Annotated in this window: 52 protein-coding genes (1 of these 52 only partly in view); 24 read left to right on the plus strand and 28 right to left on the minus strand. The window is 31.1% G+C overall.

Going from position 1 to position 57,671, the window contains the following annotated elements; translation table 11 throughout:
* Positions 1–205 precede the first annotated feature (205 nt).
* Genes AC3IF2_RS11915 through porZ form a run of 3 tightly spaced genes read right to left on the minus strand, consistent with a single transcriptional unit; the run spans position 206 to position 5,728 of the window.
* On the minus strand, positions 206–2,671 hold the full coding sequence (locus AC3IF2_RS11915) for a TonB-dependent receptor (RefSeq protein WP_489167571.1): 2,466 nt from the start codon (positions 2,669–2,671) through the stop codon (positions 206–208).
* 2 nt (positions 2,672–2,673) lie between these two features.
* Positions 2,674–3,390 (minus strand): DNA repair protein RecO, encoded by a 717-nt coding sequence (recO, locus tag AC3IF2_RS11920; RefSeq protein WP_489167573.1) that lies wholly within the window; start codon positions 3,388–3,390, stop codon positions 2,674–2,676.
* 1 nt (position 3,391) lies between these two features.
* Complete coding sequence (porZ, locus tag AC3IF2_RS11925; protein WP_489167575.1) at positions 3,392–5,728, minus strand: type IX secretion system anionic LPS delivery protein PorZ; 2,337 nt, start codon at positions 5,726–5,728, stop codon at positions 3,392–3,394.
* A gap of 80 nt (positions 5,729–5,808) precedes the next feature.
* Between porZ and AC3IF2_RS11930 the strand changes: the two genes are divergently transcribed.
* Positions 5,809–6,285 (plus strand): CYTH domain-containing protein, encoded by a 477-nt coding sequence (locus AC3IF2_RS11930; RefSeq protein ID WP_489167577.1) that lies wholly within the window; start codon positions 5,809–5,811, stop codon positions 6,283–6,285.
* 86 nt (positions 6,286–6,371) lie between these two features.
* On the opposite strand, the gene AC3IF2_RS11935 is transcribed toward AC3IF2_RS11930, so the two are convergent.
* The 10 genes from AC3IF2_RS11935 to AC3IF2_RS11980 all read right to left on the minus strand — a co-directional run bounded on the left by AC3IF2_RS11935 (position 6,372) and on the right by AC3IF2_RS11980 (position 20,816).
* Entirely contained in the window at positions 6,372–6,611 is a 240-nt protein-coding gene (locus AC3IF2_RS11935) for a hypothetical protein (RefSeq protein ID WP_489167579.1), read from the minus strand.
* Between the two features lie 122 nt (positions 6,612–6,733).
* The gene (locus tag AC3IF2_RS11940; protein ID WP_489167581.1) at positions 6,734–8,065 is read right to left on the minus strand and encodes a sensor histidine kinase; all 1,332 of its coding nucleotides are present in this window, start codon (positions 8,063–8,065) and stop codon (positions 6,734–6,736) included.
* Between the two features lies 1 nt (position 8,066).
* The gene (locus tag AC3IF2_RS11945; RefSeq protein WP_489167583.1) at positions 8,067–8,810 is read right to left on the minus strand and encodes a LytR/AlgR family response regulator transcription factor; all 744 of its coding nucleotides are present in this window, start codon (positions 8,808–8,810) and stop codon (positions 8,067–8,069) included.
* Between the two features lie 156 nt (positions 8,811–8,966).
* A complete protein-coding gene (locus AC3IF2_RS11950) occupies positions 8,967–11,843 on the minus strand; it encodes an OmpA family protein (RefSeq protein WP_489167585.1) in 2,877 nt (958 codons plus the stop codon).
* A gap of 184 nt (positions 11,844–12,027) precedes the next feature.
* Positions 12,028–12,582 carry an OmpH/Skp family outer membrane protein gene (locus tag AC3IF2_RS11955; RefSeq protein ID WP_489167587.1) on the minus strand — a complete coding sequence of 185 codons (555 nt, stop codon included), beginning with the start codon at positions 12,580–12,582 and terminating at the stop codon, positions 12,028–12,030.
* A gap of 219 nt (positions 12,583–12,801) precedes the next feature.
* On the minus strand, positions 12,802–13,677 hold the full coding sequence (locus tag AC3IF2_RS11960; RefSeq protein ID WP_489167589.1) for a class I SAM-dependent methyltransferase: 876 nt from the start codon (positions 13,675–13,677) through the stop codon (positions 12,802–12,804).
* Positions 13,678–13,703: 26 nt separating this feature from the next.
* A complete protein-coding gene (gene mnmG, locus AC3IF2_RS11965) occupies positions 13,704–15,581 on the minus strand; it encodes a tRNA uridine-5-carboxymethylaminomethyl(34) synthesis enzyme MnmG (protein ID WP_489167590.1) in 1,878 nt (625 codons plus the stop codon).
* Positions 15,582–15,615: 34 nt separating this feature from the next.
* Positions 15,616–16,029 carry an rRNA maturation RNase YbeY gene (ybeY, locus tag AC3IF2_RS11970; protein ID WP_489167592.1) on the minus strand — a complete coding sequence of 138 codons (414 nt, stop codon included), beginning with the start codon at positions 16,027–16,029 and terminating at the stop codon, positions 15,616–15,618.
* Entirely contained in the window at positions 16,029–17,450 is a 1,422-nt protein-coding gene (locus tag AC3IF2_RS11975) for a hypothetical protein (RefSeq protein WP_489167594.1), read from the minus strand. The genes ybeY and AC3IF2_RS11975 overlap by 1 nt, the downstream gene beginning before the upstream one ends.
* 3 nt (positions 17,451–17,453) lie before the next feature.
* Positions 17,454–20,816, minus strand: coding sequence for a DUF4175 family protein (locus AC3IF2_RS11980; RefSeq protein WP_489167596.1), 3,363 nt, complete (start codon positions 20,814–20,816; stop codon positions 17,454–17,456).
* An 11-nt stretch (positions 20,817–20,827) separates the two neighbouring features.
* Between AC3IF2_RS11980 and gltX the strand changes: the two genes are divergently transcribed.
* From gltX to AC3IF2_RS11995, 3 genes are all read left to right on the plus strand, one after another.
* On the plus strand, positions 20,828–22,399 hold the full coding sequence (gltX, locus tag AC3IF2_RS11985) for a glutamate--tRNA ligase (protein ID WP_489167597.1): 1,572 nt from the start codon (positions 20,828–20,830) through the stop codon (positions 22,397–22,399).
* A gap of 52 nt (positions 22,400–22,451) precedes the next feature.
* Positions 22,452–23,351, plus strand: coding sequence for a T9SS type A sorting domain-containing protein (locus AC3IF2_RS11990; RefSeq protein WP_489167599.1), 900 nt, complete (start codon positions 22,452–22,454; stop codon positions 23,349–23,351).
* A 103-nt stretch (positions 23,352–23,454) separates the two neighbouring features.
* Positions 23,455–24,375 carry an SPFH domain-containing protein gene (locus AC3IF2_RS11995; protein ID WP_489167601.1) on the plus strand — a complete coding sequence of 307 codons (921 nt, stop codon included), beginning with the start codon at positions 23,455–23,457 and terminating at the stop codon, positions 24,373–24,375.
* 72 nt (positions 24,376–24,447) lie between these two features.
* Here the strand turns inward: AC3IF2_RS11995 and tatA are convergent, their stop codons facing one another.
* From tatA to rnr, 3 genes are all read right to left on the minus strand, one after another.
* Positions 24,448–24,633 (minus strand): twin-arginine translocase TatA/TatE family subunit, encoded by a 186-nt coding sequence (gene tatA / locus AC3IF2_RS12000; protein WP_489167603.1) that lies wholly within the window; start codon positions 24,631–24,633, stop codon positions 24,448–24,450.
* A 51-nt stretch (positions 24,634–24,684) separates the two neighbouring features.
* Positions 24,685–25,377 (minus strand): head GIN domain-containing protein, encoded by a 693-nt coding sequence (locus AC3IF2_RS12005; RefSeq protein ID WP_489167605.1) that lies wholly within the window; start codon positions 25,375–25,377, stop codon positions 24,685–24,687.
* 84 nt (positions 25,378–25,461) lie between these two features.
* On the minus strand, positions 25,462–27,663 hold the full coding sequence (gene rnr, locus AC3IF2_RS12010; RefSeq protein WP_489167607.1) for a ribonuclease R: 2,202 nt from the start codon (positions 27,661–27,663) through the stop codon (positions 25,462–25,464).
* Positions 27,664–27,774: 111 nt separating this feature from the next.
* Between rnr and AC3IF2_RS12015 the strand changes: the two genes are divergently transcribed.
* Positions 27,775–28,665: a diacylglycerol/lipid kinase family protein gene (locus tag AC3IF2_RS12015; RefSeq protein ID WP_489168009.1), complete on the plus strand. Its 891-nt coding sequence runs from the start codon at positions 27,775–27,777 to the stop codon at positions 28,663–28,665.
* A gap of 58 nt (positions 28,666–28,723) precedes the next feature.
* Here the strand turns inward: AC3IF2_RS12015 and AC3IF2_RS12020 are convergent, their stop codons facing one another.
* Positions 28,724–30,028, minus strand: a complete 1,305-nt coding sequence (locus tag AC3IF2_RS12020) for an NHL domain-containing protein (protein ID WP_489167609.1) — start codon at positions 30,026–30,028, stop codon at positions 28,724–28,726.
* An 838-nt stretch (positions 30,029–30,866) separates the two neighbouring features.
* Here AC3IF2_RS12020 and rpiB point away from each other — a divergent pair.
* From rpiB to recA, 3 genes are all read left to right on the plus strand, one after another.
* Positions 30,867–31,301 (plus strand): ribose 5-phosphate isomerase B, encoded by a 435-nt coding sequence (gene rpiB / locus AC3IF2_RS12025; protein WP_489167610.1) that lies wholly within the window; start codon positions 30,867–30,869, stop codon positions 31,299–31,301.
* 3 nt (positions 31,302–31,304) lie between these two features.
* Positions 31,305–31,754, plus strand: coding sequence for a GNAT family N-acetyltransferase (locus tag AC3IF2_RS12030; protein WP_489167612.1), 450 nt, complete (start codon positions 31,305–31,307; stop codon positions 31,752–31,754).
* A 63-nt stretch (positions 31,755–31,817) separates the two neighbouring features.
* Positions 31,818–32,816 carry a recombinase RecA gene (gene recA / locus AC3IF2_RS12035; RefSeq protein WP_489167613.1) on the plus strand — a complete coding sequence of 333 codons (999 nt, stop codon included), beginning with the start codon at positions 31,818–31,820 and terminating at the stop codon, positions 32,814–32,816.
* 71 nt (positions 32,817–32,887) lie between these two features.
* Here the strand turns inward: recA and AC3IF2_RS12040 are convergent, their stop codons facing one another.
* Both AC3IF2_RS12040 and AC3IF2_RS12045 read right to left on the minus strand, forming a co-directional pair.
* Entirely contained in the window at positions 32,888–33,634 is a 747-nt protein-coding gene (locus AC3IF2_RS12040) for a uroporphyrinogen-III synthase (protein WP_489167614.1), read from the minus strand.
* A 22-nt stretch (positions 33,635–33,656) separates the two neighbouring features.
* Positions 33,657–34,319 carry a DUF4271 domain-containing protein gene (locus AC3IF2_RS12045; protein ID WP_489167616.1) on the minus strand — a complete coding sequence of 221 codons (663 nt, stop codon included), beginning with the start codon at positions 34,317–34,319 and terminating at the stop codon, positions 33,657–33,659.
* A gap of 81 nt (positions 34,320–34,400) precedes the next feature.
* Between AC3IF2_RS12045 and AC3IF2_RS12050 the strand changes: the two genes are divergently transcribed.
* Genes AC3IF2_RS12050 through AC3IF2_RS12060 form a run of 3 tightly spaced genes read left to right on the plus strand, consistent with a single transcriptional unit; the run spans position 34,401 to position 36,902 of the window.
* Positions 34,401–35,126 carry a polyprenol monophosphomannose synthase gene (locus tag AC3IF2_RS12050; protein ID WP_489167618.1) on the plus strand — a complete coding sequence of 242 codons (726 nt, stop codon included), beginning with the start codon at positions 34,401–34,403 and terminating at the stop codon, positions 35,124–35,126.
* Positions 35,126–36,460 carry a dihydroorotase gene (locus AC3IF2_RS12055; RefSeq protein WP_489167620.1) on the plus strand — a complete coding sequence of 445 codons (1,335 nt, stop codon included), beginning with the start codon at positions 35,126–35,128 and terminating at the stop codon, positions 36,458–36,460. The genes AC3IF2_RS12050 and AC3IF2_RS12055 overlap by 1 nt, the downstream gene beginning before the upstream one ends.
* Before the next feature lie 4 nt (positions 36,461–36,464).
* Entirely contained in the window at positions 36,465–36,902 is a 438-nt protein-coding gene (locus AC3IF2_RS12060) for a DUF4296 domain-containing protein (protein ID WP_489167622.1), read from the plus strand.
* A 3-nt stretch (positions 36,903–36,905) separates the two neighbouring features.
* Here the strand turns inward: AC3IF2_RS12060 and AC3IF2_RS12065 are convergent, their stop codons facing one another.
* The gene (locus tag AC3IF2_RS12065; protein ID WP_489167623.1) at positions 36,906–37,919 is read right to left on the minus strand and encodes an NAD-dependent epimerase/dehydratase family protein; all 1,014 of its coding nucleotides are present in this window, start codon (positions 37,917–37,919) and stop codon (positions 36,906–36,908) included.
* A gap of 77 nt (positions 37,920–37,996) precedes the next feature.
* Between AC3IF2_RS12065 and tyrS the strand changes: the two genes are divergently transcribed.
* Positions 37,997–39,304, plus strand: a complete 1,308-nt coding sequence (gene tyrS / locus AC3IF2_RS12070) for a tyrosine--tRNA ligase (RefSeq protein WP_489167625.1) — start codon at positions 37,997–37,999, stop codon at positions 39,302–39,304.
* A gap of 277 nt (positions 39,305–39,581) precedes the next feature.
* Here the strand turns inward: tyrS and AC3IF2_RS12075 are convergent, their stop codons facing one another.
* Entirely contained in the window at positions 39,582–40,868 is a 1,287-nt protein-coding gene (locus tag AC3IF2_RS12075; protein WP_489167627.1) for a DUF6090 family protein, read from the minus strand.
* A 292-nt stretch (positions 40,869–41,160) separates the two neighbouring features.
* Between AC3IF2_RS12075 and AC3IF2_RS12080 the strand changes: the two genes are divergently transcribed.
* On the plus strand, positions 41,161–41,805 hold the full coding sequence (locus AC3IF2_RS12080) for a TetR/AcrR family transcriptional regulator (RefSeq protein WP_489167629.1): 645 nt from the start codon (positions 41,161–41,163) through the stop codon (positions 41,803–41,805).
* Here the strand turns inward: AC3IF2_RS12080 and AC3IF2_RS12085 are convergent.
* Together AC3IF2_RS12085 and AC3IF2_RS12090 are read right to left on the minus strand one after the other, a co-directional pair.
* Positions 41,802–42,251, minus strand: coding sequence for a YHS domain-containing (seleno)protein (locus AC3IF2_RS12085; protein WP_489167630.1), 450 nt, complete (start codon positions 42,249–42,251; stop codon positions 41,802–41,804). The genes AC3IF2_RS12080 and AC3IF2_RS12085 overlap by 4 nt on opposite strands.
* A 27-nt stretch (positions 42,252–42,278) precedes the next feature.
* Entirely contained in the window at positions 42,279–43,253 is a 975-nt protein-coding gene (locus AC3IF2_RS12090) for a LuxE/PaaK family acyltransferase (protein ID WP_489167631.1), read from the minus strand.
* A gap of 83 nt (positions 43,254–43,336) precedes the next feature.
* On the opposite strand from AC3IF2_RS12090, the gene AC3IF2_RS12095 reads away from it, so the two are divergent.
* The 7 genes from AC3IF2_RS12095 to AC3IF2_RS12125 all read left to right on the plus strand — a co-directional run bounded on the left by AC3IF2_RS12095 (position 43,337) and on the right by AC3IF2_RS12125 (position 49,810).
* Entirely contained in the window at positions 43,337–43,744 is a 408-nt protein-coding gene (locus AC3IF2_RS12095; protein WP_489167633.1) for a hypothetical protein, read from the plus strand.
* 19 nt (positions 43,745–43,763) lie between these two features.
* Complete coding sequence (locus tag AC3IF2_RS12100) at positions 43,764–44,306, plus strand: RNA polymerase sigma factor (RefSeq protein WP_489167635.1); 543 nt, start codon at positions 43,764–43,766, stop codon at positions 44,304–44,306.
* Complete coding sequence (locus tag AC3IF2_RS12105) at positions 44,306–45,700, plus strand: hypothetical protein (protein WP_489167636.1); 1,395 nt, start codon at positions 44,306–44,308, stop codon at positions 45,698–45,700. Before AC3IF2_RS12100 ends, AC3IF2_RS12105 begins: the two co-directional genes overlap by 1 nt.
* 137 nt (positions 45,701–45,837) lie before the next feature.
* On the plus strand, positions 45,838–47,391 hold the full coding sequence (amaB, locus tag AC3IF2_RS12110; RefSeq protein WP_489167637.1) for an L-piperidine-6-carboxylate dehydrogenase: 1,554 nt from the start codon (positions 45,838–45,840) through the stop codon (positions 47,389–47,391).
* A gap of 163 nt (positions 47,392–47,554) precedes the next feature.
* Positions 47,555–48,493: an OmpA family protein gene (locus tag AC3IF2_RS12115; RefSeq protein WP_489167639.1), complete on the plus strand. Its 939-nt coding sequence runs from the start codon at positions 47,555–47,557 to the stop codon at positions 48,491–48,493.
* Between the two features lie 24 nt (positions 48,494–48,517).
* The gene (locus AC3IF2_RS12120) at positions 48,518–49,003 is read left to right on the plus strand and encodes a hypothetical protein (protein WP_489167641.1); all 486 of its coding nucleotides are present in this window, start codon (positions 48,518–48,520) and stop codon (positions 49,001–49,003) included.
* Between the two features lie 405 nt (positions 49,004–49,408).
* Positions 49,409–49,810 carry a c-type cytochrome gene (locus tag AC3IF2_RS12125; RefSeq protein ID WP_489167643.1) on the plus strand — a complete coding sequence of 134 codons (402 nt, stop codon included), beginning with the start codon at positions 49,409–49,411 and terminating at the stop codon, positions 49,808–49,810.
* Here the strand turns inward: AC3IF2_RS12125 and AC3IF2_RS12130 are convergent.
* The 5 genes from AC3IF2_RS12130 to AC3IF2_RS12150 all read right to left on the minus strand — a co-directional run bounded on the left by AC3IF2_RS12130 (position 49,807) and on the right by AC3IF2_RS12150 (position 55,426).
* Positions 49,807–50,946 carry an ATP-binding protein gene (locus AC3IF2_RS12130; protein ID WP_489167645.1) on the minus strand — a complete coding sequence of 380 codons (1,140 nt, stop codon included), beginning with the start codon at positions 50,944–50,946 and terminating at the stop codon, positions 49,807–49,809. The genes AC3IF2_RS12125 and AC3IF2_RS12130 overlap by 4 nt on opposite strands.
* Positions 50,947–51,056: 110 nt before the next feature.
* Positions 51,057–51,971 carry a hypothetical protein gene (locus AC3IF2_RS12135; RefSeq protein WP_489167646.1) on the minus strand — a complete coding sequence of 305 codons (915 nt, stop codon included), beginning with the start codon at positions 51,969–51,971 and terminating at the stop codon, positions 51,057–51,059.
* 56 nt (positions 51,972–52,027) lie between these two features.
* Entirely contained in the window at positions 52,028–52,516 is a 489-nt protein-coding gene (locus AC3IF2_RS12140) for a hypothetical protein (protein ID WP_489167647.1), read from the minus strand.
* A gap of 44 nt (positions 52,517–52,560) precedes the next feature.
* Positions 52,561–54,459, minus strand: coding sequence for an amidophosphoribosyltransferase (locus tag AC3IF2_RS12145; protein WP_489167648.1), 1,899 nt, complete (start codon positions 54,457–54,459; stop codon positions 52,561–52,563).
* Between the two features lie 40 nt (positions 54,460–54,499).
* Complete coding sequence (locus AC3IF2_RS12150) at positions 54,500–55,426, minus strand: PfkB family carbohydrate kinase (RefSeq protein ID WP_489167649.1); 927 nt, start codon at positions 55,424–55,426, stop codon at positions 54,500–54,502.
* 75 nt (positions 55,427–55,501) lie between these two features.
* On the opposite strand from AC3IF2_RS12150, the gene AC3IF2_RS12155 reads away from it, so the two are divergent.
* The 4 genes from AC3IF2_RS12155 to AC3IF2_RS12170 form a co-directional block, all read left to right on the plus strand.
* A complete protein-coding gene (locus AC3IF2_RS12155) occupies positions 55,502–55,927 on the plus strand; it encodes a SufE family protein (RefSeq protein WP_489167651.1) in 426 nt (141 codons plus the stop codon).
* 29 nt (positions 55,928–55,956) lie between these two features.
* The gene (locus tag AC3IF2_RS12160; RefSeq protein ID WP_489167652.1) at positions 55,957–56,277 is read left to right on the plus strand and encodes an iron-sulfur cluster assembly protein; all 321 of its coding nucleotides are present in this window, start codon (positions 55,957–55,959) and stop codon (positions 56,275–56,277) included.
* The gene (locus AC3IF2_RS12165; RefSeq protein WP_489167653.1) at positions 56,278–56,787 is read left to right on the plus strand and encodes a DUF2480 family protein; all 510 of its coding nucleotides are present in this window, start codon (positions 56,278–56,280) and stop codon (positions 56,785–56,787) included.
* 92 nt (positions 56,788–56,879) lie between these two features.
* A protein-coding gene (locus AC3IF2_RS12170) for a DUF3078 domain-containing protein (RefSeq protein ID WP_489167655.1) crosses the window boundary here: on the plus strand, positions 56,880–57,671 show its 5' portion. 156 nt of this gene lie beyond the right edge of the window; the window shows 792 of its 948 coding nt (coding positions 1–792); the start codon lies at positions 56,880–56,882; its stop codon lies beyond the right edge, outside the window.

Below are 57,671 nucleotides of genomic sequence, written 5' to 3' on the forward strand. Positions count from 1 at the left end.
TTTTAGCAGTTTTAACCTTTATTGTAGAGGATACAATTGAAGTCACAAGGCTATTTTCTGATATTATTAGCATTTTCTTTCCTAAAAAACGATGCAAATATACATTTATTTAGATTTAATAAAAATAAATTTTGTTGTTAAAGCTGTCAATAGTTCATTTAAATTCTATTAAACAATTTTGGAATGATTATTTAGATAATTGAGTTTAAAAATTAGCTAACATTGAAAATGAAAAATTTCGTCCTGGAGCACTGATCCCTGATGCAAATTCTTTATAATGTTGGTCTAAAATATTGTCAATAGCAAGTTGTAAATCGATATTTTTGGTTAATCTATAGCTTGTAGTTGCATTAAGTGTAATCCAAGAAGGAGTTCCATAAAACTTATTAATATCTTCTATTGCATTCAGATTTATTATTGGAGTTTGTTCAATATTATCAATCCCTTCAGATAAGTTATAGTCTGTTATTTTTTTCTTCCCGTTAAAACGGATATTAAAACCTGCTTCGAATTTATTCTTAGTATAATTTAAATCCGCTTGACCAAATAGTGGGGGAATTGAAGATAGTTTTTCGTTTGTGTCATAAGTTTCACCTTTTGTATATGTAAGCGATGCCTTTGTTGTAAAATAATTACCTAAACGTGTTTTAAAATTAAATGTTCCACCAACCACATAAGCATTTCCTTTATTAACATTGGCAACAATATTCCCTTCTTCACCATCAAACAAAATAGTATTATTTCCATTAAGTATAAAACCTTCTCTAATAATATAATTATTCAGTAAGGTATAATATCCTGTAATTCCTATAAATGAACTTTTGTCATTAAAGTATTTTAAAATACCCAACTCAGCATTGTAAGCGTACTCTGGTCTTAAGTCTATATTTGGAACTGTTACCTCTCGGCCTTTTTCTCTCACTTTACCAACATCGTCTATATTTGGTGAACGAAAACCTGAAGATAATACGCTATTAATTTGCCAATTTGAAGTTGGCTTATATATATAACCAATAGTTGCAGTAAACGCTGAGTTAGCTAAATAAATATCGTTGTCGGGTAATGTGATAAATGTATCATCTATCCATTTAGCTCTTAAATAGGTGTCTGTAAAGCGAACACCTGTATTAAGTGTAGATTTTTTGTTGATGTCTTGTCGATAGTTAACGTATAAAGCGGCGCTTGTATAAGAGCTTCCTCCGTCTGCATAACGTGCTTGAACAGGGAAGTTATCTGATACTCCTATTATCTGATTTCCGCTTATCTCTAGTGTTTCTCCTTTAGGAATTGAGCTGACGTCATTATGTGTTACTTCTACTCCATAGGATAAAATACGATCATTATCCTTGTTTAAAGGCACAGAAAAATCAGCGTTTAAACTAAAAACATCTACTTCTTCATTTCTACTAGTTCGATCTAAACTACCAAACTTTCTATTTATTCTAGATTCTTTAATATTTTGATATGCCGTGGTGATTGTTCCATTTTTTATCCATTTTGAATCTAGGTTTAACTGTAATTGAGAAGAAGCTAAAAATCTTTTCTGGGGTCCATAATACCATTCTGCAAAACGTAATTCGCCATCTCTACGTTCTGTTAAACGGTCAAATCTTGGAATATTTGATGATGTTCCATACTGAAAATTAAATGTAATATCTACTTTTTCGGAGAGAGGAATAAAGAGTTTTTGTAAAACATCTGTTTGATTATAACCAGTATTCCTTTGAATATTTGGGTCAGAATTTATTATTGGATTAGCATTGAAGAATGAATCAGTATTGTTTGAATATTCCGTTACTAAGCCCCAATTATCAAAACCATGCGATCTTTCTTTACCCATACGTAAATCACCAAAATCACTATAAGATACACTTGTAAATGAAGCAAATTTTTTAAACTGTAGCTCAACTCCTGCTTGTATAGTTTTTTCTTCATTAGCTGTGCTGTATCTAGATAAAAGAGAAGTGTTAACTTGAGTCTTTTCACTTGTCATTGGCTTCCTAGTGTAGTAATGAATAATACCACCTAATGCATCAGAACCATAAATTACAGAAGATGGTCCAAAGATCACTTCAGTTCTATCTAACATATTTGGTGATACTGTAATCGAATTTTGCAGGTGTCCTTTTCTATAAATAGCATTATTCATACGAACGCCATCCACAACCAAAAGAACCCTATTAGCTTCCATACCCCTTAATACTGGGCTTCCTCCTCCAAATTGTGATTTCTGAACTTTAATACCAGGTATCTCAGCTAACATGTCTGCTGATGTTTGTGGTGCGGTTCGCTGTATATCTTTAATTGAAAAAATAGCTACTTGTTCGGCTATCCGTTTTGTAGACTCTTTACCTTTAGAAGCTGATAAAAAAACCTCATCTAGCTGTTCAGATTTACTTTGTAAATATACTATTTTACCAAGTGTAATCCTTCTTTTTAAAGCTTCAAATTCTACATATGAAACATGAGAAAATGTTAAAATGTCAGTAACATTAAAAATAGAAAGGTCAACCATTCCTTTAGCGTCAGAAACAACTCTTTTAGAATTATCTTCGTTTACTACAGTAACATTAGGAATTGGAAATTCTGACTCTTTATCTAATATTGTAATTTGTTGAGCTGAAGTAAGGCATCCTATAAGTAAAACAATACAAAGTAAAGTCTTCTTCATATTCACACGAATACAGTTTTTAATATGGTTAGTGACTTGGGTTTTTGAAACCCTGGCAAATGTAATTCAAAATAACTTACTAATACTTCTAGTAGTTCCTGTCTTTCTCTACCATTGAATTTCAATGTTTTTATACTATCAAAATTTGTGCCGAGTAGCTTTTTAAAATTAGTTAAATTTTCTCCCGAAATGAATTGATTTTTTGGTTTAATTGCTGAAAAAATACCGTGCTCTAGATTAAAAAAGTCTGAATAGTTCCTTTCCTTGTCGGGATAAAAGCCTAAATGTTTTGTTAGATTTAGCATGAAAAGTAAATGGAAATTAGAAATTTCTTCATGAGAATCTAACCATCTCAAAGACAATTTTAAAAACTCAAATAAATTAGTGTTTGCTTCTTCTTCTCTTAATGCTTTATTTAGAATTTCTGATAAAAATATAATTATAGTTTGTTTAATTATATTACTATGAACAGTAGTGTAGGGATATAAAATTTTAGCCTCTTTAATATAATTCAACTTACCTTTTTTGTTGTGAGAAACTACTAATTCTAATTGAGTTAGTGGTTGAAAGTAAGCTATCTTTAATTTACCTCTTTTAGCTTTTAAAATTCGTTTTAAGAGATATGATTTTAATCCCTCTTCTGTATAACATTTTACTATAAGGTCTGCATCTCCGTATTTAATTGAACTAATTACAACTGCTTTAGTATTAACAATCATATTAATTGATAATTGCTATTTTGGTCGAAGAAGTTTCTGATTTATCGGGTAAGGTTAGCAAAACTATATATATACCAGAAGCTACTTTTTGTCCAGCAAGATTTGTTTTATTCCAAACAACTTTACCTCCTTTTAATTCTTGCCCTTCGATAACATTAGTTTCATGTACTAGGTGTCCAGCAGAATCAAGTATTTTTACATTTGTTCTTCTGGGTAAATGTGTACCATTTCTACCATCTATGGTTACAGTATTATGCTCTTTTCTTACTGGATTTGGGTATGCATATACTTCACCTAATTCATTTCCAAAAGGAGCTACATTATTATTAAAAGCAACAATGCCTTTATCTGTTGCAAAAAAAACTTTACCATTACTGTTATCAATCTTAACTTTTACAATTTTGTTTGATGGTAATGGAGAATTGTCTTTGTTGAAATTAAAAAGTGTTTCTTGTCCTGAGGGGTTTGTTGCTAAAGCGCCTCCGGTGTCTGTACCAAACCATTTATTATCTGCCCCATCAATAGCCACAGAGTTAACTGGTTGCTCTCCTAATAGACGCTTTGGTATACCATCATCATCAATAATTATAGGATTAGCGTCATAAATGTCACTATCAAATACACCTCCAGCATTTGAAAACACTACTAAACCTTTACCAGTGCCAATCCATATTCTATTATTTCTATCTACAGCAACACTTTTAACATTTGGATCTGGCAACGAGCCTTTTGTAGCTTCTGTAATAAGTGCTCTTTTTCTATTACCAGTCTCATTAAAAGCTAGTAAACCATTACGGCGAGATCCTATCCAAACGCTCCCAGTTCTATCAATAACTAATTCCGTTAATCCTAGTGCTTCATTTGTCATTATACTACTTAGATCAAAGCTGCTCCATGTGCCATTAGGAGTCATTTTCTTTAATCTATTGGCAACCCACGCATTAGCTACCCATAGATTTCCTTGATTGTCAAAAGCTGTTCCGTTTACCCTTACACTCCTATAGTCTGGAATGTTATTTAGAAAAATAGATTCTAAGCCGCTATTATCATGTTTTAAATGCGAAATAATTTCATTATTTTCTACAACTAACATTCCTCCAACATCATTATTTGAATTTGATCCTTGGCCCCATGAACTTATATAAACTTTATTTTCGTTATCGGGGTCGATAGTAACATGTACTAAATCCCTAACTGGAAAGGCTTGATTGTATTGAGTATTTATCCAATTTTCTCCATTAAAATGACTAAATCCTCTTTCTAATTGAAGGGGTGTAAATGCCCCATTGTATCCTCCATATACAACCCAAATATTGTTATTTTCTGCTGTTATAGAAAAAGCGTCGTTTGAGATTGGGCCTTGTGGATGAATTTCTGTATGTTCTACAGAATTCGAAAAAGTGCGCTGTAGAATACCAAATTCTTTAGTGCCTAAATAAATAAATGAATTTTCGGCGTAAGCAGTGTTTAAATTATAATCATAATCTTGAGTGGCATTTGCAACAACAATTTGGGATAGGGCTGTATTAAAAATTTGAGCTTGCTTATTTGTAGCTACAGTAATAAATTCTGACGAAGATTTTAAATCTATAATCTCGGTTGGTTGATTTGCAATAAGCTGTAAGTTAGATACTGAGGTAACTTCGTAAAAATTATTAGCTCTAGAAGTAAACAATCGATCATTAAAAATTTCTAAAGCACTAAAATTTCCTAAAAAATTTCCTTGTGGTTGAGACCAATTATTAAAATCTATAAGGTTATTGCTGGTAACATCAGCTATAAAGATACCTTGTTCGGTTGCCGCATAAATAGTATTACTAAAAACCTCTATTTGATTAATCTTTACTTCGGAAGAACCAGATCCTATAAAATAAGTGTCACCAAATTGTAAATTTTCTAAATCATAAACTACTACTGCAAAAGGGGTAGATAAATACAATTTATTATTAAATTCTGTAATATCGTTTATTTGTTTTTCACCTGTAATACTTAACCTTTCAATATCGTTAGAAATGGTTATTTTTCCTTGATTATCGACAACTTCTATCAACCCTGTTTGATATCCGATCACTAACTTTTGTAATGCGTTACTATAATAAATGCTAGTAGAGGTTTCTCCTGAAAGGCCGTGAACCGAAGATAGTTTTTCTGTTTCTTGTGTAAGAGTATCGTAGATAAAAACTGCATTATCAACAACCGCGTAGATTTTACTCTCTACTTTAATAAAATCTTTCACATTATTATATGAGTAGAAATCTTCCCAACTATTTGAAAAGTCAGTTTGTGACCATCCTGCTAAAGAAAAAAATAAACAAAAAGTGAAAAAAAACTTGTTCATGCAGTCTTAAAATATTGATCAAAGATATTTAATAATAGTTTAACGTTAAAAGTGTAATTTTAGCGCTTATGTTACAAACTATGAACCTTGAAATTGAACATAAATTTTTAGTGAAATCTAACGTTTTTAAAAAAGAAAGTTTTAAGAAGAGTCACATAAAACAAGGTTTTTTAAACTCGCATAAAGACCGTACTGTTCGTGTTCGAATACTAGATACTAAAGGTTATTTAACTGTAAAAGGAAAATCAAATAAATCTGGAACAAGTCGATTTGAATGGGAAAAAGAAATTCCAATATCTGAAGCAGAAACTTTACTAGCTCTCTGTGAAGAAGTAATTATAGAAAAACTTAGGTATTATATTAATTACAATAATCATTTATTTGAAGTTGATCAATTTATGGGTGAAAATAAAGGGTTAATTGTTGCTGAAGTTGAACTTAAAAAAGAAAATGAAACCTTTAAGAAACCTATTTGGTTATCTACTGAAGTTACAGGGATTACAAAATATTATAATTCTAATTTAAGCAAACATCCTTACAAACAATGGGGAAAATAAACCTCAAATTAAAATTTGAGGTTAGACTTAATAGAGTAATATTTCTTTTGGCATAGTAATTTTCCCGTACGGATAAATTTTTATATTTAAGCTGATGATACATTTTCTATTGTTTTAAAGAACCATGTAATCCCTTTTTTAACATACACAACATTCTTTAAGATTTCTATTTTTTTCCTTTTAACTTTTACTGTTCTAACATAAAGAGTCTCATTAACTTTTTGCCGAATCATCCCTTCGCCCACAAAAGAGATGTTATTCTTTTTCTTTTCGACTTTCTTTAAAACTTCTTTATCTGAAGGAATTGAAAAGGAGGTTAATGACATTGTATAAAAGGAGCTTGTATTAGTTAACTCAAATATACATTATTAACTAATTTGCATTCACCAAAAAAAATAATTGAAGAATTAATACTAATAAATGGTAAAGTTTTTCTAATAAATGGAAACTACACTCCTTTTGGGAATTTTAACGTAACCTTAGTTCCTGAGATTTCTGAATCTGTAATATCTTCGATAATAACATATACATTTTGATTTTCATGTAACAGTTTGATTCTATCTTCTGATGTCTGTAATCCAAATGACTTTCTAGCTCTGCTAGATGATTTTTTTAAGCGTTTTGATTTTTTTATACCAATACCGTTATCTATTATTTCGCAACGTACATTATTATCTTCATTATAAAGTGTTAAGCTTATTTTTTTATAATCTGCTTTATTTACAAACCCGTGCCAAATAGCATTCTCTACAAAAGGTTGAATAAATAATGGTGGTACATGAATGCTGTCTAAATCTATGTCATCATCTACTGTAACAACATAATCAAAACCTCCTTCCATACGCATTTGTTCAAGACGAACGTATAAACCTAAAATACCTAACTCTTCACTTAATGGTATTGTTAAACTGGAAGATTTTTGTAAAACTTCTCTTATCAATCTCGAGAACTTCGTGATATAATCTGATGCTTTTTCTTTTTCATTCTGTAAAACGAAATTATTGATAGAATTTAAAGAGTTATATAAAAAGTGGGGATCCATTTTACTTTGTAAAGCTGTCATTTTTAAATCAGCAATTTCTTTTGTTCTCAGCGCTGCTTCAACCTCTGCTTGATTTTTTAATCTTTCAATATAATCAGCTCGTTCTCCAACAATTAAGGCAAACATGGTTACTTCTATTATAGCACCTATATATGTAAAAAACATAGGTTCAACTTTAATATTCTCAAAAAACTCATTCCCCAATGCATATGGCAATAATAAACTGCAATTTGCCAATACAACATAAGTAAGCGATCCAATTATAAAAAAAGTTACATAACGTCCTTTTATTTTTGTTAAAACTATATAAGTTAATAAAGCAAAAACGGTAAAAATAGGTGTTACTAATAAAAATAATTTTTCTTGGTGTTTATAACTAAAAAAAATCTGTGTAGCTACAAATGCTATTGATAATAAAAAGAAGATTTTATACTCTGCTCTCAGTAATACATCCCAATCGGGGATATTTTTTCTTGTTTGTAGAAGCGACCTACCAAAAACTACATAAAAGCCAAAAGCCACAAATTGTATAGCAAAATTTATATACTTATAGATCCATAAATGTTCTTCTGGGCATACATGACTAAAAAAGTAAATAAAAAGAGTTAGAAGATATAGACTATAAAAAAGATAAACATCCTTTTTATTTTGAAGATATATCATTAGATGGTATATCGCAAGCACTAAAAAACCTCCTCTAACCCAGGAATAAAATTCTGATGTAAGGTCTAAAAGCATATCACTTATCTAAAGAAAGTCTCTGTAATAATTCTGCTTTTTTATTTCTACTTATACTCGCTGTCATTCCGTTACTCATCATTAATTCTCCTCCAAGGTTTTTTATATACTCTTTTATATGGTTCATGTTAATTAAATAAGAATTATGAACTCTAAAAAATTGAGGAAAATTGAACCTCTTCTCTACTTCTTTAAGTGTCTTAGATACCAAAATATTTCTGTCTTCTGTGAGATGAATAGTTGTATAGCTTTTATCTGACTTTAACATGATAACTTCTTCTTTGTCTAAAAGGTATATCTTTCCATCAGCGGAAATGTTGATCTTATCAGAAGCAGGACTTAAATTAGAAAATAAAGATTGCAGCTTGTCTTCTAAATTAGAATCTTTTCGTGAGGTTTTTACTTTTTCTAGAGCTGAAATTAATTCATCCTTATCAACTGGCTTCAATAAATAATCAATAGCAGATACCTTAATAGCTTTTAGAGCAAATTCGTCATGCGCTGTAGTAAAAATTAAACTAAAATCTTTATAATCTAACTCTTGAAGTAGTGCAAAGCCATTCATTTCTGGCATTTCGATATCTAAAAAAACCAAATCTGGTTTTTCTTTATTTATGATGTCTATGCCCTGTAAGGGAGAGTCACATTTAATAATTTCTACATCATCTGCCGCATATCGGTTTAGCTTCCATTCTAAGGCTTCTAGGGCATTGATCTCATCATCAATGAGGATAGTTTTTAACATAGCTAGAGAGTTATTTAATCGAAAGCAAGATACTACAATTGTGAAAATCAACAAAGAGTAATCTTTAAGCTACAAGTTAATAGATAATACTTTAGAAATCAATTATCCGTTTTGTGTAGAAACTTGTGCGGAAAAAGATATTAAAATTGAGTAATTTTAAATCAATTCGACCATTTCAAGGCCAACAGGATAGCCTTCTATATATATGGTAACAGTATAATTACCCTTGATAATCTTTTGAATAAATCTATCAGTTATCATTGATAAATTTAAATGATTGTTATTGTAGTAAGCGTGTGTTTTTTCAGTGTACATCAATTTATCTCCATTATTTACTTTAAACATGCCTTTTCTATTTAAAATAACGCCCTTAGGGTTTTGAATTTGTATAAATATCTCTTTATAACCAGAGCTTATATATGTGTTATTATCGACCTGAAAATTTATACGCATAACGTCTACTTTATTTGCAAAGTCTGTAGCTATATGCTTCCCATTTTTTCTTATGTTCATTGGTGTAATACCAATAGCATTTATAGCTAAAATTTCTTCTTCTTTTAAGTTTGAAGTACTCTCTATAAATTGTCGCTTTAGTTTAGCTGCTTGGTTTGCTACTGACTGTGTTGAAATTTTTTGTTTATCAGATGTAACTTTTGTTGTTAACCTTGTACTCGTAATAACTTTGTCATCATAAGATTCAAAATCATCAGTATCGGCAAATAAAGAATTTGATGCTTTTTTAATATTATCTGTGTCTCCAACAAAATCACGATTAAAAGTCGGGCTATCTGTTTTATCTTCTTCATTTGTCCCTTTTTCTTCGAGATCATTCATTGAAAGTAAACTATCAGGTTTTTTTATTAAAATTTCTTGTTCCTTTTTAAGTTTTGTGTCATTATTAGTTATCTCCGCAGCTTTGATATTACTAGCCTTAAGTTTATTGATTTCGTTTTTATTTACTTTTTCCGGATTTGATGTTAACTCTTTACCATAAAAATCAGCATTTTCAACCTTTTCGATTTCATCATCTTTTAAGCTTTCATCTTTAGCTTCTACTGCATCAATTATGGCTTTATCTTGTTCTAAGTCTGGACTGACTTTATTATCTACGTTTGTAATTACTACATCTTGATCTTCTTTTTTCTCAATTACTAATTTAATTTCTTCTTTTTCAGTGTTAATTAGTGTTTTATCATTGTTTTTAAAAGTAGAATGTTCTACCGAATCATTATTGCTTTTTCTAACTTCTATTTCAATAGCTCCTTCATCCTGCAAAGATTCTGTTTTTGGGTTTGTGTTTTCCTTACTATTATTCTCATCGTTTAAAAATATGATTTCTCCTTTACTAGAATCATTACTTACTCCTTCTTTAACGCTTCCTTTTGGTGGAGCAGTAGTTACTTTTGGGGTAGATATCTTTTGAACTACTTTACTTTCTGGTGCTATAATTTTATCCTTTTTTGGTAAGTTTAGCACTTGTTTGTTCATAATTACAAACTCCGTTCTTCTATTCAATTTGTGCTTTTCAATGCCGCAGCGAACACCGTCTTTACAGTTATTCAACAACTGACTTTCTCCATATCCTTTAGCAGAAATTCGTTCTTTAGAAACTCCACGTGAAACAATATAATTAACCGTTGCCTTAGCTCTACGTTCAGATAATTTCTGGTTATAAGCTTTACTACCTCTCGAGTCTGTGTGTGATGCTGATTCAATTATTAAATCTGGATTGTCTTTCATAATCTTAACAATCTTATCTAGTTCTTGAGCCGCAGATCTATTTATGTTAGATTTATCAAATCCGAAATAAATTGGGTTTGCATTAATAACAACTTTGTTATTAGCTATTTCTTTAACCTCTTTTATTAAAGATTGATTAATTTCTAATGTTGGCGCGTTAAAATAATTTGCCGTATTTACGATATGCTCTTCTTTTGTATAGCGTAACTTAGAAGCTACAACCGTATAAGTATTTCTACAGCCTAAAGTAAAACGATAATTTCCATTTTCATCTGTAGTTAAATTACGAATCTCATTTCCTTGATCGTCTATTACTGTTATCGCGGCATTTGTAAGTAAACTTTCTGTTTCTAAATCTCTTACTGTACCAACAATTTCTTGTAAGCATTCTACTGGTTTATCTGGCTCTATATAAAAAGAATACATATCATCATTACCTCGTCCTTGCAGACGATTAGATGAAAAGTATCCCTTGTTGTCTTTATTTACAATATAGCCTATATCATCATTAATGCTATTAATAGGGGAATCTAAGTGTAATGGTTCAGAAACAGTATTTTCAAAAGCCTCACTTGCATACACATCCATATTTCCTAAGCTGTCTTCGCGTCCATCAGAAGAAAAATATAAAAAGTTATTCTCTGCTATAAACGGTGTGGTTTCGTTACCCCGAGTGTTGATCTTTGAACCAAGGTTTGTTGGTTCTCCAAAACTTCCATTTTCTTTAATATCTACAGAAAAAAGATCTGTTCCTCCATAAGATGGAGCTCTATCAGAAACAAAATAGAGCTTTGTATTATCTTTATTAAGTGTAGGGTAATTAGATGAAAATCGCTTTTCATTAAAAGGCAATTTCTTAATATCGTACCAATTACCTACTGAGTCGATTGATGCTTTAAAAATCTCGTAATGTACTTTTTTAGTCTTTTTCTTGGCATATTTATTAGCTGAAAAATAAACAGTTCTACCATCTTTAGTAAACGTGGCACCAGTAGTACTAACACGCTTACTGTTGATTCCTTTCATGCGTTGCTTGTTTAAAATAGCACCGTCATCATCCATTTCACCAGTAAACAAATCTAAATGAGGGTTGTATTTTTCGGTGTTGATTACTTTTTCTGATGTAGTTGTAGCAAAAACAACTTTGTTGTGGTCTATAAATGAAACACCAATATCTGGATTACCAGAATTGATTTCTAAAAATTTAATATGATGTTTGCCAGAGGAGGTTTGGGCTTTAGCCAACAGGCCAAAACACATTAAAATTGCTAATAATGTGTACTTTTTCTTCATGATAAATTTAGCTTACATTAATTGTTTTGTTATAACGAATAATTTTCAGTTTAAGTATAATAAACTGTTAATTACCTGTTGAAAAATAAAATAATTACAAGATAATAATGTGTTTTACTTAGTTTATACATATAAAAAAAGCTCAGTTAAAACTGAGCTTTATATTTGATTTTCAATAATTTATCTATTCAATTGAATCTTTTTCGGTTTTTACTGAAGAAGAACCACCTTTCTTATAAGCATCATTTAAAGCTTCTATAATTTCGTCTGTTAGATCAGATTTTAAATCTCCATACAATACAGATTTTGTTTGTTCTGAGGTTCCTAAGATGTATGTGTAGCCATTTTTCTTAGCATAATCTGATACAAAGTCTTGTATGTTTTCATTGATCTCATCCATTTTTTCTTGTCCGTCCTTTTGAACTTCTTGTTGAGCCAATTGCTGACGTTGATTTAAAGATTGTTGCTGTTGCTGTAAAGACTGCTCCGCTTCTTGTCTTGCTTTATTAGACATTTTTTGAGCCTTTGCATAATAGTCTCTTACTTTATTCTGATAGTCTACTGCAAACTGATCTAATTGTTGCTTAAGTTCGGCAGATTTAGCGTCCATTTCTTTTTGTGCATCTTTCATGCCTTTATATTCTTTTAATATATCCTCAACATCTACATAAGCTATTTTGGTTTGATTACATGAAATCATCATCAAAGCAAAAAATACAACCGCTATTATTCTTTTCATTTTATCTGTTTTAAAAATTTGCGCAAATATATAAAAATAGAGCTCGATGATCGTCTAAAATTATACTATAATTATAATTTATGTAAAGCTTAGAGTAAATAACTTTTAATTATTAGATTGATCCCTTTTTAACGCATGTTTCATTTAGCATTAGTCTTGGCGCAAGGGGAATTTATATTTGTAGTATAAAAAGCGGCTTAAAACGGCTTAAAATGCGTGTCAGCTGTTTTTAATTAAATAAATTAACGAAGAGTACTCTTTTGTGTGTCTCGCTCTTAGGTTTGATCTAAATCCTATTAAAAATGATTTTATCGGATTCATTTTGCTTGTCTTGTATTTTTCTGACAATAAGCTTACATAGTAAGCGTCAAACTTCATTGGCAACACCTCAACAACTTTCATGTCTACTTTACTGAATAAATTCTCCATAGAAGAACGAGAAAAGTGCCAAAGATGTCTAGGAACATCATAAGCTGCCCAAAATTTATTGTAATGTTTAGCATCAAAACTATTATGATTTGGTACAGCTACAATTAAAACTCCATTAGGTTGTAGTAATGATTTTAATTGCGGAATAATTTCATTAAGATTAGGTACATGCTCTAGTACATGCCATAAAGTAATTACTTCAAACTTTAGTGATTCAATCTCAGATATCTTTTCTTTGAGTTGAACTCCTAATTTATCTTCTGCTATTTTCCTTGCTTTTTTACTAGGTTCAATTCCTGTAATTTGCCATCCATTCTTTTTACAAACAGTTAGAAAATCTCCTGTACCAGTTCCAAAATCTAATATAGTTTTGTTTTTATAATTAAAAGAGTTTATTAGTTTTAACTTCTTCTTTAATGTATAGTTTCTAACTAACTGATATATTTTATCGAATAGAGATTTATTAGAATCTGTGTGAGAAATATAATCAGTACTCTCGTAATAATTACTTAAGTCTTTGTCTAGAGGTCTAGGTGAAGTGATTAATAAATCATTATTAATATCCTTTAATATTGAGAATAATTCTTTAGAAACCGTATAATCTTTGCAGTCTAAATAAGAGCTTAATTCAGAATTATCTATAGGAGATTTATCAATATGTTTCACGTGGAACAAATAGTTTTAAGTAGGATTTATCTTCCCATATATACTAACAAAACTGAAACGTCACTAGGTGAAACTCCAGAAATTCTACTTGCTTGGCTTATAGAAATGGGTTGTATTGTAGTTAATTTTTCACGAGCTTCGTAAGACAAAGATTTTACCTTATGATAATCGAAATTAGCAGGAATAGATATGTTTTCGAGTCTATTTAATTTATCTGCATTATTCTTTTCTTTCTCTATATAACCAGCATATTTTACATGAATTTCTGTTTGCTCTATAATCTCATTATCTATATTATTATCAATAATAAAATCATTTACACCTGGGAATTGGCGTACATCATTAAAGTCTAATTGAGGCCTAGCAGCAATCTTAAACATTTTCATAGATTGAGAGATCTCAGCAGAATTTTTCTCTTTTAAAATAGCATTAGCTTCATTTGGCTTAATGCTACTTTCTTTTAAATAACTTACAAACTGGTCTGTCTTTTCTTGTTTTTCAAGAACACGTATCATACGCTCTTTAGATGCTAAACCAATCTCAAAAGACCTTGGTGTTAGTCTCAAATCGGCATTATCTTGACGTAATAGTGTTCTATATTCTGCCCTAGAGGTAAACATTCTATATGGTTCTTCGGTACCTTTGGTTATCAAATCATCAATTAATACTCCTATATAAGCTTCATTACGCTTAAGAATAAACGATTCTTTTTCTTGTGTCTTTAAAGCTGCATTTATACCTGCCATCATCCCTTGAGCCGCTGCTTCTTCATAACCAGTAGTTCCATTAATCTGGCCCGCAAAAAATAAATTTTTCACCAATTTTGTTTCTAACGTGTGTGTTAGTTGCGTTGGTGGAAAATAATCATACTCTATTGCATACCCGAATCTAAAGAATTTTACATTTTCAAAACCAGCTACTTTTCGTAGCGCTTTAGATTGAACATCTTCAGGTAAAGAAGTGGAAAAGCCATTCACATAAATTTCGACAGTATTCCAGCCTTCTGGCTCAATAAATAACTGATGTCTTTCTTTAGTGGAAAAGCGATCAATTTTATCTTCGATTGAAGGGCAATAGCGTGGTCCTGTGCTTTGAATTCTACCATTAAACATAGGGGATCTATCAAAGCCGTCTCTTAATAAATCATGTACTTCTAAACTAGTGTAAGTCATGTGACATGACCTTTGCTGTTCCAAGGGCTTTGTAATAGAACTGTACGAGAACTTTTCAGGAATCGTATCACCAGGTTGTTCAATCATTTTAGAAAAATCAAGTGATCTACCATCTACACGAGGCGGAGTCCCGGTTTTCATTCTACCAGATTCAAACCCTAGCTTAACTAAATCTTCAGTGATTCCAAAAGACGCTCTTTCTCCTGCTCTTCCTCCACCAAAATTTTTATCTCCAATATGAATCAACCCATTTAAAAAAGTACCTGCTGTTAAAACTACTGTTTTGGCTTTAATAGTAATACCTAGAGAAGTTTTTACACCAACTATCTGGTCACTTTCAATAACCAAACTATTAACCATGTCTTGATAAAAATCAAGATTAGGTGTTTGTTCAAGCATCATTCTCCATTCTTCAGCAAAACGCATGCGATCAGATTGTGCTCTAGGACTCCACATAGCTGGTCCTTTTGATTTATTAAGCATTTTAAACTGAATAGCCGTCTTGTCAGTTACTATTCCGCTGTAACCGCCAAGTGCATCAATTTCACGAACTATTTGACCCTTAGCAATTCCGCCCATAGCAGGATTACAACTCATTTGAGCAATGTTTTGTAAACTCATTGTAATCAATAAGGTTTTAGCACCTAAGTTAGCGCTAGCTGCTGCTGCCTCACTACCAGCATGACCTCCGCCAACAACAATGACATCGTATGTAGATTCAAATAAGCTCATTCCTTAATGTTTCACGTGGAACATAATTTCACGTTTAAAAAGTGCGCAAAGATAAGTAATAATCTTCTTTAGAGCGCATTAACTTCTTCTCTTCTTGAGTTTTATCTTTGTACTTACAAAAATGAAGGATGCCATGAATTATAACTCTATGTAGCTCATCATTAAAAGAAACATTAAACTCTTTTGTGTTTCCTTTAACACGTTCGATCGAAATAAAAATATCGCCAGATATAAGCTTACCCATAGTATAATCAAAACTAATAATATCAGTTAAAGTATTGTGTTTCAGATATTTAATATTTTTTTCTAATAAGTATTCATCATCGCAAAAGATATAAGAGATATCCCCTTCGCTAAAAGATTCTTCATGTATTGTACTAGAAATCCAATTTTGAATTGATTCTTGATTATCTAACTCAAAAACCGTTTCACTAAAAAAACTTATCACTAAATTGTTTTATTAAAGATTGTAAAAGACTTGCTTTTCTTATTATATCCGATATATCTAAACTTACTTTCCACAAAGCAACTAGAACTATGTTTTAATGTCTTATCTTCATTTAAATCATCTACATAGCGTTTTTTATTAATCTCTGTATATATCGTAGCTTTATTATTTGGTTCCAATACTTCTCCTTTTGGTGAAATCACAAACTCGAATGAAAAATCTTGTGTGCCTTCTAACGGTAGATATACGTTTAAAGGCGAGGGTCCAAAACCTTTTGGAATGCTATTTTGAATCATCATTTGGTGATGTTGCATCATAAACATGTGATGGTGCCACCACCACCAATTATAATTATAGTTATACGTTTGCTCAACATAGTCTACTTTAACTAAATAATTATTATCTTTAGTTTTATTTAATGTTATTGTAGCTATATATCTCCTTCTATTTGTCTCTTTTAAAAAATCTTGTAAACTTGTAAAATCTTTTCCTTTAACGGTTTTATTATGATCTAAATCTAAAAGGTTTATTTTACTTAAAATCTTATTTTCTTCGGTGTCAAAAACAACTAATGCGCCTTCGTTTTTATTTGTTAATAATTGCACCAATAGATTATCTAATAAATAAGAATTGTATTCTGAAACTTTAGTAATTTTTGTTCCTGTCATTTCTTGATCATTGATATTACTAGTTTTCTCGTCTAAATCAAAACTAAATAAGGATGTTTTTTGAATCTCTCCATGTCTTCCTGAGACAATCTTATCAAAAGAAAAAACCAGTTTATTGTCTTGATAATATGCCTTATAGTCCCTTACCGAACCATTAGTGACAAATTCATTCTGATTGATAGCGTCTAAGCCATTGTCTAAATATTTTATAAATAAATCTCTATTGAACTGATTCCTATCTGCCTCAATACTCTCGATATCTTTGCTATTAGTTATTTTCGTAGCCTTTAGATATTTCTTAGTTCCGTTTAATAAAATTGTCTTTTCTACCTCTCTAAAGGTTGCAATATTATCTTCATTTAAAAAGCTGTCTGATTGCGCAATTTCTTTAGTGGCTAAATCTAAATCAACAACATTAAAGTAATCTTTTCTGTCATTTTCGTATGATACAATTAGAGTTAATATGTTATATGAACTGTGAAAAGAAAGGATTGATGGTTGTTCTGTATATAATGCTTTATTTAAAAAAGATAATTTATTGTCAGAAAATTCATAGATAAATAACTCAAAATCCTTCTTCTTTTTATCTTGTGCTACTACAATATGAAATGAATTATCTCCTTTTAATTCACCTGAAAAACTACCTTTAACTTTATAATTTTCTGGTAATTTAATTTCATTATTCTCTACATAAGCATATAAGAATGCTACTTGTGCTAAAAATAACACAAGTGTTAACATGGTTTTTTTCATAGATTAATTTTGGTTTTTAAAGTACTCTTGAACTTTCTTTTTGTAATTATTTCGCAAAGGTAGTGGTTCGCGATTTAAAATTTCATTAAGGTTAAAGAATTGTTTTCTTTGTAAAAGTTCTTGTATTTTTCGTCGTTGAAAAGTTTCTTTATTTGTATTAGCTTCTCTTTTATTGTCTTTACCTTGTTTTAAGGTTGCATCTTCTAATTTTAATAACTCATGCTCTAATTGAAGCATATTTTGTAAAACTTCATTCGTGAAACCTTTATCAAGTAATTGCTGCTCTAACTCTTTCATTTTTTCTAGAGCCTTCTTTCCATTAGATCCTCCTTTACCTTCTTTCTCCATCATTTGCTCTAAAGCCTCTCGTAAAGCCTGCTGTTCTTGATAAATCTGATATTGCTCACCACTCATTTGCTCTTTACTCTTCCTATTCTTACCTTGTTTGCCCTCTTTCTGCCCCTCTTTATCTCCTTCCTTCATACCTTCTTTCATTTGCTGATTAAGTTCTCCTTGTTTCTTGATGATATCTGGCAGGCTAATATCATTCTGATTTCCTTTACCCTTTCCTTGTCCGAAACTAGGATTTTGCAGACTATTCAGCATATCACTAAGCATATCTGCTAAGTTATTGGCAGCAGTCATCGTATATTGTTGGTTTGAAATGCCTTGTCGCATTCTGTTTTCAGCAATATTTTCTAGCGATTTATCAATATTATAATGAGCGTCTGTAATATCTTTTTGAATTTTAGATGTAATTCTTCTTTGGCGTAAAGAAAGTGCATATAAGCTATCGTCTATATGTTCAAAATGCTCTTTTAATATTTGTTGCTTTTTTAGTTTTTTAGAAAAAGCTGGATGTGAAGCATCTACATTGTCTAGAGAGAGCATCAATTGTTCTTGGTCTATAGAAAAAGTTACCAGGTTCTCTAAAATAGCTCGCAATTCTTCAATATTCTCTTGCATCATTTCTCCTTCCATAGCCGACATAGATTGTTGCATAGATTGACTCATTTGTTTCATCTTCTTAGCTGCAGATTTTTGTTTTTTTGAAGCAGATTTTTTCGTTTGATTTTGTTTTTCGCTATTTTTCTGATTATTATTATCTTGTTTTTCTAATTCTTCAGTAGCTTCATTCATTTTTTCCTTTACAGATTTTTCATCTTGTTTTGTGTCAGGAAAATCCATAGGCTGTCGAAGTTGTTGATTTTGTTTTCTTAGCTCCTCAAAGTCTTTTTGAATTTTTTCAAACTCATTATTCAGCTTTTTCTGATTTCCTGCATCATTCTGTTTACTATCTGCAAGCTTTTCTTGCTTATTAGACAATGTATCTAATTTCTTAGCAATATCTGCTGCTTTTTTTTCTGTATAAAAACGCTTTGTAAGTTCTAATAAGCGTTCTAAAGATCTTTTTTCTTGCTTTTTTTGTTCTGTAAACTTATCAAGCTTTTCTATTAGGCCTTCTTTATCTAATTTTTCAGCCATTTTTTTCAACTCTTCAAGTAGTTTCTCCTTTTTTTGAAGTTCTTTTGTTTCTTCTATTCTTTTTTGGAGTTCTTCTTTTTTAGACTTAATAGTTTCATCATTTTCATTGAGCTCTTCAAGATTGTCTTTTAACTTATCTGTTTGCTTATCGAACATTTCTTGGTATTGTTCTTGGCGCTTAATAAATTGCTCAAACTCTTTTTTATCGTTCCATTCTAATTCTGATTTCTTCTTTAACTTATCTGTAAATTCTTCAAAATCCTTATTTAGTTTTTCGGCATCTTTAGCATTCTTATCTAAATTATTCAGGCTTTCTTTTTGTTCTTTTAGCAAATCATCTGTTAGCTCTTGCCTTGTCTTATTATGAAAAGTAAATAATTGACTTTTTGATGATTTATTACCATTAACAGCATCATTATCAAATACTTCGAAATAGAGCTCATAGTCTTTTCCTAATTCTAATTCTAGCTCACCATTAGGAATAAAGAGATAATAAAATTCCTCGAAAGATGATTTGTTAACTTCAATAGGATGCTTTTTAAGGTTCTCTTTTTCATTCACATCATAATAAACAAGGTTAAGTTTAGACACGCTGTAGTCATCACTTAACTGACCTGCGAACTGAATTGGCCCTCGAGAAATAGAGTCTATATCTGATTTTACAGTAATCTTTGGGGATTCATCCTTAACTACTTGAATAGTATAATTTAGGTTTTCATAATTTTTTAAGTCTTTGTTAGATGTAGATATTTGATAATTCAAGTTGTTTTTAACTCGTTTACTCAATGAAAATAGCTCAGACCCATCTTTAACAAAACTTTCTGTCGAATTAGCTATAAAATGAATTGAATCTGTCTGCTGTGCGCTTATATTCCATGTAATACGTGTTCCTTCGGGTACTGTAACGTTTCCCGTGTTTAGAATATTTTCGTTTCGTTTTTGTGTATAATTAGGGTAATTAAGTTTCATCTCGAAACCTGTAACAGATGGTGTTTTAATCACATTAATTTTATATTCTCTCGACTTAATATCATTGGCCTCAACATAAAACGTGAGTGATTCTTTAAGGTTATCGAAATTATAACTGAACTTTCCTAATCCTATATCCCTTAAAAAATAGTTTTCTTCATTAAAATAGATCTGAGCATTTTCAGGGATCAAACTGCCTATAGTTTCAATTTGTAGCTCAAATTGCTTTCCTTCAATTGAGTTTAAACTTTTATTTAAGATTTTAAAGGTAAATAGAGCTGGCGGTTCGTAAGGGGTTTTGTAGTGTACAACACGATCTAAACTATCTTTAAAAATCGAATTATTACCAGAAATTAGAGTAAAAACCCATATAAGAATGGGAATTGCTAGATATTTTAAGTACTTTTTATTCTCAGTAAAATTGATAGCTGATCTGAAAGGAATCGGGTTTATTTGTGCTGATTTTTGTTCAATACTAGCTAGAAAGAGTTCAGACTTATCATCAGACTCATTCAATTGAAGAATATTTAACAACCGATCATCAACTTCAGGAAAATGATTGCCTATAATTTTTGAAGCATCCTTTAAAGTTATGCCTTTTTGAAATCCAAATAATTTAAACAACGGCAAGGCAATAAAGCGGATAAGTAATAATAATTCAACCACAATAAATGCAAAAAACAAAACGCTTCGCCAACCTGGTGTTAACCACAGAAAATACTCAACAAACAATGTAAAAAAGAGATACAACAAACCAAAGGCTGTAAATAGTATAATGCCTTTTATAAGCTCATTAGTATAGTATTTCTTAATGAACTGTTCTAATTTAGATTGTATGTTGCTAAAGTGTGTCACTATTTTATAAACTCTAAAAGTACTATTTTCATTGCCATACTGTATCTTTGCTGCCAAATTTTAACAGAATGATTAACAAAGTTAGGGTTCGCTTTGCGCCTAGTCCAACAGGTCCATTACATATTGGTGGTGTTAGAACTGCGCTATTTAACTATTTATTTGCTAAAAAACATAAAGGGTCATTTATTCTAAGAATAGAAGATACAGACCAAACTCGTTATGTTTATAGTGCCGAACAATACATTATTGATGCCCTAAATTGGTTAAACATTCCTTTTGATGAAGGACCTAAAATAGGTGGTGATTATGGACCTTATAGACAATCTGAGAGAAAAGATGTTTATAAAAGATATATTCAAGAGTTACTAGATTCTGGTAATGCCTATTATGCTTTTGATACGGCTGAAAAATTAGATTTTCATAGAAAAGATCACGAATCAAAAGGCAAAACCTTTATCTATAATTGGCACAACCGTTTAAAGTTAGATAATTCTTTATCGCTTAGTGTGGAAGAAACCAATAAAAGAATTCAAGACTGTGAAAAATATGTGATTCGTTTTAAATCTCCTCAAGACGAAACTTTAGTTCTAAACGATATTATTCGTGGAGAAATCAAAATAGATACGAATATTCTAGATGATAAGATTCTTTTTAAATCAGATGGAATGCCAACGTATCATCTTGCCAACATTGTAGATGATCATTTAATGCAAATATCGCATGTTATTCGTGGTGAAGAATGGTTACCCTCTTTAGCGTTACATGTTTTGCTATACAGAGCTTTTGGTTGGAATGCTCCTGAGTTTGCGCATTTACCTTTAATCTTAAAACCTGTTGGTAAAGGAAAATTAAGTAAACGAGATGGTGATAAAATGGGCTTTCCTGTATTTCCATTAGAATGGAAAACAGATAGTGCAGTTTCACGTGGATATAAAGAGGATGGTTATTTTGCCGAAGCAGTAATAAATATGCTAGCTTTATTGGGTTGGAATGAGGGTGATGGCTCTGAAAAAGAAATTTATTCATTAAAAGAATTGATACAAGTTTTTTCTTTAGAAAATGTAAGTAAATCTGGAGCAAAGTTTAATCCTGATAAAACCAGATGGTTCAATCAGCAATATCTACAAGAAAAATCAGATGCTGAAATAACGGAGTTATTTTTACCAATCCTTAAAAAAGAATTAATAGCGTATCAAGAGGCTAGTGAAGAAGCCAAAGAGCAAATTGCGCTATTCATCAAAAACAATAACGATTATGTTACAAAAGTGGTTGGTTTGGTAAAAGAAAGAGCAACATTTGTTTCAGATATTTGGGATTTAGCGCAGTTCTTTTTTGTTACCCCAACAACCTACGATGAAAAAGCTGTTAAAAAAGCTTGGAAAAATGGAACTTCACAGTTAATGAGCGATTTGGTAGATAAACTAGAATCTATAGAGGATTTTTCGTCTCAGAATCTAGAAAACGAGGTTAAAGAATGGATAACTTCAAAAGAAATAGGTTTTGGAAAAGTAATGCAGCCTTTACGCTTAAGCTTGGTAGGAAAAATGAGTGGGCCTCATATTTTCGATATAATGGGGTTAATTGGTAAAGAAGAAACTGTGTCTAGTATAAAAAGAGCTATTTCAACAATTTCTATGTAAGTAATTATATAATTTATACGACTATTGATTTAACTAGCTTAAATCAATTAACATGTCTCGATTATTACTTTTCTTTATCCTTCTTTTTTCTAGTGCTGGTATTATAGCACAAGATGCAATTTATAAAATTGAGTTTATTAGTAATTGGAGTAATTCTACTCATCCTACTGATTATCCCTCAAACGCTCATTGGTCACCCTTAGTCGGTACAACACATAAAGATGCTGCAATTGTGTTTCAATTAGGTGTTACGGCTTCTGATGGTATGGAGCAAGTAGCAGAATCTGGCGGTACTTCAATAATTACCAATGAAATAAATTTACTTATTAGTGCAGGAATTGCCGATCAAGTTATTAATGGTTCTGGTCTTGGTACCGGCCCAGGCACCATAACAATTAATAATGTAAATATAGATAGCGACTTTCCTTACATAAGTTTAATTACTATGATAGCTCCGAGTCCAGATTGGGTAGCCATGATTGGTAATCAGAAATTAACAGATACTAATGGAGATTGGGTGCAAAGTATATCTGTAGATGTTTATCCTATTGATATGGGAACCGATAGTGGCACAACTTATAATTCGCCAAATGCTGATATAACACCACATATTAATATCAATAGTTTACAAAATGTGCCTCCTTTTTCTAATGAAATTATTGGAACTTTTGTTTTTACCTTAGAACAAGTTTTATCTACTTCAGAAGAAGGTATCGAGCAAAGTATTTCTTTGTATCCAAACCCTGCAAAAGGAAAAATTAATATTCTAAACAAAGGAAGCTTATTATTAGAAAAGGCTGAATTATTCTCTGTTAATGGTAAAAAGCTAAAATCTTATCTAAATATAAACAATCAGAAAAGTTTATCTTTTTCTTCATTAGATAGCGGGCTCTATTTTTTAAAAATATTTTCAGACAAAGGAAATCTTGTTAAAAAGCTTATCGTTGAGTAGTTAAAACCTGTAACTTTTTACAAAATTTGCGTCTTGTAAGTAGATGCTTTAAGTTGTATCTTTACAAGGAATCATTAATCAAAATTGTTAAAAATCTAAAATTATGGAGTCATATTTCGGGTTAATACCCTTTATTTTTATCGGATTATTTTTACTTCCGTTGATCTTTTTTATTGTTAAACAGCAAACTGCAGTTATTGTTGAGCGTTTTGGTAAATTCCAAAGTATTCGTCAATCTGGGTTACACTTAAAAATTCCTTTAGTAGATAGAATAGCGGGAAGGTTAAGCTTAAAAATTCAACAATTAGATGTAATTGTAGAAACAAAAACACTAGATGATGTGTTTGTTAAACTAAAAGTTTCTGTGCAATACAAAGTAATTAAAGATAAGGTTTATGAAGCATTTTATAAGTTAGATTACCCTCATGATCAAATAACAAGTTATGTATTTGATGTCGTTCGTGCAGAAGTACCTAAAATGAAGTTAGATGATGTATTTGTTAAAAAAGATGATATTGCTATAGCGGTTAAAACTGAATTGAATGACGCTATGATGACCTATGGTTATGATATTATTAAAACTTTAGTAACCGATATAGACCCTGATTCACAAGTAAAAGAGGCTATGAATAGAATTAATGCTTCTGAGCGTGAAAAAATTGCTGCTCAATTTGAAGGTGATGCTGCTCGTATTTTAATTGTAGAAAAAGCAAAAGCTGAAGCTGAAAGTAAACGTTTACAAGGACAAGGTATTGCAGATCAACGTAGAGAGATTGCGCGTGGTTTAGAGGAATCTGTAGAAGTTTTAAATAAAGTGGGTATTAACTCGCAAGAAGCATCTGCTCTGATTGTTGTAACACAACATTACGATACATTGCAATCAATAGGGCAAGAAACAAATAGTAACCTTATTCTATTGCCTAATTCGCCACAGGCTGGTAGTCAGATGTTGAACGATATGGTAGCGAGTTTTACTGCTAGTAATCAAATAGGTGAGGCTATGAAGAAATCTCAAAAGAAATAAAACATACTCATTAGTATGTATTTAAACTAAAAAAGGCGCTTAAAAGCGCCTTTTTTACATACTATGTGATATTTATTCTTCTTTTTTATCTTCATCCTCATCTGACTTGGTAGCATCTTTAAATTCTTTGATACCTGTACCTAATCCTTTCATTAACTCGGGTAGTTTTCTTCCTCCAAAAAGCAATAAAATAGCTAAGCCAATAATTATCCATTGCCATGGTCCTACAAATCCTAAAAATATTGTTGCTGTTATCATCTTTTCAAAAATTTACTTAGCAAAGGTAGTAATTAATTCAAAATGGAGCTATTAACCCTTGTTAATAATGTTACCGCCCATTATTTTCTTTTCTGTTACTCTACCAGGATTACCTTTAAAGTGAATATTTCCTCCGAAACGAACTTTAGCGTCTAACATATCAGAAACCTTAACTTCTACTTTGCCTCCAGATGCAGACGTCACTTCGGCACTATTAGAGTCAAGTTCGTAACCTTCATAAACACCGCCAGTTGTTACTTCTATTTCTTGATCGAATACTTTTCCACGTAAGCGTATATTTCCTCCTGAAACAGCTTTTACGGTTGCATATTTAACATCTAAGACTAAATGCACATAAGCACCTTCTTGAGAACGAATAGTTACATTTTGCTGGTTAAACGTCTGGTCTGAAAAAATTGCTGCACCTTCGTTGGCATCTAAAATATCAAGATCTTCTTTGTAATAAAGCTTAATATTAACTTCTTTATCATTATAAATTTCTGGAAATCTTAAAAAAACCTTTAGTTTACCATTGGTGTTTTTAACTGTTAGGTTTTCCTTTTTTTCGCCAATAATTACAATCTTCTGTTCGTCTGATCTTACCAGCTCTAAAGTTACTCCACTAAACACTTTAAGAATATTAAAGTCACCTAAATTAATAACGCGTTCTTGAGCAAAGCTTAGCGATGATACTAAAAATAATAGTATAAATAATGTGTTAGTTAAAATCGTTTTCTGTTTCATTTTTAAGAGGAGTTTGAATTCAAAGATAGCAACTTTAGGAATAGTTTTATAGTATATCTATTCTGTTAAAATTTATGTTAAAACTTAATAGCTGATTAGATCAAAATCTAAATGTTTACGTTCTAGGTCTGTTTTTTTAACCTTTACGGTTACCTCATCACCTAACTGTAGTAAATTTTGTGTTGCTTGACCCACCAAAGCATATTGTTTTTCATCGTAGATATAATAATCTTCTTTTATATCACGAATACGCACCATTCCCTCACATTTATTTTCTATAATTTCTACATAAATTCCCCATTCGGTTACTCCAGAAATTACACCTTTAAATTCTTGATCTTGATGATCTTGCATATACTTCACTTGCATATACTTGATAGAGTCTCTTTCTGCTTTTGATGCTAATATCTCTCTATCGGATGAATGTTTACATTTTTCTTCGTAAGGGTCAGCTTTTGGTGTTTTTCCTCCATCTAGATAGTGTTGTAGTAAACGATGCGTCATTACATCAGGATAACGTCGTATAGGTGATGTAAAATGACTATAATAATCAAAAGCTAATCCATAGTGCCCAATATTATCTGTTGTATACACTGCTTTGCTCATAGAACGAATAGCTAACGTTTCTACCATATTAGCTTCTCCCTTACCATGTACATCGCTTAAAAGCTTATTTAATGAGTCTGATGTGGATTCTTTAGTTCGCGTATCTATCTTATAGCCAAATTTGCTTATAATCGATTGTAGTCCTGCTAATTTTTCAGGATCTGGTTCATCATGCACACGATATACAAATGTTTTATTGGTTGGTGACCCATTCTTATTTCTACCAATAAACTCAGCTACTTTTCTGTTCGCTAATAACATAAATTCTTCAATTAACTTATTAGCATCTTTAGATTCTTTAAAATAAACGCCTACTGGTTCTGCATGCTCATTTAGATTGAACTTCACTTCTACTCTATCGAACGTTATTGCGCCTTCTTTAAGACGATTTTTACGAAGTTTTTTAGCTAGCTCATCAAATTTTAATGTTGCTTCTACAATAGTATCATCAACTGTATATTCACTTCCTGTTAAAGAAACATTTGCTGGTATAATATTGTTCTTATTCTCGATGATGGCTTGAGCTTCTTCGTAGGCAAACCGTTTATCTGAATACGTTACCGTTCTACCAAACCATTGATTCTTAAGTTCTGCATTTTCATTCATTTCAAAAACAGCAGAAAACGTTAGTTTCTCTTCTTCTGGTCGTAGTGAGCAAACACCATTTGACAATATTTCGGGTAACATAGGTACTACTCTATCGACTAAATAAACCGAAGTTGCTCTATGATATGCTTCTTTTTCTAAGATTGTTCCTTCCTGTACATAATGTGAAACATCTGCTATATGAATACCGATCTCGTAATTACCATTTTCTAACTTGTTAAATGATAAGGCATCATCAAAATCTTTTGCGTCTTTAGGATCAATAGTAAACGTAAGATCATCTCGCATATCTCTACGTTTAGCTATTTCTTCTTTTGTAATTTCTATTGGTAATTTTGCTGCATCTTCCTCGACATTCTTAGGAAACTCATATGGTAGATCATATTCTAATAAAATTGAGTGAATCTCTGTATCATGCTCTCCTGGTTTACCTAAAACTTGTGTAATTTTTCCAAAAGGATTCTTTGAGTTCTCTGGCCAATCAGTAATTTTTGCAGCTACTTTATCTCCATGCTGTGCTTCGCCTAATTTACTTTTAGCAATAAATATATCGGCATACATCTTCGGATTATCTGGTAATACAAAACCAAAATTCTTACTCATTTGTAACACGCCAACAAATTCTGTTTTTGCTCGTTCTATAACTTCTATAACCTCCCCTTCAAAACGATTGTTATTACGTCTTCTGTATACATAGACTTTAACTGTATCATTATCTAAACCAGAGTTTAAATTTATTGATGGTATAAATACATCATGTTCTAGATCTTCTGAAATAAAATAGGCATTTCCATTAGAAGTAACGTCTAAAATACCTGTATGATAATGTTCGTTTTGAATAATTTGGTACCTACCTCTTTCTGTTTCTTGTATGCGCTCTTTCTGTTTAAGTTCTTCTAGTTTTTTTATAATTTGCTGCTTCCCATTACCATCCTTAACATCAATATGCGCAGCTATTTGTTTGTAATTAAAAGATTTAGTTGAATTTTTGTTTAAGAATTTTAAAATTTTAGAAGCAAGGTCTTTAATTACACTTCCCTTTTTTTTATAAAAACCTTTCTTTTTTTTTGACATATATTTTATTCTATTTAATTTAAATAAATGTACAAATAATTAATCGTTATCATCAAGTTTTGTACTTTGCTATAATTAATTTTTTGAGCTATCGAAAATACCTGGTATATAATTGCTAACCCTGCTTCTGGTAATGGATCAGTAAAAAAGAAATGGAATAAAATATTATCAGCTTTAGATAATAGTTTATTGCATTTTGAATATATATTTTCTGAATATCAGTTACATGAAATAGAACTCGTTCATAATGCTATTAAACTAGGATTTAAAAAATTTATAAGCATCGGTGGTGATGGAACATTACACAATATCATTAATGGAATTATGTCTCAAGAAAAGAATAATCCATTAGAGTTTAAGGTTGGTGTCATTCCATTTGGTACTGGTAATGATTGGGTAAAAACCTATAAAATCCCAAAAAACATATCCAAAGCTATTGCTATTATAGAAAATGAAAAAACCGCTTTTCAAGACATTGGTCTTATAGAATTATTAAAGAATAAAAAATCTGTTTATTTTAATAATCTCGCCGGTATGGGCTTTGATGGATTTGTAGTGAAAAATATAGAAAAGTTTAAAAAATTTGGTGCTTTAAGCTATCTTTTTGGAACTATTTTTAGCTTTATTAACTATAAAAAAAGCGAATTAACTATTGAAGTAAATAACCAAAAAATTATTACTAAATCTTTATTAACATTGGTTGGAATTTGTCGATTCTCTGGGGGTGGTATGCAATTAACTAAAGATGTTAATGTTAACGATGGGTTATTTGATATTTCTATAGCTAAAAACTTTACTATTCTTTCGATGCTAATAAATATTGCTAAATTTTTTAATGGAAAAATTACCAATCATAAACAAGTTGAAAATTATAAAACATCTCAAATAAAAATAGAAAGTGATAATAATCAAACTTATATTCAAGCTGATGGAGAAATGATAGGTCAAGGTGGGTTTGTAGCAACTATTATTCCTAAAAGTATACAATTTGTAATTGCATAAAAAAGCCTTTAAAGAAAACTCTAAAGGCTAAAAAGGGTATGAAATATTTGAAAAATTCTTATTCTAAAACAATTTTTTGCTCTATTGTACCATTACTTGTATTTAATCGTAACACATAAATACCTCTTGGTAATCTAGATACATTTAAAGCATTTTCATTTAACTGAACTTGTACTTGTTTACCGGTAACATCAAATAGTAAAGCTTGTTTTAACTCTACTCCATTCTTTAATTGAATACTAATTTTATCTGTACTTGGATTTGGGTACACTAATACATTTGCAGTTAAATCACTAGTGTTACTATCAACTTTTTCTACAAGTCCTGTAATTTTTCTAATTCTATTATTACCTCGATCAACAACGTATAAATTATCTTCTTTATCAAATGCTAATCCTGTAGGATTTTGTAATTCTGCATCTATAGCTAAACCTCCATCTCCAGAAAATCCAGCTGTACCTGTACCAGCAACAGTAGAAATAATTCTTGTAGATATTTCTATTTTACGTATACGGTTATTACCACGATCAACTACATATAGATCATTATTTATGTCTATTGCTAAACCTAAAGGATTCGATAATTGTGCATCTTTTGCAAGTTTTCCATCGCCTGAAAAACCAATATCTCCAGTACCTGCTATTGTTGTTATAATACCAGAATTTAAGTCTATTTTACGTATTCTTTCGTTACCTGTATCTGCAATAAAAAGATTTCCAAAGTTATCTAAAGCCAATCCCGTAGGATTTGATAGTTGTGCATTTTTTGCAAGTTTTCCATCACCTGAAAAACCTGCTTCTCCTGTCCCTGCAACATCAGAAATTTCTCCTGTTGCAAAATCTACTCTACGCACACTGCTATCACCATTTACAGAAACATATAAGTTTCCTGATTTGTCAAAAACAACATTAAAAGGTCCTGCAAGATTTGCATTAATATTAGGTTGTTCCTTTTCGGATTTAGCACCAACCAAGGTAATTGCTTTGCCTGAATTTACATTTACTTTTCTAATTCTTAAGTTAGATAATTCTGCTATATAAAGATTATCGAATTCATCAAAAGTAACACCTGTTGGAGTTCTTAGAGCATCAATAGCAAATTTATCTTCATTTCTTACCACTGTACTAATAATGCCAGTTTCAGCATTCACTTTACGAATACTATTGTTATATGTATCAGCTATATATAAGTTCTGATTCTTATCTAATGTTAAGTTAAAAGGTAAATTTAATCTTGCTGAAGTTGCTTTCTCACCGTCACCAGAAAAGCCAGTTTTTCCATTTCCTGCAATAGTAGTAATCTGCTGTGCAAAAATTAAAGTAGAGCATAACATGAAAACTACAATTAAGTAATTTTTTTTCATAACTAAAGGGGTTTAATTTTTTCTATAGCAATTAATAGTTAGCTAAAATACAATATTCTAAATGAGTTTTCTTAAAATTTTCTTAAAAAAAAGTGTAACAGAAATGTTAAAGATTCGTCTATGTAATAAAGAAAGTACTTAAAAATGAAGAATTTCTATAAAATACTTTTTGCTTTTATCCTTTGTTTTTCTATAGGTTTATTTATTAGTTTTCTTTCTATAAATACAACTCTTAAAAAAACATCTTCAGATCACCTTATTACTAAACTTCCACCTATCAGTTTTCATAAAACTGTTCAGGTAGGATAAGTAGACTTTTCAACATTATATATTATTACTATTAGTTTATTTAAAATTTTAAAAAAGATTTAGTTTCTATTATAGTTTGTTAATTTGTTAAATAAAAATTTAGCTTTTCATTTTGATAATTCACTTTTAAAAAAGAATGAACATTAGTTAACAAAACAATAAGTCTTTAAAGTATTAATTTTCAATAGAATTATAGATGTTATAAACATTCAGTTAATAATGATTATGAACTTATTTTTTTAATATTTATAATATTGTTATTTGTTAAAAAAAGGTCATTTTTTTATGTATAACTATATCTAAAAAAATCACAAAATAATTTGGTTGATGTAGCTTTAGTATTGTATTAAAAATTATAGATAAACAACAAAATTTTATTATTAGAATTAATAGCTATTTTATTAACATTATAAAAATAATTGTATTCATTTGATTATTATACTCTTATAGTTTTTGATTAACAATTACTATAATTTATGTTTATAACCATGTTTTATAGTAAATTTGTATGATAACTTTTAAATATATTATGAATATAGCTATTGGTAATGATCATGCAGGTACAGAGTATAAATTTGAGATAGTAAAAGAGTTAGAATCTAAAGGATTTACAGTTCAAAATTTTGGTACTGATGATTCTAATAGTGTAGATTATCCAGATTTCATTCATCCGGTAGCTAATGCTGTTGAAAATAAAGAAGCAGATTTAGGAATTATAATTTGCGGTAGTGGCAATGGCGCTCAGATGACAGCTAATAAACATCAAAATATAAGAGCTGCACTTTGTTGGAATAATGAATTAGTAGCTCTAGCACGCCAACACAATAATGCTAATATACTTAGCATACCTGCACGCTTTGTTTCTATACATCAAGCAAAGACCTTTGTAGAAATTTTTATATCAACCGAATTTGAAGGTGGTCGTCATCAAAATAGGGTGAATAAAATTGCAACAACCTGCTAATTTATGTTATGGGTTTGTAAAAAATTTAATGAACTTACCTTAAAAGAATTTCATAATATTCTAAAATTACGAATAGATATTTTTGTAGTAGAGCAAGAATGTGCATATCACGAATTAGATGATAAAGACCAAAAAGCATTTCATTTATTCGCTTTCGAAGAAGAGAATCCTAATCAAATAATTGCTTATACAAGAATTTTTAAACCAGGTGATTATTATAAAGAAGCAGCTTTTGGTAGAGTAGTAGTGCATCCAAATCATAGAAAAGAAAAACTAGGATATCTATTAGTTGAAAAAACAATTGATTTTATTTTTAAAGAATTTAAAGATGCTTCGATAAGAATAAGTGCTCAAACCTATCTAAAAAAATTCTATACATCTTTTAATTTCAGTAAAGTAGGTGAAGAATATTTAGATGATGGAATTCCTCATATTGATATGATACGAAACTAATTTTTTAGATTCCTTTTTTGTACATTAGCACTTCTCATTTTACAAATATTTTAAGTACGATTTATGGCAGAAGACAAAGAAAAAACAGCAAAATTAAAAGCACTACAGCTTACATTAGATAAATTAGATAAAACATACGGAAAAGGCTCTGTAATGCGCCTTGGTGATGATGTAACAGAAGAAGTAGATGCGATTTCATCAGGTTCTTTAGGATTGGATTTAGCTTTAGGTGTTGGTGGATATCCTAGAGGTAGAGTTATAGAAATTTATGGACCAGAATCTTCAGGTAAAACAACATTAACATTACATGCTATTGCAGAAGCACAAAAAGCAGGCGGAATAGCTGCTTTTATAGACGCGGAGCATGCTTTTGATCGTTTTTATGCTGAGAAATTAGGAATAGAAATAGGTGATTTAATTATTTCTCAACCAGATCATGGTGAACAAGCTTTAGAGATTACAGACAATCTTATTCGTTCTGGGGCTGTAGATATAGTTGTAATTGATTCAGTTGCTGCATTAACACCTAAAAGTGAAATAGAGGGCGAAATGGGCGATTCTAAAATGGGTTTACATGCTCGTTTAATGTCACAAGCACTTCGTAAACTTACAGGTACAATTAGTAAAACAAATTGTACAGTAATTTTTATTAATCAGCTTCGCGAAAAGATAGGAGTAATGTTTGGTAATCCAGAAACAACTACTGGTGGTAATGCCTTAAAATTTTATGCTTCTGTGCGTTTAGATATTAGACGTAGAACTCAGATTAAAGATGGCGATAAAGTTATTGGTAATAGCACTAAGGTAAAAGTGGTAAAAAATAAAGTAGCACCACCTTTTCAAACAGCCGAATTTGACATTATGTATGGAGAGGGGATTTCTAAAGTTGGAGAGGTTTTAGATTTAGGTGTTGAATATGGAATTATTAAGAAAAGCGGTTCTTGGTTTAGTTACGGAGAGACAAAATTAGGTCAAGGTAGAGACGCTGTTAAATTACTAATTAAGGATAATCCAGATTTAGCAGAAGAACTAGAATCTAAGATTTTAGAAGAGATAGGATAAAATTTATATTTATATAGTAAACAAAAACCCGAACAAACGTGTTCGGGTTTTTGTTTGAAATTATACTAAAACTATTTATTTACTTGTTTTATATAGTTTTCTAAAGCCATAGTCATAGAAGGTGTTTCTGGTGTTGGAGCAGCTATATCTACTCTTAATCCATTTTCTTCTGCAGCTTTAACTGTTGTATTACCAAAGACAGCAATACGTGTTTTATTTTGTTCAAAATCTGGGAAATTCTCAAATAAAGACTGAATACCAGAAGGACTAAAGAATACTAAAATATCGTAGTAAACATTTTGAAGATCAGATAGATCACTAACTACGGTTCTATATAAAATAGCTCTTTGCCAATTAACACCTAATTCATCTAAAATCTGAGGAACCACAGGCTTTAACTTATCTGCAGATGGCAATAAGAATTTTTCGTCTTTATGCTTTTTAATTTGCTTTGTTAGATCTTGAAAAGTACGCTCACCAACATAAATCTTACGCTTTCTATAAACAACATATTTTTGTAAATAGTAGGCAACGGCTTCAGACTGACAGAAATATTTCATATCATCTGGCACTTTAAAACGCATCTCTTCAGCTAACCTAAAATAGTTATCTACTGCATTTCTACTAGTAAAAATAACAGCAGTAAAATTTGAAAAATCAATTTTTTGATTCCTTACTTCTCTAGCACTTTCACCTTCTACATGAATAAAAGATCTAAAGTCAATCTTAACTTTTTGCTTTTCTGATAAATTAAAATAAGGCGATGGCTTATCGTTGCTAGGCGCTGGTTGGGAAACTAAAATGGTTTTAACTTTCATACTCTTCTTATTATTTTAGTTTTTACAATATGAATAGCCTGTATAATAGGATTATAGGTGCTATTTCAAGGGCGCAAAGGTACAAAATAAAATAGAATATCTTGCTCAAAATCATCTTTTGATTATTTTTTATAATCAGAACATAATAAAATAATAGCAAAACAAGAGCCACAATAAATACCAAAAAAGAAAAGCCAATTGAGTTATATTTAAGGTAGGTCGCAAGCAATAAAAAAGGAAAAATTAACAAGCAAAAATTACTTAAATAACTCACTTTAAGATAAGTAACATATTCAAATTCTTTCTCTTTCTCAAAGAGAACAGCAAGTAATTTTCCTATAAAAAAGCGAACAACAAAAAAAGTAAAAACACCTGCAAGTATAGTTAAGAAGAATGAAAACTCTAATTCATGAGCAACAGAATTAAAAGCTTTATTTGATATAAAAATGGTTATTGAAAAGGTTAATATCTGTATTATTCCGAAAATTATATGAAAATTATTAATCAATAAAGGCGATTGCTTCTGATATATTACTAAATAATTCTTTGAATAAAGCAAAGAAAATAGTTTTGAGAAACGCTGATTATTTACATATTTAGATGCTACAAATAAACCAAACAAGAGAACAAAAAGAATAGTAATCCAATCTTTACTTATAAAAATTCGTTCTGTAGCTTCGATCATTAAAAAAGGTTCTTTTAGCGCAACAATGTTAACACAAAATTAGCAATTAAAAGTTTTATCTTTGGCAACTAAATTTAGATAATGCAAGACACGCTTGTAATCATTCCTACTTACAACGAAAAAGATAATATAGAAAATATTATCAAAGCAGTGTTCTTACAAGACAATTACTTACATATTTTAGTGGTTGATGACTCTTCACCTGATGAAACATATAAAATAGTACAAAAATTACAAGGGCTCTACCCAGATAGACTATACTTAGAAATAAGAAATGAAAAAAAAGGATTAGGAGCAGCTTATATTCATGGTTTTAAATGGGCTCTAGAAAGAAATTATGAGTATATCATAGAAATGGATGCTGATTTTTCTCACGACCCACATGATTTAATAAAACTTCATAACACATGTAGAATCGATGGGTTTGATGTTTCGGTTGGCTCACGATATGTAAATAATCAAGTGAACGTAGTAAATTGGGATATTAAACGCTTGTTATTATCATACTTTGCTTCGAGATATGTTCGATTAATAACGAGAATTCCTATAAATGATACCACTGCGGGTTTTGTTTGTTATAAGCGAAAAGTTCTTGAAACTATTCGACTAGATAAGATAAAATTTATTGGTTATGCTTTCCAAATAGAGATGAAATTTAAAGCCTGGAAACATGGATTTAAAATAAAAGAGATTCCTGTAATTTTTACAGATAGAAAATACGGCGAATCAAAAATGGATAGTAAAATTATTAACGAAGCAGTGTTTGGGGTGTTAAAAATGAGATTAAAAGGATTACCTGCTAAATAATGAAACAGACACTTATAAAAAATGCAACGATCATTAATGAAGGGAAAAACTTTATTGGTGATGTTTTAATTGATGGTAATTTCATTAAAAAGATAAGTACTTCAATTAAGAATGTAGACGCAGAGGTTATTTATGCAGATGGTAAATTATTAATACCAGGTGTAATAGATGATCAAGTACATTTTAGAGAACCAGGGCTTACCCATAAAGCAACCATAGAAACTGAAAGTAGGGCTGCAGTAGCTGGCGGTATTACCAGTTTTATTGAAATGCCCAATACAGTACCGCAAGCAACAACGCAAAAATTGTTGGAAGATAAATTTGAAATAGCTTCTAAGACTTCTTATGCTAATTTTTCTTTTATGTTTGGCGGCACAAATGATAATTTAGAAGAGCTACTAAAAACTGACCCTCAAAAAGTAGCCGCAATAAAATTATTTTTAGGTTCTTCAACAGGAAATATGTTGGTAGATAATAAAGAAGTTTTGCGTAAAATATTTTCTTCAACTAAAATGATTATAGCTGTGCATTGCGAAGATGAAGCTACAATCCGAAAAAACATTGATAAAGCCAAGAATAAATACGGAGATGATATTCCTATAGAATTGCACCCTAAGATTCGCAGCGAAGAAGCGTGTTATTTATCATCGTCAAAAGCCATTGCTCTAGCTAAAGAAACAGGAGCACGCTTACATGTTTTTCATCTTTCAACAGCAAAAGAAACGGAATTATTTAGAAACGATATACCTCTTGAAGAAAAACAAATTACAGCTGAAGTTTGTACACATCATTTATGGTTTGATGATTCTTATTATAAGGAAAAAGGAACTCATATTAAGTGGAATCCTGCAGTAAAAACAAAAGAAGACAAAGAAGGTCTATGGAAGGCTTTATTAGATGATAGAATTGATGTTTTAGCAACCGATCATGCACCGCATACTTTAGAAGAAAAGGCACAAGTTTATACGAAAGCACCTAGCGGAGGACCTTTAGTGCAACATGCTCTTTTAGCGATGCTAGAGGCATATAATCAGGGTAAAATTTCTTTAGAAAAGATGGTAGAGAAAATGTGCCATAATCCAGCAAAATTATTCCAAATAGAAAAGCGTGGATTTATAAGAGAAGGCTATTACGCAGATTTAGTATTGGTAGATTTGAACGAACCTCAAACTGTTTCAAAAGAAAATATTTTGTATAAATGTGGCTGGTCTCCATTTGAAGGAACTACTTTTAAATCAACTGTTTCTCATACTTTTGTAAATGGGCATTTGATTTACGATCAAGGTAAATTTAATGATGATCAAAAAGGAAAGCACTTAACTTTTAATCGATAGTTATTTGAAGAATACGATAATCATAGTGTGCATTCTAATAGTAACATCCTGTACTAGTAGAACGATTTATAAAAAACCGGATGATTTAATACCAAAAGATCAAATGGTAGATTTATGGACCGATATTTACATTGCTCATAGCGCACGTACAGTTAAGAATATAAAACTTGAACGCAGGTTAAACTATATGCCTCTGGTTTATGATAAGTTTAAGATCGATAGCACACGTTTTATGCGAAGTAATATATACTACACATCTCGAATAGAAGAGTACGAGAAAATGCTAAAACAAGTTCAAGATAATATTCATAAACTTAAGGAGAAATACGATCTTAAAAAGGATGATTTAGACCCAGATTTACCAATTTTAAAAAGAGATTCTTTAATTAGATTAAAAAATATAAAAACCAAGGAAAGACTAGAAAATAGATATATAGAATAGTTTTTAATTAAGATCTTTTTTATAGTAATTAGCTACGTTTTCTATCGTTTTAACTATCGATTCAAATTTAAAACTAATATCGTTTTTTATTTTATCTGAACTATAATGGTTTATATGATGCCCAGCTCTTGAAGAATGCTTTGTTAATAAGGGCTCACTTCTTGTAAAAGTAGTTTTTACCCAATCGAGCCTCCACGCTACTTCACTCATAAATTTTGAAACTTTAATAGACGGCTTTTTTACACCTAAGTTTTCTGCAATTGTAGATAAAACTGTTTTAAAAGAAACATTTTCACTCACCAAAATATAACGTTCATTAACAATATTATTATTCATTAATAAAAGCATAGATTTTGTAACATCATTTACATCTACAAAACCGGTAATACCTTCGGTATAATATTTAAATCCTTTGTAAATAGTTGTAAAAAGTTTGCCAGTTCCGCTATTCCAATATCCAGGTCCTAGAATTACTCCAGGATTTACAATTACGACATCTAATCCCTCTTGACTTGCACGCCAAACCTCCATTTCTGCTCCGTATTTGGTTATGGCATAACCATGGTGCTTTTCTTCAGAGTTCCACTCATTTTCTTCAGTGATTAGATTTCCATTTAGTGACTTACCAATAACCGCAATGGAACTCACAAAACAGAATTTTTGAACCTGATTTTCAACACAAAGATTAACTAAATTGGCTGTACCATCAATATTTATTGATCTCATTGAGCGATAATCTTTCGGGTTAAAAGACACCAACGCAGCGCAATGATAGACATGAGAGAAATTACTTTGAAAAATATCGTTTAAAGAAGAAACATCATTTAAGTTAGCATCTTTCCAAATAATCTTATCAAAAAGCGCATCAGAATTATCAGCATAATATCTAAAAACTCTTTTTACAGCCGATAAGTCACTAGTTTTTCTATGAATGGCAACAATAGAATCAAATTCTAACGAAAGATGATATAATAGATGCGAACCAACCAAACCCGTGCCTCCGGTAACTAAAATCATGCAACGAATTTAGTCTTTTTTCTATTTGCCTTTTATCTTACTACTTATAAATATATCTTTGCCTAAATTTTTAAAAAATGACTAAGAATTTAGTAGAAGAGTTACGCTGGCGCGGAATGATACACGATATTATGCCTGGCACAGAAGATCAATTGCAAAGAGAAATGACTACTGCATATATTGGTTTCGATCCTACTTCAGATTCTTTACATATAGGTAGTTTAGTGCCTATTATTCTATTAAAGCACATTTATAATTGTGGTCATAAACCAATTGCGTTAGTGGGAGGTGCTACAGGCATGATTGGTGACCCTTCAGGAAAATCAGACGAGCGCAATCTATTAACCGAAGAGCAATTAAGTCATAATGTTAATGGAATAAAGAACACACTTGATCGATTTTTAGATTTTGATGCTACAACGAAAAATGCACCGATTTTAGTCAACAATTACGATTGGATGAAAGGCTTTTCATTCATTGATTTTGCTCGAGATGTGGGTAAAAGAATCACCGTTAATTATATGATGGCTAAAGATTCTGTAAAAAAACGTGTAGGAGGAGAGGCAGGTAGTGGCATGAGTTTTACAGAATTTACTTATCAATTAATTCAAGGATACGATTTTTATCATTTACATAAGGAATACAATTGCTTATTGCAGATGGGTGGTTCAGACCAATGGGGAAATATTACCACTGGTACAGAATTAGTACGCAGAATGAATGCGCCAGAAGAAGCTAAAGCATTTGCGATGACCTGTCCGCTTATCACTAAAGCAGACGGTTCTAAATTCGGCAAATCTGAAGGTGGTAATGTATGGCTAGATGCTGATAAAACCTCTGTATATAAATTTTATCAGTTTTGGTTAAATACTTCTGATGAAGATGCCGAAAAATACATTAAGATTTTCACTTTTTTAGATAAAGCAACAATTGATGCTCTTGTAATAGGGCATAAAGAAGCTCCTCATATGCGTTTACTACAAAAGAAATTGGCTGAAGAGGTAACAATATTAGTGCACAGTAAAGAAGAACTCAATAAAGCAATCGCTGCTTCTAATATTTTATTTGGTAGATCAACATCTGAAGATTTAAAACAATTAGATGAACAAACATTTTTAGATGTGTTCGACGGCGTACCACAAGCTACAGTTAATAAAGCCGACATCAAAAACGGTCTGGATATGATAGGCGCTTTATCTGCAAAAACAAACTTTTTAAACTCTAACGGAGACGCGCGTAGAGCATTAAAAGAGAATGCTATATCTGTAAATAAAGAAAAGGTAAAAGAAGATTATAACATTACTTCTAAAGATCTTATTGCAGATAAATATGTGCTGTTACAGCGTGGTAAAAAGAGCTATTTTTTACTTAAAACCATAGATTAAAAGCTATTTTTCAACTTTAAAATACAAACTACTTGGTATTTTTTAAGAACAAAAAAGTGTTTTTTTAGATTAAAAACAGACTGACAAGTAATTCGATAGAAAACTAGCAAAATAGGTGTTTCGCTTATCGGTTTTGTGTATGGTAAGTTGCGTGTTTAAGCAACGAACTTGCTAAAATGGAACAAACCCAAAGGGAAATCCGTAGGATTTTCCGAGTAGCACGGACCTAAGTAATTAATTATACACGTTGTTGTGCTTTCATTAATTATTTTTTAAACTATTCTTTTCTAAATTGTATCGATTTGATATGAATCTCTTTTCCCTCCGATCCTAAGAATATGAAATTAATTGGCGCATTTATAGTTTTCATATCTGCTGTTTCGAATTTAGAAGTTTTAATTTCAAATGTTTCCCATGTCTTCGTTAGTTCTATTCTAACTCTTGATTCTGAACCATCAGGAGGATCTTTAGTGTCTTTCATTGCTATATCGAAAACTTCACCGCCTTTGTTTCCTTTCATTTCAATGAATATTTTAGAATAACTTGAAAAGTCCATCTCATTGACTCTTCCATTCAATGCATTTACTCCAAAATATGGTGCACCCCAAATAAATTTGTCCTCTGGGTATTTTATTACTAAATAGTCTTTTTCATTCGAAAAAAAACTTTCTCCTACTCCAGAAGCCGAATACTTTAAAACAAATCCTGTTGGCACTTTTCCGTTAATTAAAATACTTAAATAATCTGCATCTGCGAATGAATATAAAATACCACTAAATTCAAGTTTCGTTTGTTCGTCAAAGTTTGTTTGAGAATTTTCTATCATTTCTATGAGTTTGTTGCCCATCAAGATTTGCTCTTCATATAATGAATTAATAGAGGATTCATATATGGCACCTATTAAAATAATTTTACTTGAGTTATCTCTTAAAACTTCTAAAAAATGGTTTGGAACAATCCCGTTTTCATCATTAAAATTCCAAGGATTCATAAAAAGTTCTAGTCCAGAATTTTTAAATTTGGACACCCATTCTTTATTTCTATTTTGCATAGTTTCATGGTATTGATCTTCTTTTTTTTTAATTTGACTGGCCGTTGATAAGTAAGCACTTAATAATAAAGATAAATCTGAACCTTGTAAATTTTTCAAAAAGCTGGAGTTATTTAATGCATCAAGAGCACTAAGATTAGGATTGAAACTTATAGATTTTAAAGCATTTATAAATGTAATATTTATGTATGTTGCTTCCTGAATATTAATGGAATTTTTGTTTTCTGGCACATAAGTGCTAAAAATGGAGTCAGCTCTTTTAGTCATGCTAGTACGTGCTGTTATCAATAGATTTAGATCTCTAATATCAGATCTTACACTACTTGATATACTTTGTAATAAAACATTTAACTCATCTTTTTCAATTCTTTGGTCATTCCAATTATTTATTTGAAGCGCAATCAAAATTCCAATTACCACAAGAATAATCTCTCCAATCGCATATTTTAGGTACTTTCCAGCTTTTCCTTCGGAAAGTAAATTCTGTCTAATTTTTCTAAAGAATTTTATCATTGGTTAGCGGTTTCTGATAATGAAGCACAACTCTAAGGATATGAATTCGTTTTAATACTTCGACTACGCTTAGTACAGGTTAATTATATCCGACTACAAGCGAAGTTACCCTAAAATAAACTAAGATTCAAGATAAATTAACCCTCAAAGCACTATTTTTCTACTAGAAATAACATACTAGCCGGTATGTATTTAAGATAAAAAAGACGCTTTATTACATAAATAAAACAAACCACTTAGGACTTTTTGTGTTTAAGGTGTTATATCAGTGTAAATCCTAAAGTAAAAGACAATGACACAAGAAATAAAAAGAAAATTAACAAGACAAAAACTAATCGATAAAGGTTACGAACTAATCAACATGTATGGTTATCACGCAGTAAGTATCGATTTAATTATAAAAGAAGTTGGTTTAACTAAAGGTGCTTTTTATTACCACTTCGAAAATAAACATCATTTTGTTGAAGCTATTATTCAAGAACGTGTAGAAAAAGAAATTCATAGTGAATTTATAGAGCCTATCAATAAAAGAGGAAACCCTATCTTTATTTTAGGTGATTTACTACAAGATAAACTAATAAACGATGATTCTCTAGATCAAAACCTTGGTAGTCCTATAACCAATATGATAGTTGCATTAAGTTATGAACATAACGATTATAATTTAAAAAGTCAATTACACGATGTTTTAGACCAATGGAAAATAGCTATTATCAATTTATTATACAGAGGTATAGAAGATGGTTATTTAGCAAGACATATAAACACAGAACCTGTTGCAGAGTTTATTATTAATTCTATAGAAGGGGTAAGAACACTTAAAAGAACTACAAACAATAAAGCATTGTTTTATAACTATATGGAACAGTTTAAAGCATATTTAGACACGTTAAAACCGGTAAAAGAAGAGAGAAAATCTTACCTAGAGGCGTCTTAAGATTTATATTTAATCTTTAACCAACTGGCGTCTGCCTTTTTTATAAGTTTATTAGGCATTTCTTCTTTCCAACTTTCAAAAGTATTGGTAAAATATGCATTGTAAAACAAGTATAATTTACCATTTCTAATTTCGAATGTTTTCGGATTGACACTTACTTTTTCGCCTTTATCTGCCATAGCATAAGCACACCACCCACCATATTGAGGTGTATATTTAGTAGGATTCGTTTTAAATAATTCTAAATTCTCTTTCGAGGAAAAGCGATAATTAGCACCATCATGGCTATATTGATACTTTGAACTGCCTTTAACAGCTTTATTAGAAAAATAGGATACAACATCATATCCGCTGGCTATAAAGTTCTTTTGCTCATTATAATCTATTTGTTGAGCGTAGGTGTTTAAAGAAATTCCTATAAAAAGTAAGAATAAAGAAGATTTCATTTGTTTGCGATTTGAGGTCTTTGTCGCTTATGATATCATTAAATTACAACCACGTATATCAGAATTATCAAAACGACCTAAAACCTCAAAAGAACTATCACTGTAGACCTTGCCCAGATCTTGTGTAGCAATAAATGAGCATGAATTGTAATTGGCAAGATCAATTATGTTTAAACCTCCGGTTTTTCCATAAGGTAAGACACTCAAGGCATCTTCGGTATCTCTAGCCAATACTTTCATCCAATTTGGGCACTTAAAAACACCATTTTCTTTAGAATAGGCTTGGCTTAACAATTCTGTCATTCCGTATTCTGAATGAATATGCTGTACACCAAACCCACTCTTAAGTTGATTATGCAATTCATGTCTAACAATTTCTTTGCGTTGCCCTTTCATACCGCCTGTTTCCATCACAATGGTATTTTTTAAGTTGAATTGATAGGTTTCAATCAAATCTAGTAAAGCAAAGGAAACACCAATTAATAGCACTTTTTGACCATTTTCGTTCAAAAAAGACAAGTTTTCGGCTAATTTTTGATGGTCTTTAAGAAAAAACCCACTTTTTGAGTTTTTTGAAAGTTTAATTAGGTCATCAATCATATAGATCAGAGAAGATCCCTCTCTTTCAAGGTAATTTGGCAATAAAGCAAGTACAGCATAATCTTCAATGTTCCCATAAAAATACTCGAATCCTTTTAAATAGCTCTCCTTGTAAATAGAGATATCGGTTACATAATGCTTACTTGTTATTGCTCTAGTAGTACCAGAACTAGTAAAGACAGTTTTTATATCTTCTTTTGAAGATAATATTCTGTGTGTTTTAAAAAACTGAATTGGCAAAAATGGAATTTGTTCAATTTTCTTAACATCAGATGGGTGAATATATAGTAAATCGCAAAAAGAACGATAAACAAAGTTGTTTTCAAATTGATGCTTAAATATTTTTAAGGCTAAATCCTTAAAATTTGCATCAGATTGTATGTTAAAAGGGTTAAAATTCATATTTCAGATCACAAAAATAGAATTATTTAACGCAACCAATCATAATAGTTGCATCTTAAAAACACAATAAATAATAAAAAGAAATGAAGACTTTTTTTTTACTGTTTTTAACAGTATTTACCTTGTCATCTTGTAGTATATCAGACGACGCTGATAGTTTTGATATTGTAACACTTCCTATAAAAGAGGCAGTAGTACCATCAGAATTCACTTTTGGAGAGACACACCAAATAACAATTACATTTGATTTACCAAACGGATGTCACTCATTCCATAGCTTATTTTTTCAGCAAGATAATAACGAAAGAATTATAGCTGCAAATGCCATAGTAGCACTTGAGGCCACTTGTACAGAAGCAGTAATTGAAGAAAGTCATACATTTGACTTAACCGCGTTACAAAATGAAGATTACGTCTTTAAATTCTGGATAGGCGTGGATAATAGTGGAGATAATATTTTTGAAGAAATTGTGGTGCCAGTGAATCAATAAATAAAAGCCAACTATAACCATGAGTTTAGAAGAACTCATTAAAAAATGTAAAGAGAGCGACATAAGTGCTCAATCTCAGGTTTATCAGCTATATGCAGGTAAACTCTTTGCGCTGTGTTTAAAATACTCTAAAAATTATCAAGAAGCGCAAGATAATTTACAAGATGGCTTTATAACAATTTTTAAAAAGATTGAACAATACAAATCAAAAGGTTCTTTTGAAGGATGGTTAAAGCGTATTATTATTAATACAGCTTTACAAAAATATAGAGAGAAAAACGTATTAAATCTAGTTACAGAAGAAATACCAGAAGATGTAACAGTAGATTTAGACGAAGAAAATGTGTCATTAGATTTTTTATTAGATCTAATACAGCAATTACCTAATCGTTACCGATTGGTGTTTAATTTATATGTGCTAGACGGATATTCGCATAAAGAAGTTGCGGAGATTTTAAAAATATCTGAAGGCACATCAAAATCAAACCTATCTCGAGCTCGATTTATATTAAAAAATAAGCTCGAAGAACATAAATTAAAAAAAAGTAAAGTTTCGGAATAATGGGAGAGAAGAAACATATAGATAGATTATTTCAAGAAAAACTGAAGGATTATGAGGTTTTTCCTGAACCACATATTTGGGAAAATATAGAGCAACAATTAACGAAAAAGAAAAGGAGAAGAATTGTTCCGCTGTGGCTACGCTTAAGTGGCGCAGCGGCAATTCTATTATTGCTTGTAAATGGAGGTATTTGGTATTTTGATCAAGGAAGTGAAACACGACCAACCTTAGAAGAAAACACACCAGTTTTAGAGGATGTAAACTCAAAAAATCAAATAGAAGATGGTACTAATAATCAGAAAGAACCACCCGAAATAACAGTTGAATCTGAATCTGCTCAAGAAAATAACTACACTAAGCCAACTATAAATAAAGGAAACAATATAAACTCCAACAAACAATTAAGAACAATTGCTGTTATAGAAAAGGAAGAAGAACAGAATGCTAATATTGTTGAAAAGGAAACTAAAATTGCACAATCAACTGATAAAATAAACCTTGAGAAAAATATTATAAAAAAACCAGAAGATAAAAAAGCAATTAATTCTGACGAAAAATCTGCTATTGCTCAAAATAATGATATCCAAAAAGAAGACTTACAGCTAACTAAAAAAGATATTACAGACGCCATAGAAGAAAACCTTAAAGAAGAAGCTATTGCAGATTTAGGCACAAATCAAAAATGGTCAGTAGGTACCACTGTTGCTCCGGTGTATTTTAATTCTTTAAATGATGGGTCTCCGATTGATGCATCATTAATCAATAGCGATAAGGTTGCAAACACATCTTTATCTTACGGAGTAAAACTTAATTATGCATTAAATAAAAAGTTAACCCTTCAAACAGGTATTAATTCGGTTGAATTAGCTTATAAAACAAAAGGAGTTACTGCATTAATATCTTCTAGTGAATTACAATTATCAAATTCAAATATCAACACTAACATAGATGGAGTTAATTTGATAACGCTTTCTAACAATCAATTAGCTTCTCAAAGTGCTGAGCTAGATAATCAAAGAGGTTTTTTAAACTTAAGAGGAGATCTAAATCAATCATTGAGTTATATAGAGATACCTACAGAGGTTAAGTATGCTCTCTCTGATAAAAAATTAGGGGTTCATGTTGTAGGTGGTGTTAGTACCTATATTTTATATAAAAATCAAGTTTCGTTATTCAATCAAAACGGTAAAACTACGCTAGGCGAAGCTTCAAATATTAACGATGTCAATTTTAGTGGAAATTTAGGCTTAGACCTAGATTATAAGATCAATAAAAAATTATTTATAAATGTATCACCGATGTTTAAATATCAAGTGAATACATTTTCAAAAGATGACGGTGGATTTAAGCCTTATTACTTAGGAGTTTACACCGGATTGAATTTTAGGTTTTAGTTGGTTAATTATATTTGGTTGGTTACCAAATATACAAATAGCCGAACTTTTTAAAGTTCGGCTATTTTGTTTTAAAAAGGGTATTAATATTTGTACTTTCGCTTCATAAAAATTAATAACCTTATAAATATAAATATATGGAAGCAGTTGCAACTGATTTCGGAATAAAAGAAGCATTAAAACAATTAGGTGTTTCTGATGTTAATGAAGGTACTTCGACAGGATCGAATTGGTTTTCAAATGGCGAATTGATTGAATCTTACTCACCAGTAGATGGACAATTAATAGGAAAAGTAACATCAACGACTAGAGAGGATTATGACAAAGTTATGGAAGCAGCTACAACAGCTTTTAAAACCTGGAGAACGATGCCTGCACCACAACGAGGAGAAATAGTGCGTCAGTTTGGCGATAAACTTCGTGAACTAAAAGAGCCATTGGGCAAACTAGTTTCTTATGAAATGGGTAAGAGCTACCAAGAAGGTTTAGGTGAAGTTCAAGAAATGATAGATATCTGCGATTTCGCTGTTGGATTATCGCGTCAACTACATGGTTTAACAATGCATTCAGAAAGACCAGGACACAGAATGTATGAACAGTATCATCCACTTGGTGTTGTAGGTATAATTTCTGCTTTTAATTTTCCAGTAGCGGTTTGGGCTTGGAATACTGCTCTCGCTTGGATCTGTGGCGACGTTTGTATCTGGAAACCGTCTGAAAAAGCACCATTATGTGGTGTGGCATGTCAGAATATTGCTGCTACAGTTTTTAAAGACAATAATTTACCAGAAGGTATTTCCTGTTTAATAAACGGTGACTATAAAGTTGGTGAATATATGACTACAGATAAGCGCATTCCTTTAATATCTGCAACAGGCTCTACTAGAATGGGTAAAATTGTTGCAAAAACTGTTGGTGAACGTTTAGGAAAATCCTTATTAGAATTAGGCGGTAATAATGCAATTATAGTAACACCAGATGCAGATATAAAAATGACAGTAATTGGAGCTGTATTTGGCGCAGTAGGAACTTGCGGTCAGCGTTGTACTTCTACGCGTCGTTTAATAATTCACGATTCTATTTACGATAAAGTAAAAGAAGCTGTTGTTGATGCTTATAAACAATTAAGAATCGGTAATCCGCTAGACGAAAACAATCATGTTGGACCATTAATTGATAAAGATGCAGTAAAAATGTACGAATATGCGTTGGATAAAGTAGTTGAAGAAGGAGGAAATGTTGTAGTTGAAGGCGGTGTGCTAGAAGGAGAAGGCTATGAAAGTGGCTGCTACGTAAAACCAGCTATAGCTGAGGCAGATAATTCTTTTGAAATTGTACAACACGAAACATTTGCGCCAGTTTTATATTTATTAAAATATTCAGGAAATGTTGAGAATGCTATTGATGTTCAAAATGGTGTAGCTCAAGGATTATCTTCTGCAATTATGACTAATAATTTACGTGAAGCAGAAAGATTTTTATCACATGCTGGTTCAGATTGTGGTATAGCAAATGTAAACATTGGTACTTCAGGCGCAGAAATTGGCGGTGCTTTTGGGGGTGAAAAAGAAACTGGTGGCGGACGTGAATCGGGGTCAGATGCATGGAAAATATACATGAGGCGTCAGACTAATACTATTAATTACACAGCTGATTTACCTTTAGCACAAGGTATAAAGTTCGATTTATAAGATTAGATTATACTCAACTTAGATAAAAGTCACATCAACCGATGTGACTTTTTTAGTTTAAGGTGTCTAATCAGTTGACCCTTAGTTATCAAAACCCATCACAACATATAAAGTGTTAAAATTTTAGTAACTTAAGGGCAACAAACTAAAAACAATCAATCATATGAGTAAAAAAACTTCCTACCTATTAGGTATTTTGCTTACCATTATTATTGGAACTTTATTGTATTGTTATCTCTGTAACGACTGTCATTGCTTTCCATCAGACGATACCAAAAACACTATTGATGAAGATACTAATGTAGTAACCGATGTTAAACCAGCCACTTATAATCCTTTTCTTATTAAGGATGCGAATGGTGACTTATCGTTTAACATTAATGACAATTTTAACTTTAATAGTTCTAGATTTAAAATTTTAGAACCGATTTCAGCAGATGTTGATAATGCTGTTTTAAGAATTAAAGATTATTTAGATGAGAATCCTCTTAAGAGATTAAAAATTACTGGATATTACACCAGTAACGAAGATAATAATTCAGCCTACCCTAATTTAGGATTAGCAAGAGCAAATGCTGTAAAGAATTATTTAGTTTCTAAAGGAATTTCTTCAAGAGTAATTGATACTTATGGAGCTTTAAAAGATGGCTTGGTACCAGATGAGAATAATATTTACTACGGTCCTTTAGCTTACGATGTTAGAACCTTAGCTGATGGTGATAAGACCGATGACGATGCAATTAAAGCATTAGGAGATGAAATTAGAGCTAACCCATTGGTATTGTATTTCGATACAGGAGAGGCGTCTATACCTTTATCGACAGAACAACGTCAAAAATTTGCAAATATCTCTAGATACTTAGACAAAGTTGACGGTGCTACGTGTAACGTAGTTGGGCATACCGATAATACAGGAGACGCATCTAATAACATGCTGTTAGGTCAAGAGAGAGCTAATTTTGCAAGAGATTATTTGATCCGTAATGCGATTCCAGAAGGTAAGATCAAAGCAGTATCAAGAGGTCAAACGCAGCCTATTGCTGATAATAATACAGAAGAAGGCAAAGCTAAAAACAGAAGAACTGTTATAACAATTAACTAAAAATAAAACTTAAAATATAAAATTATGAATTGGTGTATATTAATTCCATTGCTAGTAGGTTTAATTTCAGCTTTATTAGGATATCTATTAGGAAAATTATTAGGAGGTGGTGATGATAGCGAGTGGAGATCACGAGTAGCTAGTTTAGAAGCAGATTTAGAAGCTTGTAGATCAAGTAAGTCGAATTTAGCATCTTTTGCTGCTACAGGTATTGCTTTTGATGCGGATGCTGCTAAAGCAGTTTTTGGTAGAAGAATTAAAGAAAATGATCTTACAATTGTAGAAGGTATTGGTCCAAAAATTCAAGGATTATTCAATGACCACGGAATAAATACCTGGAAAGAATTATCTGAAGCAGCTGTTGAAACATGCCAACGTGTTCTTGATAACGGTGGTGACAATTATAAAATTCACGACCCAGGAACTTGGCCAGAACAAGCTAGATTAGCTTACGAAGGTAAATGGCAAAAGCTATTTGATTGGCAAGAAGAATTAGATGGAGGTAAGTAAAATCTGATATCAAATAGAAAATTCTAAAAAATAGCCTCAATTGAGGCTATTTTTTATATGAAAATGATGTTAAACCAAAAGAAAAAAACCTTATTTCAATGCCAAACTATATGGGAGAAACAAGGTTATGTTTTAAGCTGAATGATTTTCAACTAATTTTAGGATACAAAGATCTAGAAAAGGTTGCGCCTTGTCAACAGGAAAAACCCTGTATTTTCTATAGGAATTTTCCTAAAATTTAGGTTTTACTTATTGATAGTTCTAAAGAACAAATAGAATAAAAGGAATTAAAAACCGTTTTTTTAGAAGCGGTTTTTTATATTTAACAGCTAAATTGGTATGAAAATTGTTTTTTAGAGAACGATAATATGTTAAATATCAAATATTTAATATAAAATAAACAGTATGAAGAAACAATTACTCATTATATTACTTTCATTATTGCTTTTTGGGTTTATTGGTGTAAACCTACAACAAGATCGTTGGTTGGCTCCAGATAAGGCAAAAACAATTAAAAACCCCATAATAGGTATAGATAAAGATTTGTCTGCAAAACGCGGTAAACGAATATTTAAGACACGTTGTATGATCTGTCATGGCCCTACCGGTATAGGAAATGGAGCAGGAGGTAAGGCTTTAAGCCCTAAACCTCAAAACTTAACATCACCGATGGTTCAAAAGCAGACAGATGGAGAAATTTTTTGGAAAATATCTAATGGTCGTAATGCTATGATTAAATGGGGACCTATTTTATCAGAAAGCGAACGCTGGGATGTTGTAAACTATGTACGCACTCTAGATAATTAGTTGTATTTTAATTTACGCAATACACGTAAAACTTCCTTAAACTTAATATAAGCCGTCTCATCCTTTAGTTTTTTAAGGTAAGGCTTAGCTTCGAGCAACTTATTTTTTGCATTTAAAAAGCCATTTAAAGAACAAATAAGATAGGTAGTAGGTAAATATTGAAGGTCTAACTTTTCATTCTTAGACAGAGATAAGCCTTTTCTTAACTTTTCTACAATTGAATTATTACTGTTGTAGAGGTGTTTTAATACTACATGATCAAACTTTGGCGGTTCAAACAATAACTCTGTTGCAATATCGTGTATACCATTATCCTTAAAATTAATAATCGTTTTTTCTAGAGGATAATATTTAAAATCTGGTTGAATACCCAGCTGAATAAACTCTGTAATAATAAATGACTGTTTGTTAAATTTTATTTTTACCTCATCTAAAGCCGAGTAAAATAAACGTACCTGTTCATTGATCAATTCTATGTCTACACGCGAATAATAAATTTCGCCATCAATCTTTTTTTGATGCCCCGCCCAACATAACACAAACTGATCTTTAAAAACTTTGTAAGTAGGTTTTAGATCATCACTATGTGAATTTAAAAAATCAAAAACGCCATTCAAGGTGTGTTCAATATTATTAGCAGCATTTTTTTCAATGGCATTAACTATAGATTTATTTGTGTTCTTTAGTTTAAAAAATGAATCTGCAGGCATAGAATTACTTCCTTGACGGAAGAAAACAGTGTCTCTACTATATTTCCAAACAGTTTTTTTAAGAGAAGTTATTTTGTTAATAGGATAAATGGTGACCAACCCAACAACTTTATGCCTAGACAATCTAGGGAAAGCAATGTTTTCGTAAGTAATTCTTGGAGGATTTATAAAATAAGCATCTACAAGATTTTGAATTTTGCTGTCATCAAAAAAATCAACACCGATAATCTTACTGCCTTTATCTTCTACACCAACAATAATATATGAGTTATTATCTGGGTTAGAATTAGAGAGTGCACAGACATGTTTTAAGAACTTACCTTTGCCCTCTTTAGTACCAAAATTTAGTCTTAGCTTTTTATCATAAAAACTATTTTCATCATTAAAAGCGAGTAAGTTTTTAATTAAAAGCCGTTTGTTAATCATTCTTAAGAAGTAGATGTAATTTCGATAAATGTACAAAAAAACCGCCTCAGAAACCTGAGGCGGCATTGGTTGAAATAAATCAACCAAAATCAACTAACCAAACCTTATCTTTATGCTTTTACAGCTATTTTCTTTGTCTTACGATTTGTTTTAAATCGTTTAGTGTTTCTTGGCTTTTGAGCCTTTCCACCTTTCTTAAACAGGATGTTTTCTCTACCTTCAAATTCATACGTCGTTCCAGATGCTCGGTGAAATAAACTGACTAATCCGTCGTTTATAACGCTCAATTCGAACTCTTCATTGTCTAAAAAATCATAATCTAATGTTAAAATTTTTAGATCGTCTCTTCCTTCTACATCATACACTACATAATCACCTACATAATCCCAATTAATTATTTCAATATTCGTGCCAAACTCATCTTTAGATGATCTAAAAGTATTTGTTGCACCAGGTGTAAATTCTAAGAAATTCTCATCATCAAATTCATTTAAAGCACCTTCTTCACTAACAAATGTTTTTTCCCAGGCGACATACTCTTGCAAGAAATATTCTATGTTGTCGTAGAACACAAGATCAAAATCGAAATTGCTTCTGTTGTATCCTATTAAATAATAAGATGTATTAGTAAAAGTATCTGTTATTCTAATTTCATCTCTAGATAATTGTGAGACTTCTAAATCTACAAATCCATCTAAGCTATGATCGATTTCTAATACTCCATTAAAAGCATCGTAATATCCTATTTGCATACCTAAACCTCCACCAACAGAGCCAATACCGACAAGATTATTGTTTGCATACAGACGTCCGTTATCGAATGAAATTGTGAAAGCTTTAGATAAAAAAGGCACTTCACCGTTTCCTGTAGTTTTATTAAAATCTACATACCATAGATCATAAGATGTAACTAATTGCCCAAGTGTTAAACTATCATCGATAAAATCATCCTCAATTGCAACAACACAAGAACTTAAAAAGGTAACGGTTAGAAAAAGTACTGATAGTAATTTAAAAGCTTTCATAAGCACAGGGTTTTAATGTTTCTATTAGCTAGAAATCAAACGCTGTGCCAAATTTTTTACTGGTAATATAAAGTCTTTTCTTTACTGATATCTGAAAGCTTAAAATAACGTTTTTTGTCTTTTAAAAAATAACTTATAATAGCCTCATTATCATTGAGTTCAAAAGGGATTTTAGATTCAATTTTAGGAGGTTTATTACCAAATTCTTCCTTAGGATCTCCAGATAAAATAAGATCTCTATCTTTTGGGCTTCTTTGAATAAAGTTACCAGTTAGAATAAGTTCATCTCCACTAATTTGAGATTCTAATTTAACTACTTTTTTGTTAAAGTAAATAGAGTCGAAAACCATAGCATTGTCAGCACTATTTGTAATTAAAGTAACTAACGTACCACTCGAACCTGGTCTACCACCTACCCAGTCTTGAAAATAAGATTTACTAAAACTTATAGGCGGTTTTTTATCGAAACTTTTGCGATCACATTGAGAAAAACTCATCATTATTGCAACTATTGGAAGTATAAAAAGTAACTTAATTTTTTTCATGATAATCAAAATTTACGAGATATAAATCAATTTAGATGCCAAAATTAATAAGCCCTTTTTTCGTTGCCTTCATAAAAATTAATAAAAGCTCTATTTACAACCTTTGTTCCACCTATAGTAGGATATTTTCCTGTAAAATACCAATCACCTAAATTTTTAGGGCAGGCCTTATGCAACCCTTCTATAGATTGAAAAATAACTTTTATCTCTGCATTTATTTCTTCAGTTTTTAATAATTGAGCAATTTTATCAGAAATTTGTTCGGCAGTAAATGGTTTGTAAATGGCCCGCACATAATTTTCTAGCTCTTCTTCTGGCACATTGTCTTGATTTTTACATTTTTTGTAAACTTCATCAACAATATGGTATTGATCGGTTTCTTTTAATAAATCGAGAGTAGCTTTAAAAGCAATAAATTTATCTATTCTTGCCATATCTATCCCATAACAATCGGGATAACGAATTTGAGGCGCAGAAGAAACTACCACAATCTTTTTAGGATTCAACCGATCTAGAATTTTAATAATACTCTTCTTAAGAGTTGTGCCTCTAACGATGCTATCATCTATAATTACGAGATTATCCGTAGGTTTTACAACACCATAGGTAACATCGTACACATGTGCTACAAGATCATCGCGACTGTTATCGTCGGCAATAAATGTTCTTAGTTTAGCGTCTTTAATGGCAATTTTTTCAATACGTGCACGCTCAGTTAGAACTTCTGTTACTTTTTCTGCAGAAATAGAGCGTTGCCCTTTAAGAATAGTCTGTAGTTTATTCTGAATTAGATAATCATCAGCCGCTTGAGCCATACCAAAAAACGAAGTTTCTGCGGTATTTGGTATATACGAAAATACCGTGTTATTGACATCATTTCCTATAGCCTCTAGAACTTTAGGGAAAATATATTTACCTAGATTTTTACGTTCTTCATAAATTTCTGCATCACTACCTCGAGAAAAATAAATGCGCTCAAACGAACAAGCTTTTTTAGGTAATTGCTCTTTGATTTGTTCTATAGAAATGGCACCATTTTTCTTAACAATAATTGCGTGAGCACGTTCTAATTCTTTAACAGACTCATAATCAACATTAAAAACAGTTTGTATTACTGGTCTTTCTGAAGCTACTACAGCCACTTCTTCATCTTTATAATAATAGGCCGGGCGAATACCTGCAGGATCTCGATACACAAAAGCATCTCCATGTCCAAATAAACCAACCATTGCATAACCACCGTCCCAGTTTTTTGATGCGCGTTGAAGAATTGTTTTAATATCTAACTCTTCTTCAATAACAGCAGAAGCTTCTTTTTTGTTAAGCCCTTTTTCTTTACAAGACTGGTAAATATTTGCTACCTCGTCATCAAGAAAATGACCTATTTTTTCCATTACAGTAACAGTATCGGTATTTTCTTTAGGGTGCATACCTAACTCGATCAATTCGTCTAACAAATCATTCGAATTGGTCATATTAAAATTACCAGCAACTATAAGATTTTTATGTTTCCAGTTATTTTGGCGAAGAAAAGGATGAACACTTTCTATACTATTTTTACCAAAGGTACCATAACGAACATGCCCTAAAAATAAATTACCAACATATGGCATGTTTTCTAATTGCCAATCAACATCATTTACTTTATCAGGATGTTTTTCTAAAACACCATTTAATCGTTCATTAATTTGTGCAAAAATATCTTGAATAGGAGACTGTTGATTTGAACGTACCCGACTAATATATCGAGTACCAGGACTTACATCGAATTTTATACTTGCAAAACCAGCACCATCTTGGCCACGGTTATGCTGTTTTTCCATCATTAAGTACATCTTATTGATTCCGTAGAAAGATGTACCATATTTTTTTTGGTAGTAATCTAGTGGTTTTAGTAATCTTACTAGTGCAATACCACATTCATGCTTAATAGCGTCGCTCATTTAGTATAAAAAAATCCGCGTTTATAGACGCGGATCGTTATTAATTTAATTCAATTTCAAATTGAGTTAGTTGCTTAAATGCATACAAGCGTTTTTTGACTTCTTCGTTTGATAGATCTACCATTCGCTCAGTTCCGAATTTCTCTACGCAAAACGATGCGAGATTAGATCCGTAAATAACGGCGTTTTTCATATTTTCAAATGAAATATCTTCTGTTTTAGCAATATAACCTGCAAACCCACCAGCAAATGTATCTCCAGCCCCAGTTGGATCGAAAACTTCAGCTAATGGCAGGGCAGGTGCGTAAAACATATTGCCATCATTAAACAATAAAGCACCATGTTCTCCTTTTTTTATAACCACATATTGAGGTCCCATTTTATGTATTTTCTTAGCAGCATTTACCAATGAATATTCACCACTTAACTGACGAGCCTCTTCATCATTTATAGTAATAACATCAATTCTTTTAATAACATCTAATAGATCATCTAAAGCAGAATTCATCCAGAAGTTCATGGTATCAAGAATAACCATTTTTGGTTTCTCGATCATTTGATCTAATACAGAATTTTGTGTTAACGGGTGTAAATTACCCAACATAACCACAGGTGCATCTTTAAATTCATCAGGCACAACAGGATTAAAATCTTCTAAAGTATTTAGTTCAGTAACTAGGGTGTCTCGAGAATTCATATCATTATGATAGCGACCACTCCAAAAAAAAGTTTTACCACCTTTAACAATTTCGATACCTGATGTATCTATATTTCTTTCGTTCAGCATATCTAAATATACTTGAGGCATATCGTCACCAACAATAGAAACAATACCGGTTCTAATTCCGAATTGAGAAGCTGCCAATCCCACGAAAGTGGCAGAACCACCTAAAATTTTATCTGTTTTACCAAAAGGTGTTTCAATAGCATCAAAAGCAACTGTACCTACAGCTAATAATTTACCCATTCTTGTTTTTTTAACGTAATTTTGCCGTTCTTATAAAAATGCGGTCATAGACCGATGCAAAAATAAGTTTAAAAAATGACTATCAAAGAAATACAGGAAGAAATTGTAGATGAGTTTTCGATGTTTGATGACTGGATGGGTCGCTATGAATATTTGATTGAATTAGGGAAATCTCTTCCGTTAATTGATGAGCAATATAAAACAGAGGATAATATTATAAAAGGATGCCAATCTAAGGTTTGGGTGCATGGAGAATTGATAGATAATAAAGTCGTTTTTACTGCAGATAGTGATGCGATTTTAACAAGAGGCTTAGTGGGTTTATTATTACGCGTCTTTTCTGAACACAAGCCTCAAGAAATTATTGATGCTGATACTAGTTTTATAGATGAGATTGGTTTAAAGGAACATTTAAGTCCTACACGAGCAAATGGATTGGTTTCTATGTTAAAGCAGCTGAAGTTATATGCTATTGCTTTTCAAACCAAATTGGCTCAATAGTAGTATCTTTGTACTAATAAAAAAAGATTATGACTGAAGTAGAAATTCAAGAAGTTGGAGATAAAATAGTAGGAGTTTTAAAGACGATTTACGATCCTGAAATTCCTGTGGATATATATGAACTTGGGTTAATCTATGACGTTTTTGTTAACGAAAATAAAGAAGCTAAAATTTTAATGACTTTAACTTCGCCAAATTGCCCTGTTGCAGAAACATTACCAGTGGAAGTTGAAGAGAAAGTAAAGGTATTGCCTGAAATAGATAATGCGGAAGTAGAGATTACTTTTGACCCAACTTGGACACAAGATATGATGAGTGAAGAAGCAAAATTAGAATTAGGTTTTTTATAAGTGTCTGAAGAAATAATCAATAGAGTCGCTAATAGTAAATTAATCACTATAGACCTTGAGGATTATTATCCTGAAGGTAGGCGAGTACTTTTAGATATTTCACAATGGCTTTATGAAGGATTGATCTTACGAGAAAAAGACTTTCGTGAAAATGTTAAAAATCATAATTGGAGCCAATACCAAGATTCTTATGTTGCTTTAACTTGTTCTAACGATGCAATCATACCATCTTGGGCTTATCTTTTAATTACCACTTATGTTTCACCTTTTGCAAAAAGAACAGTTGTTGGAAACTTGGAGTTATTAGAAACAACAATTTTTCAAGATATTATCAATGACTTAGATGTATCAGAATATCAAGATAAATTTATCGTTATTAAAGGCTGTGCAAACAAACCGATTCCAGCTACAGCTTCTACTCAATTAATTGCAAAACTACAGCCTATTGCAAAGTCTATTATGTTTGGTGAGGCGTGTTCTACCGTTCCTCTTTTTAAGAATAAGAAATAATACTTTTTTGTGACTTTTTGAACTGGAAGTGTCAAAAACGAAAAAAATGTATTTTTGCGCTTAACAACAGAAAATTAAACTAAAACTTTAAAATGAAAAAATATGTATTTGCACTTGCATTGATGTTTGGGGTAACATCGGCATTTGCGCAAACAGAAGAAGAATTAAAAATGGAGTTAGCTTCTAAAAAAGATTCTATAGCTAAATTACAAGGTAAAGCAGATGCTATTCAAGCTCAAATAGATGCGCTACCAGGCTGGAAACTAGGTGCTTTTGGTACTATTGGTGGAAACATTGCTAGCTTTGATAAATGGTACTCTAAAGGAACTCCAAATACTTCAACGGGTAATATTGGTATTACTGTAAATGGGTTCGCTAACTTACTTCAGGAAAAATATTTCTGGAGAAATTCAACTAATATTAATATTGCTTGGGTAAAGAATGATAATAAAGATAACCCAGCAGATAGTGATAGCTTTGATGCTGCTTCAGATGTATTTACATTAACCTCTTTATATGGACGTAAACTAAGTGATAAATGGGCTATTTCTGGTATGGCTGAATATAGAAGTACAATCATCGATAATTTTAATGATCCTGGATATTTAGACTTAGGTGTTGGTGCAACTTGGACACCCGCAAAAGATTTAGTTGTAACTATTCACCCATTAAACTATAATTTTGTGTTTAGTAGTGGTACTGCTATGTATGAGTCTTCTTTAGGCGCTAAGATATTAGCAGACTACACAAGACAATTACCAGCAGGCATTAACTTTAAATCAAACCTATCTGCATTTATGAGCTATGAAGATGGAGATTATTCTAATTGGACATGGATCAACTCTTTTGGCTATACTTTTTGGAAAGGAATCGGTTTAGGGTTT

This window comes from Maritimimonas rapanae, assembly GCF_057837205.1.

Bases quoted from the DNA above. Each gene is read 5' to 3' on its own strand.
- AC3IF2_RS12140 (WP_489167647.1), bottom strand. From the start codon at position 52,516: ATGAAAAAAATTAAGTTACTTTTTATACTTCCAATAGTTGCAATAATG.
- AC3IF2_RS12155 (WP_489167651.1), top strand. From the start codon at position 55,502: ATGACTATCAAAGAAATACAGGAAGAAATTGTAGATGAGTTTTCGATG.
- AC3IF2_RS12145 (WP_489167648.1), bottom strand. From the start codon at position 54,459: ATGAGCGACGCTATTAAGCATGAATGTGGTATTGCACTAGTAAGATTA.
- AC3IF2_RS12115 (WP_489167639.1), top strand. From the start codon at position 47,555: ATGAGTAAAAAAACTTCCTACCTATTAGGTATTTTGCTTACCATTATT.
- AC3IF2_RS11975 (WP_489167594.1), bottom strand. From the start codon at position 17,450: ATGAAAAAAACCATGTTAACACTTGTGTTATTTTTAGCACAAGTAGCA.
- AC3IF2_RS12040 (WP_489167614.1), bottom strand. From the start codon at position 33,634: ATGAAAGTTAAAACCATTTTAGTTTCCCAACCAGCGCCTAGCAACGAT.
- AC3IF2_RS12045 (WP_489167616.1), bottom strand. From the start codon at position 34,319: ATGATCGAAGCTACAGAACGAATTTTTATAAGTAAAGATTGGATTACT.
- AC3IF2_RS12030 (WP_489167612.1), top strand. From the start codon at position 31,305: ATGTTATGGGTTTGTAAAAAATTTAATGAACTTACCTTAAAAGAATTT.
- AC3IF2_RS12080 (WP_489167629.1), top strand. From the start codon at position 41,161: ATGACACAAGAAATAAAAAGAAAATTAACAAGACAAAAACTAATCGAT.
- AC3IF2_RS11995 (WP_489167601.1), top strand. From the start codon at position 23,455: ATGGAGTCATATTTCGGGTTAATACCCTTTATTTTTATCGGATTATTT.
- AC3IF2_RS12125 (WP_489167643.1), top strand. From the start codon at position 49,409: ATGAAGAAACAATTACTCATTATATTACTTTCATTATTGCTTTTTGGG.
- AC3IF2_RS11940 (WP_489167581.1), bottom strand. From the start codon at position 8,065: ATGCTTTTAGACCTTACATCAGAATTTTATTCCTGGGTTAGAGGAGGT.
- porZ (WP_489167575.1), bottom strand. From the start codon at position 5,728: ATGAACAAGTTTTTTTTCACTTTTTGTTTATTTTTTTCTTTAGCAGGA.
- rnr (WP_489167607.1), bottom strand. From the start codon at position 27,663: ATGTCAAAAAAAAAGAAAGGTTTTTATAAAAAAAAGGGAAGTGTAATT.
- AC3IF2_RS12095 (WP_489167633.1), top strand. From the start codon at position 43,337: ATGAAGACTTTTTTTTTACTGTTTTTAACAGTATTTACCTTGTCATCT.
- gltX (WP_489167597.1), top strand. From the start codon at position 20,828: ATGATTAACAAAGTTAGGGTTCGCTTTGCGCCTAGTCCAACAGGTCCA.
- tatA (WP_489167603.1), bottom strand. From the start codon at position 24,633: ATGATAACAGCAACAATATTTTTAGGATTTGTAGGACCATGGCAATGG.
- AC3IF2_RS11990 (WP_489167599.1), top strand. From the start codon at position 22,452: ATGTCTCGATTATTACTTTTCTTTATCCTTCTTTTTTCTAGTGCTGGT.
- AC3IF2_RS12090 (WP_489167631.1), bottom strand. From the start codon at position 43,253: ATGAATTTTAACCCTTTTAACATACAATCTGATGCAAATTTTAAGGAT.
- AC3IF2_RS12135 (WP_489167646.1), bottom strand. From the start codon at position 51,971: ATGAAAGCTTTTAAATTACTATCAGTACTTTTTCTAACCGTTACCTTT.
- AC3IF2_RS11930 (WP_489167577.1), top strand. From the start codon at position 5,809: ATGAACCTTGAAATTGAACATAAATTTTTAGTGAAATCTAACGTTTTT.
- AC3IF2_RS11955 (WP_489167587.1), bottom strand. From the start codon at position 12,582: ATGAAAAGAATAATAGCGGTTGTATTTTTTGCTTTGATGATGATTTCA.
- AC3IF2_RS12075 (WP_489167627.1), bottom strand. From the start codon at position 40,868: ATGATAAAATTCTTTAGAAAAATTAGACAGAATTTACTTTCCGAAGGA.
- AC3IF2_RS12130 (WP_489167645.1), bottom strand. From the start codon at position 50,946: ATGATTAACAAACGGCTTTTAATTAAAAACTTACTCGCTTTTAATGAT.
- AC3IF2_RS12020 (WP_489167609.1), bottom strand. From the start codon at position 30,028: ATGAAAAAAAATTACTTAATTGTAGTTTTCATGTTATGCTCTACTTTA.
- mnmG (WP_489167590.1), bottom strand. From the start codon at position 15,581: ATGAGCTTATTTGAATCTACATACGATGTCATTGTTGTTGGCGGAGGT.
- tyrS (WP_489167625.1), top strand. From the start codon at position 37,997: ATGACTAAGAATTTAGTAGAAGAGTTACGCTGGCGCGGAATGATACAC.
- AC3IF2_RS12005 (WP_489167605.1), bottom strand. From the start codon at position 25,377: ATGAAACAGAAAACGATTTTAACTAACACATTATTTATACTATTATTT.
- amaB (WP_489167637.1), top strand. From the start codon at position 45,838: ATGGAAGCAGTTGCAACTGATTTCGGAATAAAAGAAGCATTAAAACAA.
- AC3IF2_RS12100 (WP_489167635.1), top strand. From the start codon at position 43,764: ATGAGTTTAGAAGAACTCATTAAAAAATGTAAAGAGAGCGACATAAGT.
- AC3IF2_RS12050 (WP_489167618.1), top strand. From the start codon at position 34,401: ATGCAAGACACGCTTGTAATCATTCCTACTTACAACGAAAAAGATAAT.
- AC3IF2_RS12065 (WP_489167623.1), bottom strand. From the start codon at position 37,919: ATGATTTTAGTTACCGGAGGCACGGGTTTGGTTGGTTCGCATCTATTA.
- AC3IF2_RS12055 (WP_489167620.1), top strand. From the start codon at position 35,126: ATGAAACAGACACTTATAAAAAATGCAACGATCATTAATGAAGGGAAA.
- AC3IF2_RS12085 (WP_489167630.1), bottom strand. From the start codon at position 42,251: ATGAAATCTTCTTTATTCTTACTTTTTATAGGAATTTCTTTAAACACC.
- AC3IF2_RS12120 (WP_489167641.1), top strand. From the start codon at position 48,518: ATGAATTGGTGTATATTAATTCCATTGCTAGTAGGTTTAATTTCAGCT.
- AC3IF2_RS11935 (WP_489167579.1), bottom strand. From the start codon at position 6,611: ATGTCATTAACCTCCTTTTCAATTCCTTCAGATAAAGAAGTTTTAAAG.
- AC3IF2_RS11915 (WP_489167571.1), bottom strand. From the start codon at position 2,671: ATGAAGAAGACTTTACTTTGTATTGTTTTACTTATAGGATGCCTTACT.
- AC3IF2_RS11945 (WP_489167583.1), bottom strand. From the start codon at position 8,810: ATGTTAAAAACTATCCTCATTGATGATGAGATCAATGCCCTAGAAGCC.
- AC3IF2_RS11950 (WP_489167585.1), bottom strand. From the start codon at position 11,843: ATGAAGAAAAAGTACACATTATTAGCAATTTTAATGTGTTTTGGCCTG.
- rpiB (WP_489167610.1), top strand. From the start codon at position 30,867: ATGAATATAGCTATTGGTAATGATCATGCAGGTACAGAGTATAAATTT.
- recA (WP_489167613.1), top strand. From the start codon at position 31,818: ATGGCAGAAGACAAAGAAAAAACAGCAAAATTAAAAGCACTACAGCTT.
- AC3IF2_RS12150 (WP_489167649.1), bottom strand. From the start codon at position 55,426: ATGGGTAAATTATTAGCTGTAGGTACAGTTGCTTTTGATGCTATTGAA.
- AC3IF2_RS12160 (WP_489167652.1), top strand. From the start codon at position 55,957: ATGACTGAAGTAGAAATTCAAGAAGTTGGAGATAAAATAGTAGGAGTT.
- recO (WP_489167573.1), bottom strand. From the start codon at position 3,390: ATGATTGTTAATACTAAAGCAGTTGTAATTAGTTCAATTAAATACGGA.
- AC3IF2_RS12105 (WP_489167636.1), top strand. From the start codon at position 44,306: ATGGGAGAGAAGAAACATATAGATAGATTATTTCAAGAAAAACTGAAG.